Below are 57671 nucleotides of genomic sequence, written 5' to 3' on the forward strand. Positions count from 1 at the left end.
GAAAAGTACAGGGCTTTTACCGAATCAATGAGAGAAACAGGAATAATGAAGGAAGTGGATGACAGCATTATAAAGGCGTACACCGAAAATGTGTACAACAGTGAGAAAAGCTATATTGTAAGGAATAGAGCTCCTGAGGAGATAATACAAAAGGCAGGCCAATTTCTTGGAGAAAGGCTTGAAGAAGGCTTAAGAAGGAAGCACAGTCGGGAAACCAGCAGAAACAGGGCATTTATAACTTATATAATGAGGACACTATGCGGGTATACATATAAAAACATATGCAAATATATAGGCAATATATCGGCGGGCGGAGTATCAAGATTGTCAAATGATGGGTTCAAGTTGCTTAAGGAAAATATGCGGTATTGCAATGCTTTCAATTCATTAATTCAAACTGGATAAGCTTTTAAGATAAAAGTATTTATAAATAGGTCATGCACAGAGTGCAGGGGCCTTTTTCTGCTATGCATTAAACAGGTTGTATGAAAATCGAGATATACAAGCGAGCCCTTGACTATATAAATTTTACCTGCCGTCCCCTCACCCAAGCTGTCTTAACACGATTACTAGATTAAAAACATTTACAGGATAAGTGTACTTTTGTTTTTAATCTTGTCTATCCTTTAATCTTGTTCAGACAATGTATCTACTTGCCACACCTTGCCTCGCCTTGCGACGCTATCCCCTTCAAGCACATTCTCGGAAAATTAAGATATACAAGAGAGTCCTACAATATATGAATTTTACCTGCAGGGCTGTTTAATAAATTAGCTTTATTATATGCTGTATGCAATTTATGCAGAAGCGTCCCCTCACCCCACCTCATAGGAATATACCTCCGCTGTAATTCATAAATTCCTTTCTGTCAAACTTCTTATCCTCAGTTAAAAACCTCTGCGCTTCGTCAACATAGAAGTAACTGCCGAAGCTGTTGGGGCATTTCAGCCGTATGGCATCCTTTGAAGCGGCGTCAAAGGCAATGATTGTGTATGTAAAATACGCCATCTGCTCCGAAAGCCGTGAAAGCCAGACCTTCTTTTGGGCATACTCCATGCCTCCGTCAAGGCACAGCTCCCTGTATTTATGCCACAGCTCATATCCGTCTATTGTATTTTCTCCATCCTCCAAAATGTACGGCAGATATAGCTGAAATGTCTCCTGAGTTATAAGCTTCATTTTCTCCTGAACTTTTAAAAACTCAAGCTCCAATGCCTGTGATATGAACGCGTTTATGCTGTTTTTATTTAATTCGGAATTTCGTTCCTTAAGTATGTCTATACACCTTTTGTAAAATCCGGAAAAGTCCTTGTCTGCAAGATACTGCTGATACTCAGTATCCCTTAAGTCCATCTGCGTCCTGACGTCATTACCGTATATTTTGGAGGCATCGTCAAGATTAAAGAAATATGCCTCACATCCCAGCTTTGTACAGGATCGGTTTATTCTTCCCAAAAACTGCTCCTCGCTGTCCAGTATGGATATGTCCTTAAAGCCTATGTCCATGTCAATATTTACTCCCGCCTCAACAACCTGAGTGGCAACCACAATTATGTCCCGCGCCTCTTGGATCTCTTTCAGCAGACTGTTTCTGAAAAATTTATTGTCGTCTCCCGTCAGCTCTACTACCCTTTGATCTCTTCCCTTTATCCTGTTGTAAAAATCCCTTGCCGTACTCTTACGTATAAACTCAAAAAGAATTTTACCCACACAGCCTCTTTTAGCTATAACCTCCTCCAAAAACTCTTTCAGACGGTCAAGGCTGAATTCCTTATCCTCAAGCAGCTGAAAATCCAGCCTAACACGGTCTTTGAAAAAAGGAGCCTTAAAAAATCTGTCCCTGTCCTTTATGAGGTATGAAAGCATTTTATCCTCCTGCCCCATATCCAGAAATTCCTCAAGCCTGGGAAGGGTTGCCGACATAATAATAATCTTCATGTTCAGCAGCTTTGAGTATTTGTCCAGAAATAATATTATTTCATTCCATATTATGTTCCTGTAGCTCTGTATCTCGTCCAGTATGATTATGCTGTTGCACAGGTGGCACAAGGCAAAGTTGGCCTCTCTTCCCGTCCCGAAAAGAATGTTGAACAAATTCACATGAGTTGTCAGTACAACGGGATAATGGAGAAACTGCCTGTCAATCAGGCTCTTTTCATAATCCGCTCTGCCGTCGTCGGCATCGGTCTGCTCTTCCTCCTTCGTAACAATGGGGGTTATTGAGTTTATAACTGTAAATTTCAGGCTGTCTCCAAATACCTCTGAAAAGGTTTCCTTTGTCTGCTCTACAAGTGTATTGAAGGGGAAAATATAAAATATTTTGTTATACCGCCTGTCCTCTTTTATTATGTTTAATGCAAGATTGATTGAAATATTGGTCTTTCCCCCACCCGTAGGCGCCTCCAAATAGAATATACCCTTATCCATGCTTTGTAAAAGGCTCCTCTCGGCTTCCATAAATAACTCGCTTCTGAGGGCGTTTATAGGCATTTCCTTAAAATGCTGCCTGTCTGCCTTGTATTTCTCAATCCCTTTGCAGACATGGTACTGCCCGTATATTGAAAGCAGCTTCTCAACATTTTCAATAATGCCTATATCTTGAATAGCATTGGAATTGAAATACTCATAAGAGGCGTAATAATCACATGCAAGGATCAATGAAAAAAGCAGCTTGTTCAGTATGTAAAACTCTATTCCGTCAATATGACGGGCTATCCGGCGCTCCAATCTCTTTTTAAAATGGACGGTATTCACCCGGTCGGCGCTGCCGGGCTTGTAGCAGGCCAGCGATGATTTCTCCCTCTTTTTTGCCTCAAGCAGGTCTGTAAAACCGCTAAGGCTTTTAAGGTATGTATGATGCCGCGAGATCTGGTAAGCAAATGAATACAATATATTCATCATATAAAACTTCATGTCGCCCTGATACCTTCCGGTTATAACAGGGGTATAAATATCAATGAATATAAGCGCGGACAGCAGGGAATGCCCTCCTCCTTCCCTGCTGCGCCTGAACCTCTCGTTTTCCATCCTTCTGTTTTGAAAGCCCGGATTAATTTTGCCGGTGTCATGCAAATATACGGCATTGAAAAACATATCGGAAATAAGCTCCACGTAGTCCTCACTAAGCTTTGAGCCATCAAGCCTCATGTTTCCCGCTATACCATGTACAATATCTTCTATGCCTTTCTTTTCAAGCAACAGCATAAGGTATTTCTTCGTAAGAGACAGGTGCTCGCAAAGCGTCTCCTTTTCCTTTATTCCCTTGCTGTCCCTGTGTGCGTAAAATTTTTCCCCACAGTCAAAGATATCCTCAAGTCTGCAAAAATTCACAGGCATTCCTCCAATCGGCTAAAAGAAAGCAAGCACCCTGCCTCCGCATTCGTATACATCAGGCATCTGAGCCACGTTGCTTACAGACCTGTTAGTCATCATAAGCTGCTCAAATTCATAAAAATTGTAGCAGCCGTTAAGTCCCACCGGCATAACCTCGCTATACCAGAACTCCAATTCGTCCTCATCCAGCGTATTCTCTCCCAACACAGCAGCACCCTTTATAAAAATGGAGTCAATGCGGCTGCCCCCAGCCTTCTTCAGCTCAACAACCCCGCATTCTTCAATAACCGCCGAGTGATCGTTCTTGCCCAGATAAGGCATGTATACACATCTGCTTGCCGTCATATATTCCCCCAGTCTGCTAAAAACCTCCTCCGGTAGCCCGTCCTCCAGAACGTATATATGCCAGCAGGGGTTCTCCAGCCACTGTTCTCTGGTTATGAGGTTGCCTCCCTTTTCCCTGCTTGCATATCCCACGCTGTTATTAAAAACTTGAAGCTTCTTTGTAAAATACCCCTTTTGGGGAAGTATGGATATTTTTCCACCCTTAAGCACCTGATAAAACTCAGGATATTCATCTGTATTTTCCGTATTCTTGCCAGCAGCCTTTTTACCTGCTGCCCTCTTCCCCTTTTTCCTTTCCGCCTGCGCCGCATATCCACCAAGCCCAAGCACCGAGCCCAATATTCCCAGCACCGCTATTTTGTGTATATGCCCGTAGGTAAAATACGCAAAGGAGTTTACATCAGGCTTTTTAAAAAAGGCTGTTGCCCCGGAAAGTTTAAATTTTAAAGCCCTCATATTAAAAACTAAGGCCTGTTAATTCCCTTGGCCTGTCTCCTTCCGCTAAGATATCTCAAGCCCCGAAAAAATATTAAGCTCGTTATAGTCGGTCTGCGAATCCTTCAAGCCTGTCTTGACCGAAACGGTCAACGGATTATAATATACCTCAATTTTTTCTATGCTATCTCCAAAGCCCTTTAAGAAGTCAAGACCCGTTATGTCTATTTCATCCCTCTCCGTCCCCTTGTTAAACCTTACATACCTGTCCAGCGGGGGCAGGTACAAGTCCGCACCCTCCCTGCACTCCACAAAAATTGCAAACTCGTTTTCACAGCCCGACTTGCTGTTTGTGTTGAAGGCGGTGGCAGCCACGAGGCTTGCTCTCTTAAACTTTTGGTACGCCTCTCTGGTATAGCCCTCAAAGCTATCCACTATCCCTATGTACTCGTTGTAATTAAAGGGATTTACGCTGAACGGGTAGAAATAATGCGCCTCATCCGCAACAACCTTAGTCCCCAGTGAGGTGGCGCTGGCATCCTCCTTTTTGTCACTCGAATTTCTGAAGGGAGATAATATGTCCTGCGACTCGACTATTGTGCCGTCGTATTTGTTGAAGCCCTGTCCCACCTGAACCGCCCCTGTTATGCTTATGTTCTGATCCTTCTCGGCAAAGGTAGCACCGAAGCTCATTACATCAATGGCGGAGAAAAGGTTTTTTAATACCTCCTTTGAGGAGGTGCCCTTTTCAAGCATGGCACCCGGGAAAACATACATGTACCTCTCGGCAAGATCTCTGGGCTGCAGCTTGTCCTTCTCCTCACCCTTTGCCTTATCGTCTATTTTATATGACTTTATATATATAACCTTCTCGCCATCATTCTCCCACATCCTTTTGATGGGGTATTTAAATGCCTTATCGCTTCCGAAAATATCCCCCCTGCTTATGCTCTTGGGCCTTCCCGTAAAATCCGCATTCCAGTTGGACATAACGCTTTTAATGGCTGCAACGCCGTAAACCCTGTTTTTCATATAAAAGCACCCTCCTATTCATCCTTTTTAAGTAAAACATTCTCCGCCATAAACCCAGCCAGAAACATGTCGTCGTTGGATCGCATGTCGCCTCCCGCAGTATAGCCCTGTATCATGCTGAACACCTTTTTAAACCTCTTGCCTTCAAGGTAAATGGCATGATTATATGTTATGAAAGCGTTTTTTATCTGAGCCTTTAGCTGCTCCGGTGAATTAACCCTTAAAAAGGGCTCAATCATCCCCATTTTTTTGTCCTTTGCCTCGCTCTGTTTTAGAAGATAATAAGCCGCCTGTCCCGCGAAAAAGTAAAACTCGCTGTCGTTCTCACAGTCATACGCATTATTATCCTCTAATTTATTCTGCATGGCATCAAGCATAAGCCTAACCCTTCCTCCCATGTCACTGTCCCTCCCGTTAAAATATTCAAGAAGCGAAAACCTTAAGTTCAAGGCCCGCGCCGCCCTGTCAAAATATATGTCGTCCGACATTCTCGCCTGTTCCTTAACAAGCAAAAGGCTCATTTTGTACATTGCTTCATAAAAAGCATCCTTTATTCCCTTTTTAAAGTAGTCCTTAGCAGCATTTCTGGATATAAGGAGAACATCCATCATGGTTTTGGAAAACTCCCCCGTCTTGATCTTGATATCCTTAGGCTCCTTGTAGTATGAATATTTAAGCCTGCCGTTAAAAAAGGTTCGGCTTACCTCGTCCTCAAGCTCCCGCAGACTGCTTATGTATTTATCCTCTACGGGAAGCCTTCTGTCGCTGTCCTTTTCCTTATAGTGTATGTCAAGGTAATTGTACAGTGTAAATTCCATTTTACCTGTGTATTCAGGTACATAGTCAAATTCCTCAACCGTAAGCGTCGTACCCCTTGTAAAATGGATATAGTAGAAGGCCTTCTCCCTGTATTCCTCTCCTAATACGCCTGCAAAATCATAGTCATACGGAATACGCAGCACATCGCTTTCCTGACACTCCAGCCAGTCAAAGAACTTTTTTACAAGGATTGCATCCTTTATGCTTATCCTGAAGGAAACATCATAATTAGTGCTTTTGTGGTTAAGATATGGCTTTTTTGAATTAAACCCAATGTTGTTGTTGGAAAGGCCGACTAACATATCGTTGATTTTAATATTGTATTTGTTGTCGTTAAAAATCTTAGGAATCAGATACCTTTTACATTCCAGTATATACGTCTCCATTGCGGCATGAAAGAAAATTTTTATATACTTGTCAAATTCATGCGACCTTATAAGTTCCGATATAGAATCAAGATTGCCAAGTATAAAGTCCTTGCAGCGGTCAACCTCGCCGCCTTCCGTTTCAGGTATTCCCGAAGCCTCAATAAGCTCAAGTGCCTTTGCGTCATAGCGTTCCCCATTTGGCTTTTTGAACACCTGAAAATACCGTTCAAGGCTGGCTTCAAGCTCATCCTCCGACAAAAGCTTGTCCCCCTTGCCCACGCCGGGGAAAATATCCTTTTTTATAAATACCGACAGGTAGTTGTTGCTGTGAATGGTTTTCTTAGGGTCTATAGGCTTGTTCATGTCAATAAGCCTGCTGTAATAGTCGGCGCTCTTAAACCATTTGACAAGCTCATGATCCCTTATGTCCTCAAAGGCTTTTCTGTTTATGGCCTTGCCCTCCATGGAGCCGTCAGGGTTAATCCTTATATACAGCCCGTTGTCGGGAACGTATGAATCCAGTATCATTTTGTCTCCATGCGCATCATAGGCCTTTTCAAACAGTGCCGCAAAATCATTTACCATCCCTTTACTCCCCCTTACTTTGCACTGCAAAAGCCAAGCCCCGCGCTGGAATTCTTCTCTAAGAGCCCCTCTGCCATAGCAATGAATGCCAGACGCTGAGAACACTCATCCTGATTTACAGCCAGCTTGAACTTGTTTCCTATGAGCTTGGTGTCCTTATAATTTAAGGCTATGGGCTTATGATTCAATATATACAGGCCCTGAATGAAGCTTCCCGACGGCTGGAGAGCTTCATTGAAAAAATCGTTGTATTTTTTAAGAAGGTTTATTTGCATCCTCTCCTGCAATAATATTATGTCATCGTCTCTTATCCAATGCTTTCCCTCTACTGTAGCAAGTGCCGGAGTAATTGTGGTAAGCTCATTGATAAAGCGGTATTTCTGAACCTTTATTTCAGAGGCTATCACCTTGAGCCCTCCCCGGATATCGGGAAACAGATTTTTAAACTTGAGTATCATATTTCTGTCGAGGCTTCTCACCCTGAAAACATAAACATTGCCCGCGTGGTATGTCTTACTCTCCTTATCCACAGGAAAGAGGCTTGAGAAGACGTAATGCTTGAAGGTATTTTTCTTATGCCTTTCAGCAAGCTCCCCGTCAAGGAACATTGCCTTGTTTATGAAGGATGACAGCATTTGGTTGGAATAGGTATAATGGACATCCTCAAGAAGATAGGCTGTGCAGACAAGCTCATAATACTGCATCTTTGACCCTCCTTAGGTATTTAAAATTTATATATGAACTGGCTTTAAACTTTAGCAGCAGGAATATAGCGTAAGTATAAATTGTAAGGTCATACCTAATTTTTAAATTAAAGGTTATTTACATTACATTTTCAAAGGATTTTTTGTATAATATAGTAACTATATACCAAATTTAGGCGTATGTCAATACATACATTTACTTTTAGTGCTATATTTTGATTTATTATTTATAAGATTTTAGTGTTGTATATTTAATTTGTATGTTAATACATATTATGTTATTATTTATATATCAAAAAATTTTAACCCTAACATCAAAATGTATTGAAATTTTGAAAATGTCATGTATCTTGGCAGAAACCTAAACACATGGTGTAGTTATCGTCTTTGAAGAATTTTCTGTTTCAGATCATTAAAGCCCTGTCGAGTTAAGCTTCGACAGGGCTTTGACTTTTGCGGTATCCGTTTGTGAGAGGAACGCCACAGGGGGCGTTCCCTAACGGTCTACATCCCATGTTAAGGTTCAACTAAGATTAAGGTTGTAGGTATAATAGCGGCTCTATAATTTCAATACATCCTATGTTAAGGTTCAACTAGGCCTGCCTCTGGCCTGCGTAGGACTTATGGATTCATTTCAATACATCCCATGTTAAGGTTCAACTGATAAGTACTTAATGCACACATTGTTTAATATTTTATTTCAATACATCCCATGTTAAGGTTCAACCCAAAGAGGCTGTAAGAGCTGGTGCAAATCCTGTAGCATTTCAATACATCCCATGTTAAGGTTCAACTGACGAAGAAAAACAGCTCGATGCAATTCTGAACATATTTCAATACATCCCATGTTAAGGTTCAACAAATAAAGATACTTACAACAAGTTAAAATCACAATAATTTCAATACATCATATGTTAAGGTTCAACGTTAGAGACATGGAGGCATATGCTTAAAACTCTACAATTTCAATACATCCCATGTTAAGGTTCAACACATCATATTTGCGGAGCCAATTGCAGCGGTATTTATTTCAATACATCCCATGTTAAGTTTCAACCAGCATAGAAAGCGGGTTTCAGCTTTTGCCATTTTCCCTCTTTCCTACTCATTATAGCACTTTCAGCGATTTTTTTCCAGTCGTTTTAGGGAATTTTTCAAAAGGAGAAAAATTTCCTTCAAATACCCTTACTTTAAGGCTTTTCAGCTTTTTCTCCTCTTTTGCGGTTGGAAAAATTTATGCGTTAATGATTCCCCACCCAAAGCTTCACACTCCGTCATTAATAAATCGCTCCTTTCACAAAATCCTATATATTTTCCTTGAAATATACAAGGCGTAAGGGGGAAACCGCAAGACCAGAGGTTCGAAAACAAAACAGTGATCACAAAAGCTTTATATCCTCCAGCCCCACAAAAGCCTCCCCCTCATACGCCATGTTCTTTTAAGGAAAATAAAAAGCACCATGCAGGGTCCATCCCATGCACAGCGCCGAATATCGCTAATCGGAGTGCAACACAAACACAATACAATAATTGTAAGCTCCTCTTGCTTAATAGGGCAAAAGGACTTATAATAAGGTATGTGCGGTACAGCTTGGAAAGCTGTTGTGTGGGTGGGTCTTCACCTGCGCAAGCCTGTGGAGTCTCGACCCTCCACAGGATGCCGCACTATTTTATTTTCCTATCGGTATTATATATGTTTTGTGCTGGAAGGACAAGAGGTTTTTGCACAAAAGTGGTATTTTTTATTGGGCCTTATGTCTGCTTTGCTGTATAAACAAGCACCGCATCCTTTAAAAACTCGGTCATTCCCGGCTCTCTGTCATAGTATGCCTTAAACCTCTCGTCACTTGTATACATCTGCACAACACCAGCATGAGCCTCCTTGGTATAGCTGTCCCAATAAAGACTCAGCCACTGCCTGTGCAGGTCTGCCGCCTTCTGCGCCAGCTCGCCCTCAGGCTTGCCCGTTTTAAACGCCTCTTGGAGTGTGTCCAGCACCTCCTTTTCAAGTGCCGAGGCTCTGTCAAATTCCTCTTGCGTCATATTCAGCAGTTTGTCGTTCGATCCTTTCACAGCCTCATTCCCATATTTCTCACGGTTCTCCTTTCCATACTGCTTTTCATTGTCGTCAACAAGCTTTTTCTTAAAGCCTTCAAATTTTTCTGTATCACTCATTTTAATGCCTCCTTCTCTTTCTGCAATTGTTTTATTAACATTTTCAATCAACAAATCCAATTGCTCTCTTTTTTCAAGAAGCCGGTCACGGTGTCCTCTCAATGCTTTTAATACATCAAAGGAGGATGCGGCAAAAATACTTTTTCTTTCTTCGAGACTTACTCCCAGCTCCCTGTAAAACAGTATTTGCTGCAGTCTGTCTACCTCCGCCTTGCCGTAAATGCGATACCCTGAGGAATTGATCCTTGCCGGCTTAAGAATGTCAATTTCATCATAGTATCTTAATGTCCTTGTACTTATGCCCGCTATTTTTCCAAGCTTTTGCACCGTATATTCCATGCTTTCGCCTCCTGACAGCATAACTATATACCTTTACGTAACGTTAATGTCAATAGAAGCGTCCCCTTTCCCTTGTCTTTCCCTTTAATTTCTTCATTGTCTATATATTTCTTCATGAAATCACCGTGAAATGGCGAGACCCTTTTATTATTGCAATATGCTTTAAATTATGCAATAATATGTAATAGAAATATTCCCATTGGCTTATTGTCTCAGCTCTTAATTCTTATAAGTGAAAGCAGATTACAGAAATATTACCCGCAGTGCTATTGTATATCATATGGGAAGGGAACCCTTTGGATTGGTTAAACCAGGAGATAATGATCTTCAAGCACATGAAAGGCCTAAATTCATGAATAGTAAAATTTTGTATACACATGACCCAATTGTCAATACATACACAACATATGGAATTCTATTTTCAATTATGCATGATAGGATGTGGCCATGGATATTTAATAATTTTATACAAATCAGGTATGCCCCCGCATGGGGAATGTACGTTTTTGACAATCACCGCTTACTTTTAAGTGACTGTCCATATATAGCATATTATTGTTTTCCGCAAAGCTTAATAATATCCAAATGGAATAAATCCTTAAAACAATTAATAATTGATTCGGTCAATTCTGATTTTTATCTGTTTTTATTTGCAGACCGCTACTATATCCCAAAATCAGACTGTTACTTAAAGGAGCATAATCCTCATGAAATCTTTATATTCGGCTATGATCTGGAGAAAGAGATTGTCTATGCTGCAGACAATCTGGAATACGGTAAGTTTATCCAAATCAAGTGCACCTTTCAAGAGCTGGAAAACGGCTATTGGAGTGTAAAAGGAAAGTATACTCTTCTGACAGATGTACGCTTATTAAAGCCAAAAGATGACATTACCTGCGATTTTGATCTAGAACAGGTACTTTTAAGTCTGGACAGCTACCTCAATTCCAAAAGAACAGTTGACGTATCGGAGGATCAAAAATGTGATTTTGGCTTTGATTCCTTCAGAAGAATTTTTGAAGATCTTAGCAATCTTTCAGCAGGTGAGGATTATATAGACATAAGGCCGTTTCACCTTTTTTACGAGCACAAGCTGTTAATGGATATGAGGGTAAAATATTTGGTTCAGAACGGGTATCTGCCGGGTGGTATTAGTTTAACAGAAAGCTTTTCCACTTTGAAAGATGATTATCTTTCTTTAAGAAATCTTATAGTAAAGTATGATGTAAAAAAAGATCCTAAATTAGTGAGTCGCATAACAAATAAATTTCAACAAAACATTATGGTTGAAAAAAGCTTGATTGCCAACCTGATACAAGCCATTATTCAATCCGGATAAGCCTGGTGCGCAGACAAAAGGCAGGAAAGAGGACACCGGAGCATCCCCTTTTCCCCTTCCTCACCATATAATGGTATCCGGATCAGGGGAATAGCCGACACAGCCTTTCAAATCGGCAATCAGCCTGACATCCTCCACTTCCAGTTCAAAATCGAACACCTCCGTGTTTTCCTTGATCCGTGCGGGTGTCACAGACTTTGGTAAAGGCAGGTATCCCCTCTGCAGGCTCCAGCGGATGCAGATTTGGGCTATGGATTTTCCATACTTCTTTGACAACGCCTGCATTTCCGGGACCTCAAAGATTTTGCCGACACCAAGTGGAAGCCGGGATGGGGACGCTTCTTCTTTTAGAACATTTGTTCTTGACACATTATACCTAATCTTATATAATAGATCCAAGAGGTGGTTATAATGCCAAGAGCAGCAAGAAAAAAATCTGAAGAATGCATGTATCATGTTATGTCCAGGAGCATAAGCGAAATAGACCTTTTTCAGTGCGACGAGGATAAGGACTACTATCTTGCGCTGCTAAAGCGGTATATAGATAAATATTGCTGCAAAATATACGCTTATGCCCTTATGGACAATCATGTCCATATTTATATAAACCCTTGCGGATATGACATATCGTTATTCATGCGCTGTCTTAACAATGCGTATGTGGCGTACTTCAACAGGAAATACGACCGCCATGGGCACCTGTATCAAGGCAGGTTTGCCAGCTCTATAGTAGACAGCGATACATACAGCCTGACACTGTCTGCGTATATCCACAACAATCCTAAGGATTTGCCGGAATATGCAGGAAAAGAGGAGCTTTACAGGTATTCGTCATATGGAATCTACACAGGCCGGAGGAAAGACCTTGAAGAAATAGTGGACGTAAGCTTTATACTTGCACACTTTGGAAGAGACAAAAAAACAGCCCGGGAAAAGTACAGGGCTTTCACCCAATCAATGAGAGATACCGGCATAATGAAGGAAGTGGACGACAGCATTATAAAGGCGTACACCGAAAATGTGTATAACAGTGAGAAAAGCTATATTGTGAGGAATAGAGTCCCCGAGGAGATAATACAAAAGGCAGGCCAATTTCTTGGAGAAAGGCTTGAAGAAGGCTTAAGAAGGAAGCACAGCCGGGAAACCAGCAAAAACAGGGCCTTTATAACTTATATAATGAGGACATTGTGTGGGTATACACATAAAAGCATATGCAAATATATAGGCAATATATCAGCAGGCGGAGTATCAAGACTGTCAAATGAGGGGTTCAAGCTGCTTAAGGAAAATATGCGGTATTGCAATGCTTTCAATTCATTAATTCAAATTGGATAAGCTTTTAAGATAAAAGTATTTATAGATAGGTCATGCACAGAGTGCAGGGGCCTTTTTCTGCTATGCATTAAACAGGTTATCGGAAAATCGAGATATACAAGCGAGTCCTTGACTATATAAATTTTACCTGCAGAGCTGTTTAATAAATTGGCTTTATTATATGCTGTATGCAATTTATGCAGAAGCGTCCCCTTTTTTTATTGGCAGAAACCTAAACACATGGTGTAGTTATCGTCTTTGAAGAATTTTCTGTTTCAGATCATTAAAGCCCTGTCGAGTTAAGCTTCGACAGGGCTTTGACTTTTGCGGTATCCGTTTGTGAGAGGAACGCCACAGGGGGCGTTCCCTACGGCCTATATCCCATGTTAAGGTTCAACCTATTATCAGCAGCAGGGCAAACAGTCTGGCCTTCCGATTTCAATACATCCTATGTTAAGGTTCAACCAAATACGGGACTGCGCCCCGGTGAAGCAATAGGATATTTCAATACATCCCATGTTAAGGTTCAACCAACATAGAAAGCGGGTTTCAGCTTTTGCCATTTTCCCTCTTTCCTACTCATTATAGCACTTTCAGCAATTTTTTCCAGTCGTTTTAGGAAATTTTTCAAAAGGAGAAAAATTTCCTTCAAACACCTTTGCCTTAAGGCTTTTCAGCTTTTTCTCCTCTTTTGCAGTTGGAAAAACTTATGCGTTAATGATTAACCACCCAAAGCTTCACACTCCGCCATTAATAAATCGCTCCTTTCACAAAAATCCTATATATTTTCCTTGAAATATACAAGGCGTGAGGGGAAACCGCAAGACCAGAGGTTCGAAAACAAAACAACAATCACAAAAGCTTTATATCCTCCAGCCCCACAAAAGTGGTATTTTTTATTGGGCCTTATGCCTGCTTTGCTGTATAAATAAGCACCGCATCCTTTAAAAACTCAGCCATCCCCGGCTCTCTGTCATAGTATGCCTTAAACCTCTCGTCACTTGTATACATCTGCACAACACCGGCATGAGCCGCCTTGGTATAGCTGTCCCAGTAAAGACTCAGCCACTGCCTGTGCAGGTCTGCCGCCTTCTGCGCCAACTCACCCTCAGCATTGCCCGTTTTAAATGCCTCCTGGAGCGTGTCCAGCACCTCCTTTTCAAGTGCGGAGGCTCTGTCAAATTCCTCTTGTGTCATATTCAGCATTTTGCCGTTTGATCTTTCCACAGCCTCATGCCCATATTTCTCACGGGTCTCCTTTCCATACTGCTTTTCATTGTCGTCAACAAGCTTTTTCTTGAAGCCTTCAAATTTTTCTCTATCACTCATTTTAATGCCTCCCTCTCTTTCCGCAATTGTTTTATTGACATTTTCAATCAACGAATCCAATTGCTCTCTTTTCTCAAGAAGCCTGTCACGGTGTCCTCTCAATGCTTTTAATACATCAAAGGAGGATGCGGCAAAAATACTTTTTATTTCTTCGAGACTTACTCCCAGCTCTCTGTAAAACAGTATTTGCTGCAGTCTGTCTACCTCCGCCTTGCCGTAAATGCGATACCCTGAGGAATTGATCCTTGCCGGCTTAAGAATGTCAATTTCATCATAGTATCTTAATGTCCTTGTACTTATGCCCGCTATTTTTCCAAGCTTTTGCACCGTATATTCCATGCTTTCGCCTCCTGACAGCATAACTATATACCTTTACGTAACGTTAATGTCAATAGTATATTATAAAAATTATAAAATTATAAATCTTATCAATCCCATCCTTTTTATATGAATTAAGATATAAACTATCTAAAAAATGTAAAATAATTTCCGGAAGAATAATTTCCCCGGAATGCGTAACCGTGATATAATTTAGGCTAATTAAATTCACAAGCGTCTTCTACAGGTATACATGCTTCTATAGTTAGAGTAGAAATTATTCTGGAGGATATTATTTTACATCCTCCGTTATCCGAAATGCAAAAGCCTAAATTATATAGTATGAACTCACGGGATTTATATCTGTTCTATTCCAATCCCTTTCTGGTTCCTTGCTCTATATATGCTTGATTTTAGCAGTTCTTTGAGTTATAATAAGCCTAACTAAGATATAGGAGCTATTATATATGAACGTCCAATATATTAACCCGTTTATTGAGGCAAGTAAAACTGTTTTAAAAGAAGTAGCAGGTATTGATATAACTCTTGGAAAGATATATGTCAAAACCTCCCCTTATACCAGCAGCAATGTTGTAATTATAGTTGGAATAACGGGCACGATAAAGGGGCAGGCGGTCTTTTCAATAGATAAGGCCACAGCATGTAAAATTGCATCGGTTATGATGATGGGTTCTCCTGTAAACGAGCTGGATGAAATGGCTAAAAGTGCCTTGTCGGAGCTTGGAAACATGATTATGGGGAATACCGCCACCGTTTTTTACGGCAAGGGTCTTAAAATAGACATTACTCCTCCTACCCTGCTTACAGGAGATAACCTGCAGTTCTCACTGAATAAGCTTACAACGGTGTCCATACCTCTTAACCTAAGCGTTGGGGGCATTATGGAAATAGATATATCCTTTATAGAAAATACACAAAATTAATACCATGTGTATTATATAACAGCAGCTATCCTCATATAATTTAACTATAGCTTTAAGTATTGTCGGAGGTAATGGTGTTTTGTTGCCAAAAAGGTTTATTTATGTTTTATGTGGAGGGCTCTTTTGTCTTGTAATTTTTTATTTATATGACAACATACTTATACTTGACGACTTTCATACCAGTTACCATCATGCCAGCCAGTCTTATGAGCAGTCCTCTCTTGAGCAGCCCTCTGTGCCGCTTTCTGAGGATTCCTCCTTTTCAATCTCCGCAAAAGGATATTACATATACGTTAACCTCGATATATTTACAATGTACGTATATAAGGATGGTGAAATTCTAAAAACATATCCCGTCTCGGGAGGCGGGCCGTCTACCCCTTCGCCTCTGGGGACATGGAAAATTATCAGCAAGGATACATGGGGGGAAGGCTTTGGCGGCGCATGGCTTGGGTTTAATGTCCCCTGGGGCAAATACGGTATACATGGTACAATATATCCCTGGTTTATAGGGAAATCCAATTCCTCAAAGGGATGCATACGAATGAACAATAAGGATGTGGCGGAGCTGTATAAGCTTGTTCCCCACGGAACCGCAGTGACAATTATCCATAAAAACAAGCCCTTCCGGATACTGAGAAACGGTGACGTCGGCTCCGATGTGCTTGAGGTTCAAAAACACTTAAAGGAATTGGGGTACTATACCGGATACCCCGACGGCATTTTCGGGCAGGGAATGACACAGGCAGTGAAGGCCTTCCAGAGAGATTATAAGCTGTGGGAAAGCGGCACGGTCACAAATGAAACCTATTGGCAAATTACCCATGCGCAGAAGGGCTAGTGCCGGTATTCCTTCTCCCGTATTGCAGGTCAAAATACATTAACGCAATTATTCTCATCTCCATCAATGCAAACAGCCCGCTTGCAAAGGAAACCACAAAATTTTGAACAAGCCCGCTTGCAGACGTTGCAAAAAAAGAGCTTGCAAAAAATAAAAGTATTGAGGTCATGAATTTAAAAATTAATACCACACTTAATATTTCAAGCCTATGTCCCTTGCTTAAAGCGGCACTCCGCTTAAAGGAGGCTATAACGCCCTTGTTGCCATCCAGTATAAAGCAGTTATTGAAAAAAACTATAATATAGACTATCACAAACGGTATAACCATTAAAGAGAAGCCTATGCTGACAATCATCATTAAGCTCTCGCTCTTCATAAGATATGCCGCGATGGGAATTATGCCATAAATAATAATATGTGCGATAAAAATTCTTACAATATTTCTGACATTTATGCCGGGTATTTTGCTTACCGGGCAAGCACCGCCTTTGAGCTCGCCAATATAAGCGGCAAGATATATTGAGGCTATCACATTAATAACAATATTGGAGAAAAAAGAAACAATCAGAACATGTGACAAAACCCCTCCCAGCTTTATAAGGCCTTGAGTGTCAATTATATCAATATTTTGCATGTCGGGGGCAAACAGATATGAACCGAAAAAATATACCGCCAATATAAGCACAAAGGCCAAAGGCGCCGTATATTCACTTTTTAAGTTATAAAACCTGAATGATTCCGATATGTAGCTTCCTATGCTTCTCAGCATTTTGGGATTATTATTTGAATTCATAGTATCTTCCGCACTTCTTCCTTAAATTTAGTATAATAGTAATAAATCACTCTTTACTTATTTTCTAAGATATATCATGCTTTGTCAAACATTTTTTTTTATATTCAAGCCTTATTTACAAAAAAGCAGGAGAAGACAAAGCTTACTCTGACATTCTCCCGCTTTCCTTTACCTTATAATGTTTTTAAATGCTTCATAGGGACGGTCCCACATTTGGCTGTCCCGAGGCTTGAATACCTCTGTAGGAAAGGAAGCTCCGACTATCCTCCTTGCCTCCTTGAGATTTTTTACTTTCCCAAGCGCCATTGCCTGTATGACAAGATTGCCCACTGATGTAGCCTCTACGGGACCTGCTATGACCTCTCTTCCCGTCACATCGGCTGTAAGGCTGCACAAAAGCTTGTCCTTTATACCGCCTCCTACCATATGTATTACCGGCAGCTTTCTTCCAAGCACATCCTCAAGGCTTTCCACTGTCATTCTGTATTTAAGAGCCAGGCTCTGGCATATGCACATTACCACCTCTCCTACGCTTTGAGGGACATATTGCCCTGTATCACAGCAATACCTCTTTATCCTTTCCGGCATATTGCCGGGTGAAACAAAAAGCCGGTCATCGGGGTCAATAAAGCACGACACAGGCCCGGCCTCCCTCGCCATGCTCTCCATTGCCGCAAAGCCCAAATTCTTGCCTTCTCTGTCCCACTGTCTTTTACATTCCTGTATAAGCCATAGCCCCATTATATTTTTAAGGAAGGTGATTTTATTGTCAATTCCGCCCTCATTGGTAAATGACATGGAAAAGCTTTTATCATTAAGTATCGGGCTGTCAGTCTCCACTCCCATCAAAGACCACGTACCGCAGCTTATATAAGCAAAGTCCTCCCCGCACGCAGGCACCGATGCCACAGCCGCCTGAGTGTCATGTCCCGCCGCTGCTATTACAGGAATAGGCTTAACTCCAAGCTCATCACATATTTCTGCCGACAGATTGCCTATCACAGTCCCCGGCATAACTATATCGGTAAAAATATCGCGGGGAATGCCAAGCTTTTGTATTATTTCCCCGCACCATTGCTTTTTTAAGGGGTCTAAAAGCTGAGTGGTGCTTGCAATGCTGTATTCCGTAGCCTTTACCCCCGTCAGAAAATAATTGAATAAATCAGGTGTAAGGAGTAATGTTTTTGCTTGCTGCATCTGGGCAGATCCGCCATGTATCATCGAGAACAGCTGGAAAACAGTGTTGAGCTCCATAAGCTGTATTCCCGTTTTCATGTATAATTGCTCTTTGGGTATTATTTCAAAAACCTTCTCCATCATCCCCAGGGTCCGCTTGTCCCTGTAATGATACGGGTTGCCTATAAGCTCTCCTCTTTCATCCAGCAGCCCGAAGTCAACTCCCCATGTGTCTATGGCTATTGAGGCTATATCGCTGTCCCCGCCGTTGACGCATTTAAGTATCCCCTGCTTTATCTCATACAGAAGCCTTAAGGTGTCCCAATGCAGGTTCCCCGACACATTTACGGCATCATTTGAAAACCTGTGAATTTCCCGGATCTCCAAATGCCCCTTGCGAAGCGTTCCAAGCATAGCCCTTCCACTGCTGGCACCAAAATCAAAGGCCAGCATTTTTACAGCATCCTCCACCAAATCCCTCCTGTCAAAGTTATATACTTATAATTTTATACACAGGTGTTATTTTGAATATAACGGTCCAAGGCTTTCGCACGCCCTGTAATCGGCTCCTTCAATATCCATTCCAAATGCGTCCCACATGCTTGGCCTAAAAATCTTTTCCTCGGGTACATTGTGCATACACACCGGAATCCTAAGCATGGATGCAAGCGTTATAAGCTCCGAGCCTATATGTCCATAGCTGAACACTCCATGATTGGCACCCCATTTTGCCATTACCGAATATACATCCTTAAAGGCCCCCTTGCCTGTGATAATGGGAGCAAACCACGTTGTGGGCCATGTGGGATCGGTTCTCTTATCAATTATTTCTCCTACACCCTCGGGAAGCTCTACCGAATATCCTTCCGCTATCTGAAGCACAGGGCCTAAGCCCTTTATGAGGTTGATTCTGAACATGGTTACAGGCATTCCCCCGTCAGTCATGAAACGGGATGAAAAACCGCCCCCTCTGAAATATTCCACACTCGCAGGTCTCCATGATGTGGCATCAAGGCATTTTCCCGCTTCTGAAGGCGTAATATCCCAGTATGGCTTCATGGCGGGCTTTCCATCAATCATCTGCTTCCCTGAGCCGTCAAGTGCAGCGGCCCCTGAGTTTATAAGATGTATTATACCATTTTCCGCAAGCCCTGTAAGCTCCTTTCCTGTAACACGCTTAACAGCATCGGGGCTCCAATAGGTTCTTACATCCGCAAATACCTGTGCGGTATTCGTAAGAAGATGTCCTAAAAGCATAGAGATACCGTTCAAGCTGTCATTCTCAGTTGCAACCACAAACGCCTCTCTAATTCCGTTCCAGTCAAAGGATGAATTAAGAATAGCCTCCATAAAGTCGCCGTTAGGGAAGTGATCCGTCCAATGTCTCTGCCCTTGAAAGCCCGATGCAATTGCGTTATGTCCTAACGCCTCTTCTCCAAAGCCTTTTTCTGCAAGCCTTGGATTGCCAATCATCAAATCCCTTGCGATAATAGCCATTTTGACTACCGTCTCCCACTGCTTATCCTTCTCACTCCTCGAAAACTGAACGCCGGGGGCATTATTATCGGCTCCCTCTATGCAGTTTTCCTTTGCCCACTTCAATGCCCTCTGGAATTCTTCCTCATCATATACTTCTTCTTCTATTCTCCTTATAAGCTCCGACATATCAACATATTCGTTTCTCATTCCAAGATAGTCCTGAAAGAACTGCTCGTTGACAATCGATCCTGCAATTCCCATTGAAACGGACCCCATTGACAAATACGATTTCCCTCTCATATCCGCCACGGCGATTCCGGCCTTTGCAAACTGAAGCAGCTTTTGCGCCACATCTTCAGGAATGCTGGCATATCCCGAATCCTGAACATCCTTTCCATATATCCCGAAGGCAGGTATGCCCTTCTGGTTGTGTGCCGCAAGTACCGCGGCAAGATAAACAGCTCCCGGACGCTCCGTGCCGTTAAAGCCCCATACCGCTTTGGGCATATGTGGGTCCATATCCATTGTTTCAGAACCGTAGCACCAGCAAGGTGTAACCGTAAGGGAAACTCCCACTCCCTCAAGCTTAAACTTCTCAGCGCATTTTGCCGCTTCTGCAACTCCACCTATACAGGTATCGGCAATTACACACTCAACAGGCATCCCGTTTGAATGCCTCAGATTTTCGGAGATAAGCCGTGCAGCAGCCTTCGCCATATTCATGGTTTGCTCCTCAAGCGATTCCCTTATGCCTCTTCTCCTGCCGTCAATCGCGGGGCGTATGCCAACCTTTGCAAGCCCTCCTACCAATCTGTTTACCGGTTCGTTTACCTTCATTTCTTTAATGTTAGACATCTCGTTATAATCCTCCTGTATTTTTTATTCTTGCATATGATTTGCACAAAATTAATTTTTTATAGCTCCTACAGTTTAAATTATGCACTCGATTGCATGGTTTTTTAAAAGCTATCCCGCTCTATTCTGTATAAAGTATGGCGGGATCTCTGAAGTCTATGTTATCAAAAAAGTTTTTAAACGCACAATCTGGGGACTGTCCCCCACTCCCTTATTAATTATCTGCAATATGAGCCTTGCCGCATTGATGCCTATTTCTCCTACCGGCTGTCTTATTCTCACACCTGAAAACCCCAGTATAGACGACAGCTCCATGTCGTCAAAATTTGAAATGGATACCTCATGGCTTAAGGCACCGGCATTCTCAATCAAATATTTTACTGCTCCCACATGCATAAAATAATTAGATATAAATATGTTATGCGGGCTTTCCCGAAGAGCCATTAAAGAAGCCATAGCCTTATATCCGCTTTCCACATGAAAGTCTCCGAATTTTATAATCTGCTCCTCAATAGGTACGCAATAATCATTTAAAGCCCTTATATAGCCTTCATAGCGCTCCTTTGCCGATGTAAGCCTCATGTCTCCGCCAATAAAGCCTATTCTTTTTATTCCCTTTCCAATAAGGTACTCTATGGCGCTATAGCTTCCGTTTACATTATCCACAAGCACCGCATCCGCTACAATATTATTAACCAACCTGTCCACAAGAACAAGCGGCATACCTGATTCCTTAAGCTGATTAAAATGCTTTCCCTCATCCGATGCCGGTATAACAATAATTCCGTCAACGCATTTTTCCCTGAGCAGGTTTATTCTTTCCTCTTCCTTCACGACATTTTCATTTGAACCGCATATTATTATGCTATATCCATGCTTGCCAAGCTCCTCCTCAATGCTTCCGGCAATGCCCATAAAAAATGCGTTTGGCAGCTCTGGGCATATGAAGCCTATGGAATGTGTCCTGTTAGTCTTTAAGCTTCTCGCAATATTATTAATTTTGTATCGGAGTATTTTTATACTCTCCATTACCCTGCGCTTAGTTTTTTCACTTATTCTCGGGTCATCATTTATTACCCTCGATACAGTGGATGCGGATACTTCCGCATGTCTTGCAACATCCTTCACAGTAACAGACATTTCCTATCTCCATTTCGTAACAGCAGCATAAATTAACCGCCTCATATGGAACTATCCTGACAGGTTAAATTATCCATGCACACGATTGCATTATTATATATATTATATTCTACATTAAATAAAAAAATCCTCTATAAAAATAAAAATTTTTTAAAGGATTTTTTTATCTGTAAATTATTTTCATAATATCCGCTTGAATTTCCATAGCCCTGTTCAAATCTATATTTTGAAAGATACCCATGTGCTCCCGCGCCGCCTCTATGAACTGATTATAGCTGCAATTTCCCGCTCTCTCTCCTATGCCTCCGATTGTGCAGTCTATATAACGCGCACCTGCTTTCGCCGCGGCAATTGAGTTTGCCACCGCCATGCCCAGATCATTGTGTGCGTGCATTTCAATTTCCACATCAAGCTCATTCCTTATTTTTACAATTTCATTATAGATCCTCTGCCTGTACAACACACCCACAGTATCGGCATATCGCACTCTTTTTACCCCATTTTCCAGCGCGGCAGCCATTACCTGCATCAAAAACTTAAAATCCGCTCTTGATGCATCCTCCATCCCTATTGTTACCTCCGAGCACCCTCCGGCGGCATAAGCTATGCAGCTTTTCATATTATCTATAACCCATTCCCTGCTTTTGTTGAGCTTAGAAAATATCTGGATATCGGAACACGGCACCGAAATATGAATAATCTCAGCACCGCATTCCAGAGCCTGATTTATATCATTTTTATTCATTCTGCTCCATGTGGATATTTTGCTTTTTAAGCCCATACCGGCAATTCTTGCTATGCTTCTTTTCTCATGCCCTCCCATTGCAGGTATGCCCGCTTCAATTTGATATATCCCCAATTCGTCCAGCATAGAGGCAATTCTTATCTTCTCCTCAGGCGCAAAGGCAATTCCTGCCTTTTGTTCTCCGTCTCTAAGCGTTGTATCTACAATTTCAACTCCCAAGCCTCCAACCCCCCGGCTGTGCATATGCGTATAATTTCAATATCATCTAAGCTTCTTTTCATTTCAACGCTTCTGTCTTTTACAATCTGAAGCAGAACATCAAGCTCCTCCAACCCCAAGGTGATTCCAAGCTCCTTAAGCTTATGCATAACAGACTTTTTCCCCGAATGCTTTCCAATCACCAGCCTTCTTTGCTGGCCTACCATAGCCGGGTCGAAGGGCTCATAGGTAAGAGGGTTTTTCCCTATGCCGTCGGCATGAATGCCTGACTCATATTTAAATATATCCCTGCCTATTACAGGCTTAATGCCCGATACTGAACGCCCTGTTATATGCGTAAACTTTTTTTTGAGGTTGGGCAGCTTTTTTAAATCCAGTCTGGTGTACGGATCGATAATGGTTTTAATGGATGCAAGCACCTCTTCTAAAGCGGCAAAGCCATTTTCCCCTCCATAGCCTGAAAAGGAAGCAGTTACGCTTCCCGCACCATTCATAGCTCCCTCCACCGTCAGGGCAGTGGCGCAATACAGACTGTTTTCAGCACAGATGTCCACACCCCCGCCATACAGCGTGCTAATTTCCTTTATAGCCTCAATCCACTTAAAAGAGCTGATTCTGCTCAGGCCCAATATCCTCAGGCGGCTTATCCCCTTGTCAAGCCCACTCTTGCACGCCATTAAAAGCTCCTGAACGGTGTCCACCCTGTATTCAAGAGAAACACTGACTCCCGTTGATTTAAGCTCTTCCATCAGCTTACTGTCCGACATCTGTTCTTCGCCTATAATGCAACTGCGTATAGAGGCCTTTTGGAGCACATGCAAATCCTCCCGCTTGCGAACTCGCAGCAAAAAATCTATCCCGGCGGGAAGCTTGCCCACCTTTGCACAAATATCGCGGTTTATTTCTATCAAGTCCACACCTATGTCTTTTAATGCCCAACAGAGGTCAATTATATCAAGCCTGCTCATCTTAACCTCAGACATATATATCTCAGGAAGTGTACGGTCAATTATTGTCAATGAGCTGCTGTCATTAATTTTAAGCGGCAATACAATCACCTACTCTCTTAAGAGCTTAAGGCCCTTATTTAATCTCCAGCCTTTCCACCTTCTGTCCGTTCTCAAAATGGGATTCCACAATCTCTGCCACATCATCGGGTGTCACTTCTTTATACCATACTCCTTCGGGATAAACAACAACAATAGGGCCTGAGCTGCATATTCCAAAGCATCCTGTATTGGTAATCATTACTGTGTCCTGAAGCGCTCTTTCGTCAACCTCCTCCATAAAACGCTGTACAATATCCACCCCTTCCTTTGAGAAACAGTACCCCTTCTGCTGTCCGTTAATTCTTGAGCTGGTACAGACAAAAACATGATATTGCGGTTTTTGCATAATAAATTCTCCTTTTCCTTTTATTTTTGTTTATTCTTAAGATAATTTATATAAAATTTATAGTGCTAGCTCCTTGCTCCAAGCACAACCCTTGCCTCTTCTATTTCCTTTACTGCCTGCCTGATTCCCGCCTCTATTCTTTCACAGGTCTGGATTACACTTATGCCCTTTTCCTCAAGTGCTTTAGCAGGGCGGTAACCTATGCGAAGAACCAGCACCGCGTTGCAATCCTCAATAGCCTTTATGGTTTTTTCAATTTTTGATTCCTCACTGTCACATTCACTTTCGCTGCAATACTTATCAACATTTCTCTTTTCCAACAGCTTTATTTTAGAATCCCTGCTCTCATATATATAAAATTCCTCAGCGTGTCCAAAATGCTGGTCAATCATAATACCGCTTTTGCTGGCAACGGCAAACAGATACACCGTCTCCTTACGGCCGGCCTCGGCAGGAGCAGGGGCACAGCCCTTGCAGCTGTTCCTCTCAAACTCCCCGTGGACATCCTCTCCCAGAATTCCTATGGCATCGGCACGGCATTGCTTGCAGTGATACATTTGCTTTAAATCTACCTCGCATTTTTTCCTCATCTCAGTAAGATCCCTGTTGTTTGTAAGCTCCATATTCTCAAAAACACTTCCGCTGGCAGGAATAAGTGGCATTATATTGGTCATAAAGGCACCGCATTCCTTAACCTTTTTTACAACCTCGGGAATATGGCTGTCATTAACTCCCTTTATCATGACAATATTGACCTTGCAGACAATACCCCTTGAGGACAGCATTCTTAGCCCTATAAGCTGGTTGTCAAGCAGAAGCTTTGCCGCCTGCTCGCCATACAGCTTCATTCCCATGAAATTTATCTCACGGTAGATTTTTGCTCCTATTGTCGGGTCTATTGTATTAATTGTAATTGTGACATGAGATACCCCTAAGGCTATCAATTCCTCGGCATAGTATGGAAGCATCAGCCCGTTTGTAGAAAGGCAGAAGGTTATGTCGGGGTCAAGCTTCTTTATAAGCTCTATGGATTTTTTTGTGTTTGAGAAATTGGCCAGAGCGTCTCCGGGACCTGCAATTCCAATTACCTTTAGATTCTTGAGCTTGCTCTTTACCATCACAAATTTTTCAGCCGCCTGCTCCGGTGTGAGAACCTCGCTTGTAACTCCCGGCCTGCTTTCATTCACACAGTCAAACTTCCTGTTGCAATAGTTGCAGGATATATTGCACGCAGGAGCAACCGGGATATGCATCCTCGCGTTTGAACATGCTGCTCCGCTGCTGTAGCAGGGGTGGCTTTGGGTTTTTTTGTCTATATCGGCAGTTCTGCTGTCATTAGCCGGCTGAACCTGATTTTCTGGCTGGTAATACTTGCTGTACATTCTCTTTCTATATCCTTCATATTTATTTTCCAGAAGAGTATTTGTTATATCGTCTATAAGCCTCATAGATCCGTTATACCCTGTATATACCTGTCTTTGCCCCCCCATTCTGTCGTGGATAGGGAAGCCGATTCTTACAAGCGGAATTCCTTCCTTCTCGGTAATTATTTTACCATCGGAGTTTCCTATAAGGATGTTAGCCTCAAGCTTTACAGAATAGTCCTGAATGGTTTCAAAGTCGGTATCATCAATTATCAAAGGAAAGTCCCCATTCTTGCCTTCTTCGTCGGGGCTCATTCCGTTTTTGGAAAAATACTCCTTAAAAAGCTGCTTTATTTCTCCATTCTGTGAGCCTGTAGCTATAAGCACAGGCTTTATACCGTTTTCAAAGCACAGCCTTCCTACAGCGTATACAAGCTCAGGCTCTCCGTAAATTACCGCTCTTCCCTCGCCGTTATACTTATGTGAATCAATCATTCCGTCCAGCATACGCCCGCGTTCCGATACAAGCCTTTCAGGAACCGGTCTTCCGGATAGCTGGGACAATATATTTACAAATAAATCGGTGTTCTCAATTCCCATAGGGATGGGGCATTTATACAGAGGCACATTATAGGCTGACAAAAGGTACTGCCCCGGCGAGAGTGCCTCGGGGATTGTAACTCCAAGCTCTATAGTGGCAGAGCTTCCAGCCATCCTTCTTATATCCTCCAGCCTGGTGCCGCCCTTGGGAATACGGCTGTATTCCTTTGAGTATGGAGAATCCAGAGTATCGGATATATCGGGTAAAATAATATAATCTATAGAGAAGCTGTCTAAAATATCCTTTATATTTCTTACATCCCCCGGGCTTACATTTCCCACTATAACATTAATTTTACCGTTAGGCCTGCTGTCCTTTGCAATGCTTTTCACAATGCTCAGCAGCGCTGAAAAATACCCCTCAAACCCCGTGCCTCCATATCCCGCCGTGGACATCGGAATTATCCTGTCCTTTTCAAGTCCTTCACTTTCGGCAAACTCTGAAGTAATTCTTTTAATGTCCTCTCCGATAGTCTCAGCGAGACATGTGGTAGCAACTCCTATCACATCGGGATTGTAAAGCTCTATCAGGTTTTTGAGGCCCTTCTTGAGGTTTTTTTCTCCTCCGTATACCGTGCCCTCCTCATTAAGAGAAGAGGAAGCTATATCAATGGGCTCATTATAGTGTCCCGCCATATGCCTTCTGATGTAAGTGCTGCACCCTTGAGAGCCATGAAGCATTACCATACTGTTTTCTATCCCTTTAAATGCCATTACCGCTCCCATGGGCATACATACCTTACATGGATTTATATTGAGGTTTGTAAAATTCCTGTTTTTCATGAATTCCTCCTCCTTTCCTCTTCCTTCCCTTTGCGTCCTGCCGCTTCCGCCGCAGTATTCATTCTCTTTAATCTATACGTAACGCCACACCGGGCTGTTAATAGTCATATCTATTTCTTTTGCAAAATTAACCGCGCCTTCGTATCCGCACAGAGGGTGCTTTCTCTCATGATTGTGATCGCAGAAGGCCACACCCAGCTTATATGCCAAAGGCCGTTCCTTTACTCCTCCAACCAGTATATCCGCGCCTTTTTCCTTTATAAATTTTTCAAGCTCGGCAGGATTTGTATCATCAAGGATTACAGTGCCTTCCTCAGCTATTTCTCTTATAATGTCATACTCATCCTTCCTGCCCGTTTGAGTACCTACCATGACAGTCCTTATTCCTAAATCCGCAAACTGCTTGATTAAGGATATGGCCTTAAAGCCTCCTCCGACATATATGGCAGCCTTTTTGCCCTCCAGTCTGCTGCTGTACTTCCTGAGCTCCGCCTGCACCTTTAGTTCTTCTATAAAAATCAACTTTTCTGTTCTTTCTATGATATCGGGGTCTTTAGTATACTCCGCAATGCTCATAAGCGAATGCCTGATATCCTCAAGTCCGAAAAAGCTCACCTTTATATAAGGTATTCCGTACTTTTCCTCCATCTCCTTTGCAAGGCTCGTCATAGACCCCGCACACTGCACTATATTCAATGAGGCTTCGGGAGCCTTCATTATTTCCTCACATCTTGAGTCTCCCGTAAACCTGGCATTGATTTCTATTCCCATTTGCTTTAAATAGCCCGTCGTTATCCAAATCTCTCCTGCCAGATTAAAATCCCCAAGAAAATTTATGTTAAAGTTTTTATTGTCTTCTTTTTCATTTTTAATTTGCTTTGGCCCGTCCATAAGCTTCATTAAGGCTTTTCCGGCAGCCTTATAGCCCATGGATTTGTTTCCGGCAAATCCGCTTGATTTTACAGGTATAACTCTTATGCCGTGCCTTGCCTCAGCGTTTTTGCACACAGCCTCTATATCATCACCTATTACGCCCACTATACAGGTGGCATATATAAATATAACCTTGGGGGAATATTGTGCGCATATTTCATCTATTGCCTTCTCCAGCTTCTTTTCTCCCCCAAAAATTATGTCATCTTCTCTTAAATCAGTGGAAAAGCTGTTCCTGAAGGTCTCAGGACCGCTGGTAAGGCTTCCCCTTATATCCCATGTATAGCTCGCACAGCCTATGGGACCATGGACTATATGAAAAGCATCCGTGATAGGGTTTAAGACAACCCTCGCTCCACAATATACACAGGCTCTCTGGCTGACCGAGCCTGCCAGACTGTCCTTTTCACATTTTAATTCACAGCCGCTTTGTTTGGAATTGCAAAAAATAGATGTTCTTCTTTCCTCCAATATACCATCATTAGCTCTGTCAACCACAATAATCACCCGCCTTCAATCATATCCTCTCTGTTTCCAAAAGGTTATCGCTTTTAAAAGAGCTCTCGCTTTTAAAAGCGCTCTCCCTTTTAAAAGCGCCCTCACTTTAAGATAAAATTACATATATGCAATACGGACTATAATAAAGGAGTTAAATGTGAACTTTATCTGCACATAACGTATTTTTCTAAAGTGAGGGCAAAACATATTACATTATCAATTCCAAATCCTCATCCGCACAATCTCTCTCCTGACGGTCGAGAAGCGCGTTACTTATAAGCTCAATAATTCTGAGTGCGCCCTTATAGCCCGTAATAGGCATATATGAGTGGACGCTTCTGTCCAGTATGGGGAAGCCGATTCTTACAAACGGCACATCCTCAGCCCTTGCAATGTATTTTCCATGCGTTCCTCCCATAAGAAGATCCACAGGCTCTTCCTTCATCCACTGCTGAAGGGTAAACAGGTCCCCCAATGCCTTAACCTTTCCGTCTATACCCGCTTCCTCCATCATAGCCTTTATTTCCTTTTCAAAGGAATCTCCGGGCGTGCCTGTAACAACATACTTAGGAATCATACCCATGCTTATTGTAAACTCAGTAAGAGCCAGCAGCAGGTCGGGATCCCCGAACAGTGCAACCTTCTTGCCATGGTAGTGGTAGTGGCAGTCAACCATTATATCAACCACCTGACCGCGCTCTTCCTCAATCTCAGCAGGGATTTCTTTTCCAGTCAACTTTGCAACCGCCATAAGGAAATCATCTGTTGCTTTTACTCCTATTGGTGTCTTCAGTATCTTTGCCGGAACCTTACATTTTTTCTCAAGGTCATACGCACCCTCTGCCGAAGCAAAGCTTCCAAGCGCAAGTGTCGCTTCGGAATTACCCAAATCCTTGATGTCGTCTACCTTAGTGCCCCCGGCCGGATACATTTCAAACTTTCCTGTCATAGGTGCATCAATAACGCCGCTTGTATCGGGGAACATCGTAAACGGCACTCCCATCGCCTTAAGCAGTCTTTTAATTTCTCTCATATCAGCAGGGTTAACAAAGCCCGGTATGACATTTAATTTTCCGTTAGGAGTTTTTGTATTTGCCGCAAGGTATTTTATAAAGCCCTTAACCATATTTGAAAAGCCTGTTATATGAGAGCCCTGATAGCTTGGTGTATTGGCATGAATTACAATCTTTCCATCCGGGATCTGCGTACCTGATATAAGGCTGTTCATGTCGTCACCTATCGTCTCGGACAGACAGGTGGTGTGTACTGCAAGAATATCCGGGTTATATATGGAAAAAACATTCTTTATTGAAGTCTTAAGATTGGAACCTCCTCCGAAAACAGCAGAACCCTCTGTAAAAGAGCTTGTTGAAGCCATTATGGGATCTCTGAAATTCCTTGTAAGAAACATCCTGTGGAAAGAGCAGCACCCTTGTGAGCCATGGCTGTGCGGAAGACATTTATTCACTCCCAGCGCTGCATACATAGCCCCTACAGGCTGGCAGGTCTTAGCAGGATTTATGGAGAGAGCCTCCCTTTTTGAATATTCCTTTGGTGTATAATCTAACATTTTTAATTACCTCCTCCTATACTGCCATAGTGCCTTCCAACATAGGTTCCTTCTTCCATGGAGGCGTTATAAGCTTCCATGAAGGCGTTGTCAGTCCCATAGCTATATCTCTCGCAAAATTAACTGCACCCTTAAATCCCGCATAAGGCCCGCTGTAATCATATGAATGAAGCTGCTTGGAAAAAACACCCGCCTTATGTGAAATATACTTATCCTTTATTCCCGAGCAAAAAATATCAGGCTTTAATATTTTCAGAAACTCTTCAGTTTCGTAGTGGTTCAAATCATCTATTACAATGCTTCCGTCAGACATTCCCTTCATCATTCCGGGATAATCGTTAAGATTTATAGTATTCTTGAGCTCAATCACTCTTTCAGGTGAAAGGAATACCCTGTAATACTTGGAATCTGGCTCAACCTCTATGCTTTCTATGTTTTTGCTGTCTCCGTCCGCTTTAATAGTAGGAATAACCTCACGGCCCTCATAATCGTCTCTGTGTCCGAATTCATATCCCGCGAGTACAGTTTCCACTCCTATATCCTTAAGAAGCATTTGATAATGATGAGCTCTGGAGCCTCCTACAAATAATGCCGCGGTTTTTCCCTGACATATATTCCTGAAGTATTCCATTGCGTCGCTTATTTCCGAGATCTCCTCGGCAATAACCTCTTCAGTCCTGTCAATAAGATCCTTATCTCCAAAATATGCCGCTATATCCCTGAGACTCTTTGCCATAGACTGTACACCTATGAAATTAACCTTTATCCAGTCATGACCGTATTTTGTATTCATCATTTCGCCTATATAGTTTATGGATCTGTGGCACTGCACTACATTCAAATGTGCCAGATGAGCATTGCTTAAGTCTCTTACAGTCCCATTTCCCGTCATAACCGAAACGATGTCATAACCTATCCTTTTCATTATCCTTTCAACTTCCCAGCCGTCTCCGCCTATGTTGTACTCACCCAGAATATTCAGCGAGTATTTCCCAACCGCTCTTTCTCCTGTGCCTATAACATGCTTGATCAGCGAGTTGTTTGCGATATGGTGTCCTCCCGACTGGCTGACTCCCTTATATCCCTCACAGCTAAATGCAAGAACCTTTATCCCGAATTCCTTCTGCGCCCATGCAGCATCGGCATTTATATCGTCACCGATAAGCCCGACAGGACATGTGGAGCAAATCATTATTGTTTCAGGATGGAATATCTCTACCGCTTCCGTTATAGCCTGCTTCAGCTTTTTATCTCCCCCGAAAACAATGTCCCCCTCCTGCAAATCAGTGGAAAGGCAATAGCTTAAATAATTTTTCTCATCACCGTCTATCCTGCCTTTATGCCTTCTGGTACCCCAGCTGTAGTATCCACAGCCTATAGGTCCGTGGGTTATAATAAGAGCATCCCTTAACGGGCCGAGAACAACACCCTTACAGCCCGCATAGCAGCATCCCCTGTTTGTTATAATCCCCGGAACAGTTCTGGTGTTTGCCGTAATAATCTGTACATCCGCTTCGGAATCCTTAACAATTACATGATCCTTTCTATTTTTAAACACAGCAGCAGGATACTGCTCCAGAGTTTTTGACACTTTTTGCTTTATGTCTACCGCATTCATAATATAACCTCCTATATTGCCTCTTCTCCGTTTTCTCCTGTTCTTACCCTCACAGAATCGAATACAGGCATAACAAATATTTTTCCGTCACCGGCATGGCCTGTTTTGTTAATGTCAATGATAGCGTCTACAACCTTCTTAACATCCGCATCCTTCACTATCATGGAGATAAGTCTTTTGGGAATAAGCCTGTGCCCTTCCGATAAGGATTCTGCTACTGCAGGAGATGAAACATCCCCTCCCGAAATAATGTCCTGAATAAGCTCGTAATTAACCTTCTTCTTTCCCCTGCCCAGCACCTTTCTACAGTTCAAAGAGAAAAAGCCTTCCTTTGCCAGACCCTCTTTTGTCTGATTAACCTTGTTCATTCTTATAACAGCCATGACTTCCTTCATATGACCTTACCCCCTCTTAAAGCTGATTTGTTCCTGAACTGATTGTATATGCTTCTTCCACAGGGCTTATAAATATTTTTCCGTCACCGAATGCACCCTTTTCTCCTGTTTTTGCATTTTTCATTATAATTTTCACAACATCGTCCTTGTCTTCATCCTTAACAACCATAATGAGCATTTCTTTGGGAATTTCATCATAAAAAACATCTCCGACTTTGACTCCACGCTGCTTGCCGCGCCCGCTTACATCCATCTTTGTAACGGCAGGGAATCCTGCATCACTTAATTCAGCCAATACTACCCCAACCTTCTCAGGCCTTATAATTGCTCTTATCATCAACATACACACAAACCTCCAAATTCATTTTTTATTAAGAATCCAGTCTGCACAGCCAACCCACCTGTGGATATCAGATATCCATTAGACCGTGTTCCATTAATATCTCTTCCAATCTGTCCTGCACCATAGGCTTTGGCACAACAAACATTTCATTTCCATCAATTGCTCTGGCAAGTCCCCTATAAGCATCAGCCTGAGGTTCTGAAGGTGCGAAGTCAATTACAGTTTTCTTATTGATTTCCGCCCTTTGTACAAGATTTTCTCTGGGTACAAAATAGATCAACTGGCTTCCCAGCTCTTTGGCAAATGCTTCCAAAAGCTCCTTTTCTCCGTCAACCTTTCTGCTGTTGCATATGATTCCACCCAAACGGCATCCTCCTGTATTTGCATATTTCTGAATTCCCTTAGAGATATTATTGGCAGCATATAACGCCATCATCTCGCCGCTGGCAACAATATATATTTCCTGTGCCTTTCCTTCCCTTATCGGCATTGCAAAACCACCACAGACAACGTCACCCAATACATCATAGAATACGTAATCCAGATCATCGGTATAAGCACCAAGCTGCTCAAGCATGTTAATGGAGGTTATAATTCCTCTTCCCGCACATCCGACACCGGGCTCAGGTCCGCCTGACTCAACACACCTTATTCCAAAAGCGCCTGTTTTCATAATATTCTCAAGCTCTACCTCTTCCCCTTCTTCTCTTAAAGTATCCAACACACTTTTTTGTGCTAATCCATGAAGCACCAGTCTTGTAGAGTCGGCCTTGGGGTCGCATCCCACTATCATTATGTTCTTTCCCATTTCCCCCAAGCCTGCTGTAAGATTCTGCGTAGTTGTTGATTTCCCTATTCCGCCTTTTCCATAAATCGCTACCTGTCTCATATTAAATACCTCCAATTTTTTATATTTTTAAAGTTTTAAAACAAAAGGACGCCAAAATCATTTGATTTTGGCGTCCAGGCCTTTTTGATATTTTATTCATTCAAGGAACTTCATATCAATTATTGAATTATGAGTCAATGATACTACTTCTCTTGCATTTTGTCAATAATTTTATCAAAATAATTTAATTTCAAACTAATTTATGAAAGCGCAGTGCTATACTCCTGCATCTCAAATTATAATATAGTTCACTATAATATAGTGTCGGCGCTCTTCATATGGAAGTCGGCATATGCCTCCGAGCCGTGTTCGCTTACGTCAAGTCCGCCTTCCTCATGCTCCTTGCTGACTCTTAAGCCTACGGTAGCCTTAATAGCATTAAACAGTATGAATGTAGTTACAAGCACCCAGGCCGCTACCGTGATAACACCCAGAGCCTGAACTCCCAGAAGCCCAAAGCCCCCTCCGTAAAACAGCCCGCCTTCAGTGGCAAACAAACCGACAAGTATGGTTCCTGCCGCACCGCTAAAGCCATGAACACCGATTGCTCCAACAGGGTCGTCAATTTTAAGAACCTTTTCGATAAACTCTATTCCGAATACAACCACAAATCCTGCAACCACACCTATAACTATCGATCCGGGAAGACTCACCGACGCGCAGCCCGCGGTTATGGCAACAAGTCCTGCCAGCGCGCCGTTCAAAGTCATACTGACATCAGGCTTCTTATAGCGCAGCCACGTTATTATCATGACGGTAACAGCTCCGGCTGCAGCCGACAAATTCGTAGTCATCGCTATTGTTCCTATGCTTGCGTCAATACCCGACAATGTACTTCCGGGGTTAAAACCGAACCATCCGAACCAGAGGATGAATACACCCAGTGCCGCAAGCGTAATGCTGTGGCCCGGTATGGCATTGGGCTTTCCGTTCTTGTTGAATTTCCCGACTCTGGGCCCGAGAGTGGCAGCTCCTACCAGCGCGGCCCAGCCTCCGACCGAATGTACAACGGTAGAACCGGCGAAATCAATCATTCCTAAGTTTGATAGCCAGCCCCCGCCCCATATCCAGTGTCCTACAACAGGATATATTATTAAGGTTATAGCGGCACTATATATAATATAGGAAGAAAACTTTGTTCTTTCAGCCATAGCTCCGGATACTATTGTTGCGGCAGTAGCAGCAAACACCGTCTGGAATATCATAAACGCCTCAAGAGGCACCCCTCTGTCCACGGTATCTGTTCCGAAAAAGCCTGAAAGCCCTATAAATCCTCCCTGATCAGCTCCGAACATGAATGCGTATCCAATTGCATAAAACGCCAGTGAGCCTATTGAAAAATCCATTAAATTCTTCATTATTATGTTGCTGGCATTCTTTGCTCTCGTCAATCCCGTTTCCACCATAGCAAAACCCGCCTGCATAAAGAACACTAAAAACGCCGCCAGCAGTACCCACACCGTGTTAATCGCCAGGGCTGTAGCGTCATTTATCTCCTCCCCCGCCCCAAAAGCGACGGTAGGAATTAACAACAGCGCAAAAACTATAATAAAACCTATTATCCTCTTTTTCATAAAAATACAACTCCCCTTTATATTTTGTAAAGCTTTTATATTGCGTCCTTCCCTCTTGTCCCGGTTCTTATTCTTACAGCATCCTCCACGTTGTAAACAAATATTTTGCCGTCTCCGACCTGCCCTGTCCTCACTGCTTCGGTTATTTTCTGAATCAGCCCCTCGACAGCCTCGTCGGGAACAACTGCTTCAATTTTAATTTTAGGGAGCAAATTTATACTGTACTCGGTACCTCTGTATATTTCCTTCCTCCCCTTCTGCATTCCACAGCCTGAAACCATTGTAACAGTCATGCCATAGGTGCCTGCTTCATTCATTACCTCTTTAACGTCCTCAATTTTCTCCGGCCTAGTAATGATCTCCAATTTTTTCATAGACAAACTCCTTTCCTGACATATTTTTCATTATAAAAAATAAAAAGACCCCAAAACTATACTTCTATTGTATAGTAATGGCGTCTATGCCCAGAAGGTATAAGATTCTTCACGGAATCCTCTTCCTTCAAAAAACTAAATTAAAATTTATGAACCGATTATATCATCTCTCCTGCATTATTGCAATACTTTTTATAAATTTCTTTTAATATTTATTTTTTTATGCAATTTACACATTTTCAACTTGCATTTTGTATTATTTTTCAAAAGCATCCCTAAGCATCTGTTTTTATCCCCTGGTAAGAATCAGTGCTTCTGCAATATTCTTCATGGGAATCCTGTTATCGCGGCTTTTCTTTCTTATTACTTCATAGGCTTCCGCTTCTGAAAGCCCTTCCTTCTCTACCAATATCCATTTTGCCTTTTCGACAGCCTTTCTGCTCTCAAGAGTCTCATTCAGCTTTTTTACCTTCTCCTCATACTGGATAATCCTTGAATAATTTATCATCGCTGCATCAGTTATCTGCACTATTGCCTCTTCAAAAACCGGCTTGCTTATATAAGTCATCACTCTGGATTTTTGTATAAATTCAAATATATCGTCACTTCTTGTATCCAGAATTAAACCACACGCACACAGTAGGTCTTCATCAATAGTTTCAAGTGTCTGCTTTAAATCCTTAAAGCCTTTCCCCACATCAATAACAACAAGCTCCGGGGTCGAATTTCTTATATGCCTCAATATATTGAAATAATCCTTGGAATATCCTATAAATATATGTCCGCTGGAGACAAGGGCATTTTTTACACATGCCAGAGTTTTTTTATCCTCTCCTGAAATAATGAATTTGCCGTATACCATATCTCCCACCTCTGATCCGATTAGTTTAAAGGCGGAGTAAGCATGTTATGCCGATATGCGGCCTAACCCCTGCAAACTCATTTTTTATGCTGCGGCCTGAAGCTATACCGTAGTTCATATAAACACCTTCCTTTAACATGACTAAAAAATTTTGATATTTACATAAAATTATCGTACAAACAAAAAAGCCTCCCCACTTAGACTGTTAAGTATGTTTATAGGGAAGCATCTGTGCTACTTTAGCTACAACAATGTAATTGATAAAAAATATTAAATTTAAGTAAAAATGCCAATATATAAAGCAAGTGCTCTTTACTATTATTTATATAATAGCATAGGCATATTATTTCTGCAAGTAATTTTTTTTATTCTTTCATATATCTTACGTACAATCTGTAGCCCCCGCACTCTGCGGGCTTAATATAGAACTCTGTTAAGAGCACGTAAAATATACTATACAACCAATCTTAATAAAAAGAATGCATTTAGTTTTATAATTTATCATCCACATAATATCAATAAGGCAAATAAAATTATTGCAGCATTTTTTATTTCATCCTTCAAAGAATACGTATGTTATTTACTAAAAAAACTCATTATAGAGTGCCTTTACAGCCTCGTTTACTTTTTCCTCCTTTACCCCGAACATCATGCTTACCTCGGAAGAGCCTTGATTTATCATTTCAAGATTCACTCCGGCCCGCGCCAGTGCGGCACCTGCTCTGGCTGCTATACCGATTGTGTTTTTCATTCCCTCTCCAACCATCATAACCATCGCAAGCTTCCTTACCACAAATATATCGTCTACCTTTAGCTCCGACTTAATACGGTTTATCACTCTCTCTTCAGTCTCGCCGCCTAACTGCCTCTCCCGGATAACCACCGAAACATTGTCTATGCCTGACGGTATATGCTCATAAGCAATGCCCTCATCCTCAAGAATCTGAAGCATCTTGCGTCCAAAGCCTATTTCTCTGTTCATCATATATTTGCTTAAGTATATGCTGCAAAAGCCTTTATCTCCTGCAATACCTACGACAGGCCCGTTTTTGTTTTCCCTTTCGGAAACAATCATCGTTCCCGGTGCAGAAGGATTATTTGTATTCTTTATGCATACCGGAATGCCCTTGTGGTATACAGGCTCAAGCGTCTCCTCATGCAGCACCGAAAAGCCCGCGTACGACAGCTCTCTCATTTCTCTGTATGTAAGTATCGAAATTGGCTTGGGGCTTGGAATTATATTGGGATTGGCCGAAAATACAGAATCGACATCGGTAAAATTTTCATACATTTCCGCATCAACAGCCGCGGCAAGGATTGAGCCTGTTATGTCCGAGCCTCCTCTGGGGAAGGTAACAACCTCACCCGTTGCCGAATACCCAAAAAATCCCGGAAAAATCATTATTCCATCCATATTAAGGCTGGCTTTAAGGTTATTGTATGACTGAGGAAGCACGCGCGCATTGCCAAATTCATCACTTAAAAAAAGCCCCGCATCCCCAGGATTTACATAGTGAGCCTTAACCCCCATGCTTCGTAGGCATTCTGCCGCCAATTTAGCACAGTTGTCCTCTCCCGCCGCCTTAAGTAGATCCATAAATTTGGCTCTGTCAGTCTTATCCGACGATACCCTCTTGCGCAAATCCGCTTCAATAACCTGTACAATGTCCCCCGACAGATTAAAGTCCCGTGCAATTTCCGCATATCTCGACACAACCGCATTCAATTCGTCTTTTGCTTCCCCGTCACTTAAGCATTTCTCGGCGCACCTTATAAGAAGATCGGTAACCTTAATATCGTTATCATATCTCTTCCCTGGAGCCGAAACAACTACCAGCCTCCTTGCGGGATCGGATATAACTATTTCAAACGCCTTTTTTATTTGCTCGGCACTTGCCATGGAAGTGCCTCCGAACTTAGCAATTTTCATTCCATTCATCCCCCAATCACTTCGTCATTATAAATTGACCGCCCTCCGCTCAATTATGAGCGTTGCAAGCTACTGCCCGTCATCTAACAGCCTTATGATGCTCAAGGTTTTTTCAATGCCTTCGGAAGCCTCCGCCTCTTTAAGCAGCTTTTCCAGTTGCCTTTCGGTATATACTCCCGTTACAAAACCAATTTCATTTTCAAAAGGAACAGCCGGCCTTACCCAGGCTACCCTCTTAAAGATATCTTCAACAGCCGACTCCGCTTCATGTGAACCCCCTGTCTTAAGTCTTATAAAATACCTGCATTCAAAATCCCTATGGTCAATCATATTATCACCCGGGCCAACAGTCCACGTATGGCTCCGGCAGACTCCCCTGTGCTTTACAATATCAATTACATCCGCTGCTACCGCGCTCGCCGTCGGAAGCTTTCCCGCTCCCCTGCCATAAAACATAGTCTCTCCTACCGCATTTCCTTTTACAACAATTGCATTGAATACGTCGTCTACATTTGAAATGGGGTTTTTCTTGCTGACTATGGCAGGGCTCACACGGGCAAATATTTTGTCTCCTGTCTTAACGCTTAAGCCTATAAGCTTTACAGTGGAGTCCATAGCCTCGGCATACTGCATGTCGGCAAGGCTTATCGAGGATATGCCCTCAGTGTGTATCTGTCTGTAATCTATAAACTCATTATATGCTATGGAGGAAAGGATAGCTATTTTTCTGCATGCGTCATGGCCCTCTATATCGGCGGTAGGATCTGCCTCTGCATACCCCTTTTGCTGCGCTTCCTTCAAAGCCTCGCTAAAGTCCTTTCCCTCTCTTTTCATCTGCGTAAGGATATAATTGGTCGTTCCATTTAAAATACCCGTAATGGCATTGATTTCATTTGCCGCAAGGCATCCGCTCAAGGGTCGTATAATGGGTATTCCCCCCCCGACGCTTGCCTCAAACAAATAGCTTACACCGTTTTGCGCGGCAAGCTCAAGCAGCTCGGGCCCATAAGCAGCTACAATCTCCTTGTTGGAGGTCACCACATGCTTTCCCATCTTCAACGCCCTTTTTGTAAATTCATAGGCAATGCGGGAGCCTCCTATTGTCTCCACAATAATGCTTATTTCACTGTCCTCAAATACCTCGTCGGCATTCTTTGTCAGCAGGTCTTTGTCCGGGCTTTCAGGGAAATCACGTATATCCAGTATTTTTTTAACCTCTATTTTCTCTCCCGCTCTGACCGCTATGCCCGGACAGTTTTTCCTGATAACCTCCAAAACACCTGAGCCCACTGTACCATAGCCTAAAATCGCTATATAAACCATATTTTTTTCTAAGCCTCCTCTATTCTCTTGCAAGTATCCCATACCTTCTGACCCCTTCTATACTCCCTACGTCACTCATCAATTCATCTATATCCCCCGTCATTTCCTCTGTCTCTATAGATATAGTAACGTCAGCCAGGCCATTTATAGGGATGTTCTGATTAATAGTTAATATATTGGCCTTCACCTTTGCGATGCTGTTAATTATGCTGGATAATATACCTGCAAAGTCTTCTACTACAAAAAATAGCGTAATAACCCTCCCCCTTGAGGTTTCATAAAAAGGAAAAATAAAATCCTTATACTTATAGTAGGCGCTGCGGCTGAGTCCAATTTCCTTCACGGCTTCATTGACCGTCTTTACACTCCCTCTGCTGAGTATTTTCTTAACCTCTATTACTTTTGTAAATACCTCTGGCAATACCAGTGCATCGACAAGATAATATGTTGAGTTGTCTCTCATATCAGCCTCCATGTCCATACTCGGCGTACAATTGTTTTTCCCCCGTGATATATTAGCATATTTTAAATTGAATTTCAAGATATACCTGCAAATTATACGAAAAAAAGACAGGCTGTTACTTCATATTTATTGTCTTTACCTGCACTCCTTCAAGGGCTCCCAGCTCTTCTGCCAGAGCCAGAATTTTGTCGCTCCTGTCCAGTATATTGAGGGTTATAAGTCCATGCTGCTTCTCACCCGGATCGTGAGTTCCTACTCTTGTCATTATGCTGTCTCCGTATTTGGTTAGAATCTCCTGCACTCTAGGTGCGGACTGAGTCCTTTTATCCACCAGTACTCCCATTATGTTAAGACTTTTCATTGTGATATCTTCCTCCTTAAAAATTTATTTTGTAATATGCTTATAATACCTATATTTGAAGTATTTATGCGAACGGTATAATACCCGATCTCCGGCAAATAATAATGTTTGGGAAACCGTCAATAAGTACGGTTAATATGCATATAAAACATAGAGAAGGAGAGCAAAATGCAGAAAATACGTTTGGGCGTAATCGGCACAGGTCTGGCATGGGAGAGACTCCACTATCCCGCAATTCTTGAACTCAAGGACAAGTACGAAATTGCGGCGCTTTCAAACCGTACACTTAAGGATGCTCAGGAATTTGCCAAAAAAATAGGCCTTTCACCTGAAAATATTTATCAGGATTATAAGGAAATGCTTAAAAGGGATGATATTGACGCAGTAGACATACTTGTGCCCATAGAAATGAATTACGGTGTTTCTTGGGATGTTGCCGCGGCAGGAATAGATTTTATCTGCGAGAAGCCTCTGGCAGCAAAGCTTGATGACGCAAAAAAATATGTTGAATTGTCTAAAAAGCATTCCCTTAAAATAATGATTGCCGAAAACTACAGGTATAACGAAGAAAACAATATAATTCGCAGTATTATAGGCTCGGGCAAAATAGGGGACGTAATTTATTTCATAAGAAACAATATTACCTGCTTCCCCTGTGAAATGTCCAAGGATACCTTTGCAGGCACGGAATGGCGGCAGCACCCCAAATTTGCAGGAGGGGCGTTTTTGGATGCCGCACTCCATGATATCGCAGCAATGCGCCATATTTTTGGGGATATAGAATGTGTACAGGCTTTCGGGAAGCCCCAGCAGGAGGATTTTAACCCTTATGTTTCAGTAAATTCTAACATACTTTTTAAAAACAGAATCACAGGGTATTTCAGCTACTTCCCCTCCGGCATGGAGCCTCAAAGACCACTAATAGGGTTCAGAATCTTTGGTACAAAGGGGGAAATATACCTTGAGGAAAAAAATTGCGGCACTATAAACGTAGCCTATAACAACGGGCAGTCAGAGCAGGTGCCCTACACTCCCGAGCGAGGCTATTACAATGAGCTTATGAATTTTTACAATGCCTTTAACGGAAAGGAAGAAATACTGGTAACCCCCGAGGTTGAATTCGGGGATGTAAAAGCGGTGTTCAGCATAATGGAGTCGGTTTCAAAGCAAAGGCTGGTATATATTGAAGAAAATCAAAGCCGTAAGGACAAGCACTATATTGAAGGATGCGCCGATGTAAATTCCTACCTGCAGTAGCAGGGGCAGACACACAGGTCTGCCCCTGAATTAATATCCATTTATTTCTTAAAATACATATTTATCAACGTATTTGTATTCTTTATTCATTCTAAAGTTCTTATTGAATGTATAATTTTTCTTTAAATTACAAAAATATTTTTCTTTTGTATCTTTAAATTCTAGTTATGTCGAGAAAATTATGGTAATATTGTGATAAAATAAAATAAACAGAAATTAGAAAATGACATTAAATACCATACATGATAAAATGTATGTGGAGGAGTAGTACAAGCTTTTAGATAAATTATAGGGATTCAGATTTAAAATACAGGAAGAGGAATGATGTTATGAAAAGCAATTCAATAACGTGGAAAATTTTTAGATATAACATGGCTGCAATCATTATGCTTATAGCATTGATAACAATAGTATTCAATATAGCAGCACGCGTATACATAGAAAACGATGCGGCAAGGCAGCTAAATACCATAGCTTTAAGAGCCGAGTATACGGCACTACAAAAAGGATCTGATTTTTTCCCTGAGCAGGGTATGCTTTCACCTCCTCCGGGTTCTTCCGACAGTGCCTCAAAAGGCAATGACGATTTTTTTAAGTTTTATTTTATGCTGGATCGATCGCTAAAGCAGACACTCTCTGTTTTAAATGCGGATTACCTGTTATTTGATTCCGACAAAAATTTAATAAATTCCTCTTCCGAAGGATACTTTGATATCCCGGAGATCCTATTGGCCAAAATCATGCGCGAGCTTAACGATTCTTCCGTCTCAGATGACGGCAAACACCTGAAATTCGACCTCTTAGGCACAGAATATATAGCTGTCGCAAAGCCTGTATCCCATAAAAACACCTTCGGGCTTGGATGGATAATAATATATTCAAGCCTTCAAAAGGTCAACCACCTGCAATATATGATAAATGCAATGTTATTGTCCATACTTATTTTGTCATCACTGGCCGTTGCTATTTTTTCATTTATTTCCGCAAAAAAAATATCCGAGCCCTTTTTATATCTCAGCCGCCACATAGGCTCAATTGCCGAAAGGAACTTTGGCACTAAGATTAATGTGCCAATATACAGCGAGCTGGAGCAATTTATAAACAGCATAAATATAATGTCTGAAAAAATTGAGAAGTACGACAACGTTCAGAAAACCTTCCTGCAAAATGTGTCCCATGAATTCAGAACCCCCCTTATGTCTATTCAAAGCTATGCGGAGGGAATAAAATACGATGTTGTGGAGGCCGGCACCGCAACAAATATTATAATAGATGAGTCAAAGCACCTGGCACATCTTGTAGATGATCTTATGTACCTATCACGGCTTGATACGCTTGAGGAGAATTACCACTTTACCAACTTGAATTTTAACGATTTAATAAACAACTGTATAGAGAGAATGAATGGAATAGCTATAAACAACAATATACAGATCCTCTGCGGTTGCAGCTCTGAAAAAGTAGAAATAATGGCGGATCACGAAAAGCTTTCGCGTGCAATTACAAATATAATAAGCAATTGCATAAGGTATGCCGGCAGTAAGGTGGAAATAGAGTTCAAAAGCACCGAGCACAGCAAATTAATTTTATTGATATGGGACGACGGCCATGGGTTTGCATCTGAAGATCTCCCAAATATTTTTGAAAGATTTTATAAGGGTAAAAAGGGGAATTTCGGACTGGGGCTGGCAATAGCAAAAAATGTTATTGAAAAGCATAAAGGAAAGGTTACCGCCCAGAATTCCGAATCGGGGGCGTTATTTATAATAGAGCTGCCGCTGCTGTGATCACTTGACGGAACCTTTTTCCGTCTTCGGCTTTCATTTTCAACTGTCCGATTTTTTCGGACAGTTTACTGCCCTCTGAATTAAGTTTAGATTTCAGTCCGCTCCATAGAATTTCTGCGTAAGCCTCAGAGCGGCATCCTCAAGAATTCCAAGCCTCTTTGCAAGGTGAAAAACAGTATATCTCGGCCTTATTTCCATGGCATGTATTATGCTTTCTGTGAAGACCTCCTTTTTAATGCCCAGCTCAAAAGGATTGTCACAAGCCCCGATTCTCTTTAACAGGCCTCTGATTTCTTCGGGATCGGGTGAGTCTATTTCAAAATCAGCCTTATCCTTGACCATTTCATACAGATATGACACTATTACCGTGCCTACGCCTACCGAATTGCCGTGAAGAGGGTGCTCCTCCCCTCTTGCCAGAGCATTCATCTCCCAATAATGTGCCAGATGATGCTCCGCTCCCGAAGCCGGCCTGGAGCTTCCCACCAGTCCCATTGCAATTCCTGAAAGAATAAGCGCCTCTATCATATATCTTATGGAACTCTCATCCCGCTCTGCAATTCCGTCTATATTGCCCATGCACTTATCCATGGCATTTTTCACCAGACTTACACCAGTTTCGCAGTAATATTCATTGTTTACATCCTTTGAGAGCTTCCAGTCGGCCAGTGCCGTGTATTTGCCCAGTATGTCCCCAAACCCCGCGCATATCATTTCCCAAGGTGCATTTCTCATGGCTTTAAGATCGCACAGGATTGAAACAGGATACACCGCCTCATAGGTCTTTTTAAAGCCGTCTATTATAAGAGGCGATACTGTGGAAGCATATCCATCCATGGATGGAGCGGTTGCCGCTATCAAATAAGGTATCCCAAGCTTAAAGCTTATAATCCTTGCCAGATCATTTACCGTCCCCGACCCTACCGCCACTATAAGGGAAACATCTCTGCCTATCTCCGTCACAAGCCTTCCAACGGCTCTTTCATCAGGAACAAGCGGATGAAGAGATTCAAAAATATGTCCTCCCACTGGAAGCCCTTCTTTTTTTAAAGCCTCCCATATCCTTCTTCCCTTTACGGAATAGGTATTGTTATCGGCTATAACGAATATCCTGCCTGTTTTATATTTCAGTGCGAGGCTCACCGCCTCTTTTGTTATATCCTGATCCACTATAATACTCCGGATGTCCACCGAGTGGCTTCTTCCGCACGTGCATTCAAATGACAAATTCACCATTTCACTTACAGGCAAGCTTAATATGTTATCCATTGCAACATTTCCTTTTCTCTTATTTTTATAATACCGCCCACCTCTACTTCTTGTCGTCCCTTCCAAAGCTTGAGACTGTTTTTGCAAACTTTTTAAGCTTTTCATATACCAGGTAATTTACAGTCCTTTGAGGATAGGTTCCATCCTGCCTCTTTTGTCCCGCCTTTACCCCTGTCAATATTTCTATTCCCTGATCTATCGTCTTAACAGGATATATATGAAAATTTCCATCCCTCACCGCCTCAATTACTTCATCACTCAGAACAAGGTTTTTTATGTTCTGATGGGGTATTATTACTCCCTGCTTTCCATTTAGCCCTCTTACCTTGCATAATTGAAAAAACCCCTCTATCTTATTGGTAACACCGCCTATGGGCTGTATTTCACCTTTCTGGTTTACAGACCCTGTTACGGCTATGTATTGCTTTATGGGAATCTCCGCGAGGCTGGAAATTATGGCGTACAGCTCGGCGCTTGACGCGCTGTCTCCGTCCACCCCGCTGTATAATTGCTCAAAACAGAGGCTTCCTGAAAGTGACAAAGGCATTTCCTGAGCATACTTCTGGCCTATATACCCGCTTAAAATAAGCACCCCCTTGGTATGAGAGGTTCCGCTCATTTCAATCTCTCTTTCTATATTTACAATTCCGCTCTCCCCTATATAAGTATTTGCCGTTATTCTGGACGGTTTTCCAAAGGAATAGTCCCCCATATCCAATATGGAAAGTCCGTTTATCTGTCCTATGACCTCACCGTCGGTGTCAATCATTATTGTACCATCCTCCAAAAGGGACAGCAGCTTTCTGTCATACTTATCGGAACGGTAATTCTTTTCCTGTACGGCTTTTTTTACATGTCGGCCGCTTACAATACAGTCTCCCTCTATTTCTGCCCATGCACAGGACTCGCACAGTATTTCAACTATTTCATTAAACCTTGTGGACAGCTTGCTCTGATCCTCAACAAGCCTGGAGCTGTATTCAACCACTCCGGCAAGGCCGGTTTTGTCGAAATGCAGAGTCTCTTCCTTGTGGCAGAAGGAGCTTATAAACTGCACCAGCTTTATGATGTTCTCCCGACTTCTATCCATTTCCTCATCAAAATCAACCTTTATTTTAAAAAGCTTTTTAAAGTCCTCATCATACTGGTACAGCAGCTGATACAGGTACTCGCTTCCTACAAGCACCACCTTGACGTTTATTGGTATCGGCTCAGGCTTTAAGGCTGAGACAGCGACAAGACCCATCTGCTCCTTCATGTTTTCAATGTTTATTTGCTTTGTTCTTAGCACCCTTTTTAAGGCTTCCCATGACTGTACGTTATTTAAAACATCCTTTGCCTGTAAAATAAGATATCCTCCGTTAGCCTGATGAAACAGCCCTGCCTTTATCATGGTAAAATGAGTAGTCATTGTGCCAAACTCATTCTCATACTCAAGCTTTCCAAGAAGGTTGTAAAATGTGGGGTTAAAGTCTGCAATTACCGGGGCACCGTCAAGCTCACTGTTATCCACCAGCAGGTTGACCTTATACCTGTCCGTTACTGAATCGGTGCTGCTTTTCATCCACGGCACAATCAATTGCTGCTGCTCATAGGGCACATCCTCTTCCCTGAAGTCATCAAGGTTGGATAATATGTCCTCCTGAACATTTCCCAGATATTCCGATATCTTTTCATAATCTTTGTACTTTTCTTTAAGATCGTTTATATGCATTCCCACGGCATACAAAGCTATCTTGTTTTCCCATTCTGCGACCTTAGCTTCAGCGTCCCTTTCAACATTTCGGATTTTACGTATAATGTCCATAGTCTCTCTCTGTATGATATCCGATCTTTCGTTCAGCTCCAGCTTGGCATTTTCATCAAGCTCCCCATATTCCTTTTCACTGAGAGTCTTTCCCTCAACCACAGGCAAAAAGTATATTCCGGCATTTGTTGTCTTAACCTTGAAGCCATGCTTTGAGGCATCTTCATTAAGCTTGTCTATAAGCAGGCTCCTTTTGCCCTCATACTCTTTTTCAATGGAAGCCTTTTCCTTTTCATAATCCTCACTGTCAAATGCCTTTGATATCTCAAGCCTTAATATTTTAACAAACTCATCCATATCCTTTTGAAAAATTTTCCCCGTACCCGCTGGAAGGCTGATGGCCATAGGCTGATTGGGCTTGCCAAAATTAAACACATAGCACCAATCATCAGGAATCCTTTGCTGCAAGGCAATTTTTTTTATGTGGTTTTGGGCGTAGCTTGTTTTTCCTGTCCCCGTAGCTCCGGATAAATACAAATTGTATCCGCGTATTTTTACCCTAAGGCCGAATTCCATAGCCTGAACCGCTCTGTCCTGTCCTATTATTCCATGAAACGGCTCTACCTCAGAGGTATCGGAAAAATCAAATATTTCAGGATTACATTCGTTTCGCAGCATTCTATAATCCAATTCGTTTATCTCAGTTGACATATAGCTTTCCCCCCATAAATGGCAATAGAAATTTGCACATTATTAACCGGCTTAATAAATAAAAAGACCTTTATTTAAATAATTTTTTAGAGATAATTTTATATATTCTATAATAATATGACAAAAACCTTTTTATATTCAATGTTTTTACAATTCTACCTTTTCCACATTATAACCGCGTCCTCACCGTTATCGGAATAATAGCCCTTCCTGCTTCCTTCGATAATAAAGCCGTATTTGCTGTAAAGCCTTTGAGCTATAATGTTGCTCCTTCTTACCTCAAGCGTTATGCTTAAAATCCCCTCATCATCCGCCGCTGAAAGCAGAGCCTCCAAAAGAAGGCCTCCCACTCCCGAACCCCGGAACTCGGGATGCACCGCAATATTTGTAATATGACCTTCGTCAAAAATTTTCCACATACCCGCATAGCCTATAATTTTTCCGCCAATACCCGCCACAAAATACCTTGCAAATTTATTTTTGGCAACCTCCTCCGCAAAGGCATTTTTTGACCACGGAATTTTGAAGCTAAGGTGCTCTACAATCATTACATCGTTTATATGCTCTGAGGTCATGCGCATAATGTTAATGTTATCCAGCATCTGAAGTCCTCATAGTTTCAATATGTGATTTTTTTCAAGCTCTCTTTCGGCCTGAGATTTCCTTAAATAAAATGGCAGCATTGAAAAGCCGTCCTCCTTATCCGTACCCCCGCTTTTTTCAAATGCTATCTGAGCGACAGCCGAAGCCCTTTGAAGCAAAAGGCTCCCCGGAGCAAATGAGCATATCCCGTCCAGTTCGCTCTGCAAAAGCTCCCGGTGATTTTGAACCCCGTCCCCGGCGAAAATGACCTTTTGCTTCTTTTGCTTTATTATGTCTATAAGCTGGTAAACGGATATCCCCATGTAGTCTGCAATACGCTTTTGGCCGCCCTTCTCCCAGCAGTACAGTGAGGTGTATACCTGTAGATTCCGGGCATCCATTATAGGACATATCACGGCTTCATTCATCGGTATATTATATGCAATAGCATCTAATGTAGGCACGCTTGCAACCGGCTTCCCCAATGAAAAGGCCATTGCCTTTATTGTAGTAACGCCTATCCTTAGGCCGGTAAACGACCCAGGTCCTATGGATGCGGCATATAAATCTATATCCTGCGGGCACAGCTCCAGGCTGTCCATAAGCTCCTTTATCATAGGCATGAGCTTCTGAGAATGGGTCTTTTTATTGTTTACCAAATATTCTCCCAAAATTGTGCCGCTGTCCATTACCGCTGCCGCAGCCACAGAGGCTGAGGTATCAACAGCAAGTATCCTCACCTTCACTTCACTCCCTTCAAAGCCTGCCTGTTCAGAGCATCTTCATAGCCCTGATATTTAGCTCCCCGGAACTCAACCTCTATTATTCTTGCGTTATCTCCCTCCGAAGGCTCCTTTGATATACGCACTGCTATATACTCCTCCGGAAGCACCTCCTGTATAAGGTCTGCCCACTCTATTACCGAAATACCCTCTCCGCCTATATACTCCTCAAGGCCGATATCAAACATCTCCTCCGCGTCTGAGATTCTGTACACGTCGAAATGGTATAAGGGTATAGAGGAGTTATATTCGTTTACAATAGTAAAGGTAGGGCTTGTTATATACCCCTGTACTCCCGCTGCTCTTGCTATGCCATAGGTAAAGGCGGTTTTCCCTGCCCCGAGATCTCCTTTTAAGCAGACTAAATCTCCCGCTTTTAATAATTTCCCCAGAGACCATCCCACATCTTTTGTTTCCTGCTCTGAAAATGTTTTAAACCTCTTCACTCTCGCGCCTCCGGTACACAATATTGCCATTAATAATGGTAGCATAAACCCTTGATTTGAGCTCAAAGGGATGCCCCTTAAAAATAACCATGTCGGCATCCTTGCCCTTCTCAAGGCTCCCTACCCTGTCGTCTATGCCTGTGATCTGCGCGGCATTTATTGTAATTGCCTTCAATGCCTCTGTCTCATCCATACCCTCGCGTGCCGCAATAGCGGCGCACAGGCACAGGTATTGTATGGGTATGCATGGATGATCGGTCATTATAGCTAATTTTATACCTGCACGGGAGAGAATGCCCGGTGCCTTTATGCTCTGATTCTTCAGCTCTATCTTGGATCTGTCGGTGATCAGAGGCCCTACAATTGCCCGAACTCCCTCCTCCAGAAGGATATCCTTTATAAGGTAGCCTTCGGTACAATGCTCTATAGTCAAATCTATTCCAAATTCCCTTGCAATCCTCACGGCAGTAAGTATGTCATCGGCTCTGTGGGCATGGGCCTTTACAGGTATCTCTCTTCTCAATACCTTTACAAGCGCGTCAAGCTTAATATCGAACTCAGGCTTATCATTGTTTTCCTCGTCGGCATAATGCTTTTCAAGAAGCTCCTTATATTCCGCCGCCTTCATAAGATTTTCCCTAAGCAGTGCCGCCGTTGCCATTCTGGTTATGGGCATCTGCCTTTTTTCATTATATACCGTTTTGGGATTCTCACCAAACGCAACCTTCATAGCCACGGGAGCCTTTATAATCATATCCTCAATTCGCCTTCCATAGGTTTTCAGTGCGGCAAACTGCCCTCCTATGACATTTGAGCTGCCCGGGCCCGTAACCACAGTGGTAACTCCGCCCTCCCTCGCCTCCACAAAAGCCCTGTCAGCATGGTAGACGGCGTCTATCGCTCTTAATTGGGGTGTAACAGGGTCGGTCGACTCGTTGCCGTCATCCCCCTCAAAGCCCACAGAGTCCTCCCACATGCCGACATGGCAGTGCGCGTCTATGAAGCCCGGCAAAACATAGCAGGCTTCCGCATCAATGACGGTAACATCCCCCCGCCCTGAAACAGCCCTTTCAGCCTTACTTATATCATCGCCTATTTCAATTATTTTTGCCTCATCGGCCAGAATATATCCATTATCATAGCTTATCCCGGCCATAGTAAGTATTTTGCCATTTTTAACAAGCAGCATTTTTCCTCCCGATGTTATGCAAACGCACCTTGGAATTCAAAAGCATTTAGCTTAAGGTGCGTAAAATATTTATAAATAATCATCTTAAACATTTTATTATAATGGATAAAAAAAAACAACAAATCCTCTTATTTTATTTAAACCCTGAACTTGCTGATAACACCCTGCAGGCTCTGTGCAAGGTTTGACAAGCTCTGGCTTGTAACCGCAATTTCTTCGGCAGAGGCGGACTGTTCCTCCATTGATGCCATTGCTTGCTGGCTTGAAGCGGCATTTTCCTCCGCAACAGCAGAAAGAGCTTGAAGTGTCCGCAATATTTCTTCCTTCATTGTCACCAGCTCTTTTCCTGAGGCATTCAATTTCTCAACAGCCCCTCCGGTTTCCTTCATTGTACTCTCTATTAGAATATATTTATCCCTGCTCTGTGTCACACTGTCGGCCTGACTCTTACATATGGCAGAAACCATCTGAACACTCTTTACAGCAGCTTCGGCATTGCTTTGCAGCTCCTTTACTATTTTATCAATGGACTTGGTAGACATGGAAGCTTGCTCCGCCAGCTTTGTTATCTCTTCAGCCACTACCGCAAAGCCCTTTCCGGCCTCTCCTGCTCTGGCCGCTTCTATGGTTGCATTTAATGCAAGAAGATTGGTCTGCCCCGCCACCGAAGCAATTAAGCTGCTTGCCTGACCTATCTTGCCTGAATTTTCGTTTGTTTTTAATATAATTTCATAAATTTCTTTTGTGGCACCGTTGCTTTCCTCTGTTATCTCAGCTAGGCCGTCAACTTCCTTAAGCCCGTCATTTACAACCTCTGTAATTCTATTTGAAAGAATATTCAGGTTCCTTATGCAGTGCTGATCCTTTTCAATAATCTCTTCTAGCAAAAAGGCTTTAGAACATCCGCTCTGGGAATCTTTTGCCTGTTGTGACGCAGCCTTTGCTACCTGTTCCATAGCTATGGATACCTGCTCGGCTGCGGCAGCCGATTCCTGTGAGGTGGCAGTCAGATCTTGTGAGGCGGCAGCCACTTGCTCGGAGGAAGCCTTAATTTCACATGTGATTTCCCTTAGACTGCCTGTTATCCCCTGAAGTGCCTTTGACAGAATCCCAATCTCATCCTTCTTTTTCAAAAGGCCTTCAGGGATGTCCTGAGTTATATCCAGAGCAGATATTCGCTCCGAGCAGCTTACTATTTTTATAATAGGCCGGACAATGGAGCTTCCAATTAAATATGTAAGCACTATGCTTATAATCAAGCCCGTAGCGGTGGTTACAAGCACCCCCCTCTGTAACAGGCTTATTGACGACAGCACCTCTTTTTTATTGGCCGTTACAGCCACTATCCAGTCGGTGCTGTCAATAGGCTTATAGGCGGCATACATCTCATTTCCTTCAAAAGAGTAGGTGCTCACTCCTGATTTTTCGGCAATCATTTTTTCAAACAGTTGCGCTGCCGATTTCTGTCCGTCATCCTTTTTTGCCTCCTCAATGGGATTAAACTGGTTCACCACCCTGTCAATGTTGCGGTGCCCCATTACCGTTCCTTTGGAATTTATTACATACGCATATCCACTATCACCGTAGCCTACATCCTCTATAACCTTACTTAAGGCATCACCGCTTCTTCTTGCGATAAGTACACCCACTATTTTTCCGTCTGCTTTTATAGGCACAGCATACATTATCACAGGCTCATTAGTCACTCTGCTTATTAACACATCCGACAAATTTGTTTCACCATTTAATGCCTTTTTTATATAATCCCTGTCTCCAAGCTGGCTTTTTGTACCATCGGGATAGTAAGCATTGCCGTCCGGCAGCACAATTCCCATATCCATAAACTCCGTATTTTTCAGATCTGCTTTCAACGCAGCTCTCTGCCTCTCCCAATCCATACTTTGAATGTCTTGTTTTAACGATATTGTCTCCAGAATGCTCTTTTGCATTTCAATCCTGCTTTTCGTCAATTTAGATACCTCTGCAACCAACAATCCAAGTCCCTTCTCCGCTTCCCCGACAAGTGCTTCGCTGGCTGTTTTTAAAGATATAAGGCTTATAACCGAAGACGATACCAGGACCAATGCGCAAAAATATACTATTAGCTTTGTTTTAATACTTTTCATCTCACTCTGCCTCGTATACTGTTATCCTCATTTTTTTGCAAAAATATTTTATGTTATTTATTTCAATAAATCCTATTACATTAATTATATTGGTAAATTCTCTTTGGTACAACCTTTTATGATATAATTTTTACAGTATTGAGGCTTTTGTCAAAACATTTACATAAATTAAAGAAAATATAAAGACAGGCGGCCAAAGGATTTACGCCTTCAGCGGCCTGTCTTTTATATTTACATCACTTATCTTGATAATGATATCGGCACGCCAGAATATAGATATTTTCGCTGTCGATTTTATAAATCAGCCTATCCTTATCATTAATTCTTCTGCTCCAAAAGCCTGCTAAATTTCCACTTAGAGCTTCCGGCTTTCCCATTCCTTCGTTTCCATTTCTTATAATATCCTCAATAAGGTGATTTATTTTTCTCAATGTTTTTCTGTCCTCTGTCTGCCAATATAAATAATCGGCCCACCCATTTTTAGTAAATACCTTATTCATCCGTCTCTGCCTCAGAAAGTTCATGTGCAGATGCCATTCCATTTTCCAACTGAGCCTTTGATTCCATCAACCAGTCATAATTACTTTTATTGCCCAAAACATGGATGTTTTCCATAATATTATTATAAGCCTCTTCAGATAACATAACAACATTTTTGTTATCTTTCCTTGTTACTATAACAGTCTCATAATCATCTGTGATTTTATCCATATATGTTTTCATGTTTTCTCTTAGTGTGGTATAGTTTACAGCCAGCATAAAACCGCCTCCATTTCGTACAGTTTTCTGTACCCTTATTGTATCCTACAAATAACTGTACGTCAACACTATCAGTATATCCAATGTGTTAAAAAAATCCCCAAGACATTTCTGTCCTGAAGATTTGAATTTTGTATAGTGCAATTATAACTTATGCTGTTCTATCTTCTATGGCCTGCAATGCATAAAGTGTATCGGGATCAATGTCAATACACCTGCTTACATTTCTGTTTCCTGCCAAATCCCATGCCAAAGTATTATTCAGTATTGTACATGTGCTCATGAAAACGCTTTTATCTTTTAATGGCTGAAAAGCCTCTTTCCCCAACAATGGCGCCACATCATACAAAACGATCTTGCCATCTTCAAAATAAACAGTAACGGTATAATCCTCATTTGGAACTACTTGCACTATTTCAGAAAACATAATTTTTCACCTCCGGTTTATACCAATGGGTTAATTCTATTTAATGGCTTTCCATCTTTCGATAGCTCCCAATTTTGCATTAATTCATCCTGATGAATAACACACCACGCTAAAATAAGTTTAAGTTGTTTAGATGGCAAGGCACCTTTTATTATTCTTGCATTGCTAATATCCACCAATGCTCTATTTCCGCTATATTCAGCATGAAAGTGCGGCGGATTATGCTCATCATAATACATAGTCACACGGATCCCATAAAATAAAGATATTTCCGGCATACTTTCACTTTCCTTTCAATCATATCCTTAAGTAAACATAGGCGTCACCGCCTATGCTCCTCGACGGAACCGTACGTGCCCTATTAAGGCATACGGCTCTTCACTTCATATTTCAATCATCTATAGAATAAGCTTATGCTTATCTTCGGTTCTAACAATGGAAAAGTTTTCAGCAGTCCGTTGAAAAATGTGTCAGCAGTATAGCTTCTTCGTTGGCTTCTTCTATTCAACCATTTAAATAATAACCATCGTACTGCATTTAGATAACTTTTCACACCTCTTGTATTATCGGTTACCCCATAATACTGATAGTGTCCCCTTAATTTCTGATTAATCTTCTTAATCAAATCATCCAGAGGCATTACTCGATTATTCTTTATCCATTCTTTCATTGCTTTGACTTTACTTCGAAATTTCTTCTTGCATGTCTTTACTTTACATCGAAAGAATCCTTTATTGCCATCATCACTACAGTAGAATGTGAACCCTAGAAAGTCGAAAGTTTCGGGTTTTCCCAACCCTCGTTTTGCCCTGTTTTGCCTGGCAAACCTCCCAAACTCAAGTATCTTCGTTTTCTCTAGCGTCAATTCCAATCCAAATGTCTTGAATCTCTCAATCAGTGTCAAATAAAACTCCTCTGCTTCCCATTTATTCTGAAAACAACATACAAAGTCATCGCAGTATCTTATTAAGTATGCTTCACCTTGGCATTGACGTTTAATTCTATGGTTAAACCAATTGTCCAATACATAGTGCAAATATATGTTTGCAAGAACTGGTGAAGCTCCGTTTCCCTGCGGTGTGCCTCGTTCACTTTCAAGATATTTGCCATCTTCCATGATTCCAGCTTTTAGAAATTTCTTTATGATTTCAATGAATTTCTTGTCAGCTATGTCATGCTCTAAGAATTTTATCATCCATTCGTGGTCAACATTGTCAAAGAAACCTTTAATATCCGCTTCCACAACATAATTGCTCTTATGGTACTGTACTTGTTCTATGACTTCTCTAATTGCTTGATGACAATTTCTGTTTGGTCTGAATCCGAAGGATTCATTATGGAACTTTGGCTCATATACCATTGTTAGTATTTGCGCTATTACATTTTCTACAAGTTTATCCTCATAGCACGATATTCCCAATGGTCTCATTTTGTTGCTTCCGTCTTTTGGTATATACACTCTTCTTATAGGTTCTGGCTTGTAACTCCCGCTTCTCATTCGTTTAACCAAATGTTCCACGTTTGCATCTAGGTTGACTGAATAATCGTCCTTTGCTACACCATCAATTCCCTTCGCTTTTCTCCAATCCATAATTTCATGACTGGCTTTTAGGGTCTTTTCATTGATGTATGAAGCAAGGTTTTGTACCTTTCCATCAATTCTAGCCTTTTCTATATTGTATTGTATTCCAAGCAACTCATTCATCATGTTCTTCAGCTCTCCAGTCTGCATAATTCCATGTTTACTTGAAGCTATGATGTGCTAACCCCTTCCCTCCACCTGCTTTCATAGGTTTCTATGGTACTATGGGTTAGTCGGACTTCCTATAATGCTTTTGCTCGTCTTGCTAGTTCCCTTGCTTGATTTCGCATACTGTTTCCAGACACTATAGGATCTCATCTGTTCTGCTAACATACTTATCATCATCAAACTCGCCAAGCCCTCAGACCCCGGAAGAGTCATATAAATCTCGCCTTACCGATTTATATGATGTTGTCTGCTACCAATAAGATAGTATCGACCTCTTCGTTTAATAATTATTTCGTGGCTCAATAGCTTCAGTGCATTCATTTTCGGCTCGTTTGCTCCCCGCCCTACGCTTAAGCCTAGTGTTACCACTTCGGCTCCAAGGAACTAGGTACAGGCTACTGGCTAGGTATTACCTGATAGGATTTTCCTACTGTATATTAACAGCTTACTAATGAAAGCAGAATTGCTTCCACTTCCAAGAGGAAGCACACGCGTTTGCGTGCTGCTTCACAGCTCGCACCTTATAAATATTTTACCACAATGCCCTAAAGAAGTATACAAAAAAACTCCCGGCAAAAGTCCTGGGAGGTTCTAAATTGTCTTGAATTGTAATACACTGCACTGCACTAAAAGCCCTGATATTATCTCTTTGAGAAAACATACATATCATAATATCATCAATTATCGTTTAAGCACTCTTTCAATAACTCTACCGCACTTTCTTCATTTGGGTCATTTGTTCCTAGCTCTCCTCGGAAAGCACGGGCAAGAATGGCTTTTTTCATCAAGTCTATTTTTTCTATGACATCACAAAACTCTTTTGCTTTTTGTTCTTTTTCGAACAGACTATTAAGAATGAGAACTATTTCCTTTTGCTCTGGAAGAGTAGGGATTTTTACAATTAATCCTGATAGCTCTTTTTGGTTTATTTTAGGTAGTACTGAACGTGAGCCTGCAGAAGATGCTTGCTCAAGAAATTCATCTGACAACATATAGTACCAAAGGTATTTTGTATCTCCTTTTGCTTCTATAGGATACATATCCGCACTACAAAGACCGTCAAAATCAACAATTACAACTTTGGATAGATAAGGTCGGATTTTAGAATACAGAATTTGCCCTGCATAAAATCTGTGTTTCCCACTCGTTACACCGTCTTCTTCAATAGTACGATAGTCTAATAATAACCCTGTACGCTTTTCAATATTATCAGGTGCTATATGTGGATAAGTTAAATAGTCCTTTGGGTCAACAAGGTTACTTTTAATTTCAGCGCTGTCTCCAAATCTCTTTTTCTCCCAGCTATCCATCCTCAAACCATTCTTCTCACGCCATTGGGCAGTGAGTTCACCTGTGAATGCTTTATGAAGAATAGCAGCCTTACGGGTTTCAAAAGTATCAAGGGCATTTTGTGTCAGTTCCTTTGCATTGTCAAGTTTTTCAAAAAGGCTTTCAATGCGGTCAACAATACGTTGCTGTTCAGCAATAGGTAGCAGAGGGACTGGATAGTTTCTTAAATAACTCAAAGACACAAATGGCTGTAATCCGCCAGATGCATGTTCTCTCATATGTTCTTCTGAAGATTTTAAAAAATTGCAAATATATTTAGGCTTAATATCAGTACTTGACAGTCTCTTAAATAATGCAACATTTTTTATACTAAACTCTTGAGACTTTTGTACTACAACAGGATTACCAATAGTACCTATCATGGCCATTAGTATGTCGCCGTCTGATACCCCAGAACGCTCAGAAATTTTTATATGGTCTTCTTCAGATATAAATTTTACATTCCTAAAGTCCAAATTGTTACCTATAAGGTTTTTACTTGTAATGAGGGGGATGCCCTTCTCTTTATATTTAGGTGTATCATGAGTTCCATCCCTTACATCAAGTATGTATTTTAATCTAGTCCACACCCAATTGCTCGGGACTTCATAAGGTTGCTCATCATCTGGCACCAATGCTTGTGCTAATTTATCTTCTAATGTTATAGCCTGTTTTTTTGCCTTAGCCATTAGTCGTTACCTCCTAATGACTTTAACTCCTTCACAACACTCATCAGCAAATCAACTGCTTCTTCAAGCTGAGCAACGATTTCTTCACCACTTTCAATTGGGTCTTGCAAATCTTCATAGTCCAAAACGCTGTCATCACGAATAAGCCCAAGGTCAAGGCTATTATTTTTATCCTCAATCTGCTTACGGGTAAAGACACTCCATCGTTCATCCTGCACTTTACTTCTATCTTCAGCGGTATAAGCATTGATAAACCCATTAAAATGCTCTGCCTTTAATGGACTGGTCTTGCCAAATTTCTGCATATTGGTACGCAAATCATAAAACCAGACTTCTTTTGTATTATCCTTTTCTGTATTCCCACGAGTGAAAAACAGCACATTGGTCTTTACACCCTGAGCATAGAAAATACCCGTCGGCAGTCGTAAAACAGTATTCAAATTACATTTATCCATCAAATCTTTACGGATTGATGCTCCGTCACCGTCGGCAAATAATACATTATCTGGCAATACAACTGCTGCCCGTGCTTTACCGTTTGCTTTTAAGCTTCTATAAATATGCTGTAAGAAGTTTAACTGCTTATTGGAAGTAGGATAAGTAAAATCATCACGGGTAGCACGCTCACCGCCTTTTTTCGTTCCAAACGGCGGGTTAGTCAGCACCACATCAAAATTTTTCATAGCCTTTCCGTGGTTGGAGAGAGTGTCTGCAAGCATAATCTCTCCTTCAATATCATGAAGCATTGCATTCATCAATGCCAGTCTGTGTGTTTCATGCACCAGCTCACAGCCTGTAAACGCCTTTTTTCTTTGAAATTCCTGCTGTTCCAACGAAAGACTGAATAAGTTGTCGGTATGATCTTTGACGAATCTGTCGGCAGCTATCATAAACCCGTATGTTCCGCAGGCAGGGTCAT

49 protein-coding genes and 1 pseudogene (1 of these 50 running past the window's edge) are annotated in these 57671 nt (G+C 41.8%); 7 read left to right on the plus strand and 43 right to left on the minus strand.

Going from position 1 to position 57671, the window contains the following annotated elements:
• A pseudogene (locus DFR58_RS21920) lies at positions 1–405 on the plus strand (hypothetical protein); the annotation flags it as partial.
• A gap of 420 nt (positions 406–825) precedes the next feature.
• On the opposite strand, the gene cas3 reads toward DFR58_RS21920, so the two are convergent.
• From cas3 to DFR58_RS15565, 6 genes are all read right to left on the minus strand, one after another.
• Positions 826–3336, minus strand: a complete 2511-nt coding sequence (gene cas3 / locus DFR58_RS15540; RefSeq protein ID WP_114298775.1) for a CRISPR-associated helicase Cas3' — start codon at positions 3334–3336, stop codon at positions 826–828.
• 12 nt (positions 3337–3348) lie between these two features.
• Positions 3349–4134, minus strand: a complete 786-nt coding sequence (gene cas5b, locus DFR58_RS15545; RefSeq protein ID WP_114298776.1) for a type I-B CRISPR-associated protein Cas5b — start codon at positions 4132–4134, stop codon at positions 3349–3351.
• A gap of 45 nt (positions 4135–4179) precedes the next feature.
• Positions 4180–5145 carry a type I CRISPR-associated protein Cas7 gene (locus tag DFR58_RS15550; protein WP_114298777.1) on the minus strand — a complete coding sequence of 322 codons (966 nt, stop codon included), beginning with the start codon at positions 5143–5145 and terminating at the stop codon, positions 4180–4182.
• Between the two features lie 14 nt (positions 5146–5159).
• Positions 5160–6917: a hypothetical protein gene (locus DFR58_RS15555; protein WP_114298778.1), complete on the minus strand. Its 1758-nt coding sequence runs from the start codon at positions 6915–6917 to the stop codon at positions 5160–5162.
• Between the two features lie 14 nt (positions 6918–6931).
• Positions 6932–7621, minus strand: coding sequence for a CRISPR-associated endoribonuclease Cas6 (locus DFR58_RS15560; protein WP_114298779.1), 690 nt, complete (start codon positions 7619–7621; stop codon positions 6932–6934).
• A gap of 1752 nt (positions 7622–9373) precedes the next feature.
• A complete protein-coding gene (locus tag DFR58_RS15565) occupies positions 9374–10135 on the minus strand; it encodes a MerR family transcriptional regulator (protein ID WP_114298780.1) in 762 nt (253 codons plus the stop codon).
• Between the two features lie 427 nt (positions 10136–10562).
• Here DFR58_RS15565 and DFR58_RS15570 point away from each other — a divergent pair, with 427 nt between their 5' ends.
• Positions 10563–11474, plus strand: coding sequence for a hypothetical protein (locus tag DFR58_RS15570; RefSeq protein ID WP_147273192.1), 912 nt, complete (start codon positions 10563–10565; stop codon positions 11472–11474).
• Between the two features lie 60 nt (positions 11475–11534).
• On the opposite strand, the gene DFR58_RS15575 is transcribed toward DFR58_RS15570, so the two are convergent.
• Positions 11535–11759 (minus strand): aldo/keto reductase, encoded by a 225-nt coding sequence (locus DFR58_RS15575; RefSeq protein ID WP_341457408.1) that lies wholly within the window; start codon positions 11757–11759, stop codon positions 11535–11537.
• A 126-nt stretch (positions 11760–11885) separates the two neighbouring features.
• On the opposite strand from DFR58_RS15575, the gene DFR58_RS15580 reads away from it, so the two are divergent.
• The gene (locus tag DFR58_RS15580; RefSeq protein WP_114298782.1) at positions 11886–12809 is read left to right on the plus strand and encodes a transposase; all 924 of its coding nucleotides are present in this window, start codon (positions 11886–11888) and stop codon (positions 12807–12809) included.
• An 885-nt stretch (positions 12810–13694) separates the two neighbouring features.
• Here DFR58_RS15580 and DFR58_RS15585 read toward each other — a convergent pair.
• Positions 13695–14456 (minus strand): MerR family transcriptional regulator, encoded by a 762-nt coding sequence (locus tag DFR58_RS15585; RefSeq protein WP_114298783.1) that lies wholly within the window; start codon positions 14454–14456, stop codon positions 13695–13697.
• 446 nt (positions 14457–14902) lie between these two features.
• On the opposite strand from DFR58_RS15585, the gene DFR58_RS15590 reads away from it, so the two are divergent.
• Positions 14903–15379: a chemotaxis protein CheX gene (locus tag DFR58_RS15590; RefSeq protein ID WP_114298784.1), complete on the plus strand. Its 477-nt coding sequence runs from the start codon at positions 14903–14905 to the stop codon at positions 15377–15379.
• An 82-nt stretch (positions 15380–15461) separates the two neighbouring features.
• On the plus strand, positions 15462–16220 hold the full coding sequence (locus tag DFR58_RS15595) for a L,D-transpeptidase family protein (RefSeq protein WP_242987676.1): 759 nt from the start codon (positions 15462–15464) through the stop codon (positions 16218–16220).
• Here DFR58_RS15595 and DFR58_RS15600 read toward each other — a convergent pair.
• From DFR58_RS15600 to DFR58_RS15700, 21 genes are all read right to left on the minus strand, one after another.
• Entirely contained in the window at positions 16198–17013 is an 816-nt protein-coding gene (locus DFR58_RS15600) for a hypothetical protein (RefSeq protein WP_114298785.1), read from the minus strand. The genes DFR58_RS15595 and DFR58_RS15600 overlap by 23 nt on opposite strands.
• A gap of 168 nt (positions 17014–17181) precedes the next feature.
• A complete protein-coding gene (locus DFR58_RS15605; protein ID WP_114298861.1) occupies positions 17182–18642 on the minus strand; it encodes a rhamnulokinase in 1461 nt (486 codons plus the stop codon).
• 66 nt (positions 18643–18708) lie between these two features.
• Positions 18709–20523, minus strand: coding sequence for an L-fucose isomerase (locus DFR58_RS15610; RefSeq protein ID WP_114298786.1), 1815 nt, complete (start codon positions 20521–20523; stop codon positions 18709–18711).
• Positions 20524–20679: 156 nt separating this feature from the next.
• Positions 20680–21663: a LacI family DNA-binding transcriptional regulator gene (locus tag DFR58_RS15615; RefSeq protein ID WP_114298787.1), complete on the minus strand. Its 984-nt coding sequence runs from the start codon at positions 21661–21663 to the stop codon at positions 20680–20682.
• Between the two features lie 163 nt (positions 21664–21826).
• A complete protein-coding gene (locus DFR58_RS15620; RefSeq protein WP_114298788.1) occupies positions 21827–22627 on the minus strand; it encodes a homocitrate synthase in 801 nt (266 codons plus the stop codon).
• Positions 22609–23676 carry a homocitrate synthase/isopropylmalate synthase family protein gene (locus DFR58_RS15625; protein WP_147273193.1) on the minus strand — a complete coding sequence of 356 codons (1068 nt, stop codon included), beginning with the start codon at positions 23674–23676 and terminating at the stop codon, positions 22609–22611. Before DFR58_RS15625 ends, DFR58_RS15620 begins: the two co-directional genes overlap by 19 nt.
• A gap of 34 nt (positions 23677–23710) precedes the next feature.
• Positions 23711–24022, minus strand: coding sequence for a 2Fe-2S ferredoxin (locus DFR58_RS15630; RefSeq protein WP_114298790.1), 312 nt, complete (start codon positions 24020–24022; stop codon positions 23711–23713).
• A gap of 65 nt (positions 24023–24087) precedes the next feature.
• On the minus strand, positions 24088–26769 hold the full coding sequence (gene nifB, locus DFR58_RS15635; protein WP_114298791.1) for a nitrogenase cofactor biosynthesis protein NifB: 2682 nt from the start codon (positions 26767–26769) through the stop codon (positions 24088–24090).
• 72 nt (positions 26770–26841) lie between these two features.
• Positions 26842–28200: a nitrogenase iron-molybdenum cofactor biosynthesis protein NifE gene (gene nifE, locus DFR58_RS15640; protein WP_479722747.1), complete on the minus strand. Its 1359-nt coding sequence runs from the start codon at positions 28198–28200 to the stop codon at positions 26842–26844.
• 208 nt (positions 28201–28408) lie between these two features.
• Complete coding sequence (gene nifK / locus DFR58_RS15645) at positions 28409–29770, minus strand: nitrogenase molybdenum-iron protein subunit beta (RefSeq protein ID WP_114298793.1); 1362 nt, start codon at positions 29768–29770, stop codon at positions 28409–28411.
• 16 nt (positions 29771–29786) lie between these two features.
• The gene (locus tag DFR58_RS15650) at positions 29787–31388 is read right to left on the minus strand and encodes a nitrogenase component I subunit alpha (protein WP_114298794.1); all 1602 of its coding nucleotides are present in this window, start codon (positions 31386–31388) and stop codon (positions 29787–29789) included.
• Positions 31389–31399: 11 nt separating this feature from the next.
• Positions 31400–31783 (minus strand): P-II family nitrogen regulator, encoded by a 384-nt coding sequence (locus DFR58_RS15655; RefSeq protein ID WP_114298795.1) that lies wholly within the window; start codon positions 31781–31783, stop codon positions 31400–31402.
• 16 nt (positions 31784–31799) lie between these two features.
• Entirely contained in the window at positions 31800–32126 is a 327-nt protein-coding gene (locus tag DFR58_RS15660; RefSeq protein ID WP_114298796.1) for a P-II family nitrogen regulator, read from the minus strand.
• A gap of 67 nt (positions 32127–32193) precedes the next feature.
• On the minus strand, positions 32194–33015 hold the full coding sequence (gene nifH / locus DFR58_RS15665) for a nitrogenase iron protein (protein ID WP_114298797.1): 822 nt from the start codon (positions 33013–33015) through the stop codon (positions 32194–32196).
• A gap of 251 nt (positions 33016–33266) precedes the next feature.
• Entirely contained in the window at positions 33267–34589 is a 1323-nt protein-coding gene (locus DFR58_RS15670; RefSeq protein WP_114298798.1) for an ammonium transporter, read from the minus strand.
• A 35-nt stretch (positions 34590–34624) separates the two neighbouring features.
• On the minus strand, positions 34625–34963 hold the full coding sequence (locus DFR58_RS15675) for a P-II family nitrogen regulator (RefSeq protein ID WP_114298799.1): 339 nt from the start codon (positions 34961–34963) through the stop codon (positions 34625–34627).
• A gap of 289 nt (positions 34964–35252) precedes the next feature.
• Complete coding sequence (locus DFR58_RS15680; protein ID WP_114298800.1) at positions 35253–35825, minus strand: ANTAR domain-containing response regulator; 573 nt, start codon at positions 35823–35825, stop codon at positions 35253–35255.
• A gap of 583 nt (positions 35826–36408) precedes the next feature.
• On the minus strand, positions 36409–37755 hold the full coding sequence (locus DFR58_RS15685; protein ID WP_114298801.1) for an aspartate kinase: 1347 nt from the start codon (positions 37753–37755) through the stop codon (positions 36409–36411).
• Between the two features lie 69 nt (positions 37756–37824).
• Positions 37825–39078, minus strand: coding sequence for a homoserine dehydrogenase (locus DFR58_RS15690; protein WP_114298862.1), 1254 nt, complete (start codon positions 39076–39078; stop codon positions 37825–37827).
• 19 nt (positions 39079–39097) lie between these two features.
• Complete coding sequence (locus tag DFR58_RS15695; RefSeq protein WP_114298802.1) at positions 39098–39541, minus strand: ACT domain-containing protein; 444 nt, start codon at positions 39539–39541, stop codon at positions 39098–39100.
• Positions 39542–39656: 115 nt separating this feature from the next.
• The gene (locus tag DFR58_RS15700; protein ID WP_114298803.1) at positions 39657–39902 is read right to left on the minus strand and encodes a hypothetical protein; all 246 of its coding nucleotides are present in this window, start codon (positions 39900–39902) and stop codon (positions 39657–39659) included.
• A 168-nt stretch (positions 39903–40070) separates the two neighbouring features.
• Between DFR58_RS15700 and DFR58_RS15705 the strand changes: the two genes are divergently transcribed.
• Both DFR58_RS15705 and DFR58_RS15710 read left to right on the plus strand, forming a co-directional pair.
• Positions 40071–41159, plus strand: a complete 1089-nt coding sequence (locus DFR58_RS15705; RefSeq protein WP_114298804.1) for a Gfo/Idh/MocA family protein — start codon at positions 40071–40073, stop codon at positions 41157–41159.
• 329 nt (positions 41160–41488) lie between these two features.
• Positions 41489–42946 carry a HAMP domain-containing sensor histidine kinase gene (locus DFR58_RS15710; RefSeq protein WP_114298805.1) on the plus strand — a complete coding sequence of 486 codons (1458 nt, stop codon included), beginning with the start codon at positions 41489–41491 and terminating at the stop codon, positions 42944–42946.
• A gap of 93 nt (positions 42947–43039) precedes the next feature.
• On the opposite strand, the gene DFR58_RS15715 is transcribed toward DFR58_RS15710, so the two are convergent.
• From DFR58_RS15715 to DFR58_RS15780, 14 genes are all read right to left on the minus strand, one after another.
• Entirely contained in the window at positions 43040–44215 is a 1176-nt protein-coding gene (locus tag DFR58_RS15715; RefSeq protein WP_114298806.1) for a sn-glycerol-1-phosphate dehydrogenase, read from the minus strand.
• Between the two features lie 43 nt (positions 44216–44258).
• The gene (locus DFR58_RS15720) at positions 44259–46673 is read right to left on the minus strand and encodes a Lon protease family protein (RefSeq protein WP_114298807.1); all 2415 of its coding nucleotides are present in this window, start codon (positions 46671–46673) and stop codon (positions 44259–44261) included.
• A gap of 155 nt (positions 46674–46828) precedes the next feature.
• The gene (gene rimI / locus DFR58_RS15725) at positions 46829–47275 is read right to left on the minus strand and encodes a ribosomal protein S18-alanine N-acetyltransferase (RefSeq protein ID WP_114298808.1); all 447 of its coding nucleotides are present in this window, start codon (positions 47273–47275) and stop codon (positions 46829–46831) included.
• A gap of 9 nt (positions 47276–47284) precedes the next feature.
• Positions 47285–48001, minus strand: coding sequence for a tRNA (adenosine(37)-N6)-threonylcarbamoyltransferase complex dimerization subunit type 1 TsaB (gene tsaB, locus DFR58_RS15730; protein WP_341457409.1), 717 nt, complete (start codon positions 47999–48001; stop codon positions 47285–47287).
• Positions 47998–48483, minus strand: coding sequence for a tRNA (adenosine(37)-N6)-threonylcarbamoyltransferase complex ATPase subunit type 1 TsaE (tsaE, locus tag DFR58_RS15735; RefSeq protein ID WP_114298809.1), 486 nt, complete (start codon positions 48481–48483; stop codon positions 47998–48000). The genes tsaB and tsaE overlap by 4 nt, the downstream gene beginning before the upstream one ends.
• Positions 48470–49672 (minus strand): amidohydrolase, encoded by a 1203-nt coding sequence (locus tag DFR58_RS15740; protein WP_114298810.1) that lies wholly within the window; start codon positions 49670–49672, stop codon positions 48470–48472. The genes tsaE and DFR58_RS15740 overlap by 14 nt, the downstream gene beginning before the upstream one ends.
• Positions 49673–49809: 137 nt before the next feature.
• Positions 49810–51798 carry a methyl-accepting chemotaxis protein gene (locus DFR58_RS15745; protein ID WP_114298811.1) on the minus strand — a complete coding sequence of 663 codons (1989 nt, stop codon included), beginning with the start codon at positions 51796–51798 and terminating at the stop codon, positions 49810–49812.
• A gap of 236 nt (positions 51799–52034) precedes the next feature.
• On the minus strand, positions 52035–52298 hold the full coding sequence (locus tag DFR58_RS15750) for a Txe/YoeB family addiction module toxin (protein ID WP_114298812.1): 264 nt from the start codon (positions 52296–52298) through the stop codon (positions 52035–52037).
• Positions 52291–52557 carry a type II toxin-antitoxin system Phd/YefM family antitoxin gene (locus tag DFR58_RS15755; RefSeq protein ID WP_114298813.1) on the minus strand — a complete coding sequence of 89 codons (267 nt, stop codon included), beginning with the start codon at positions 52555–52557 and terminating at the stop codon, positions 52291–52293. The genes DFR58_RS15750 and DFR58_RS15755 overlap by 8 nt, the downstream gene beginning before the upstream one ends.
• A 151-nt stretch (positions 52558–52708) precedes the next feature.
• Positions 52709–52984, minus strand: a complete 276-nt coding sequence (locus DFR58_RS15760; RefSeq protein WP_114298814.1) for a DUF2442 domain-containing protein — start codon at positions 52982–52984, stop codon at positions 52709–52711.
• A gap of 17 nt (positions 52985–53001) precedes the next feature.
• The gene (locus tag DFR58_RS15765) at positions 53002–53262 is read right to left on the minus strand and encodes a DUF4160 domain-containing protein (protein ID WP_114298815.1); all 261 of its coding nucleotides are present in this window, start codon (positions 53260–53262) and stop codon (positions 53002–53004) included.
• Between the two features lie 116 nt (positions 53263–53378).
• Positions 53379–54716, minus strand: a complete 1338-nt coding sequence (gene ltrA, locus DFR58_RS15770) for a group II intron reverse transcriptase/maturase (RefSeq protein WP_242987677.1) — start codon at positions 54714–54716, stop codon at positions 53379–53381.
• Positions 54717–55411: 695 nt separating this feature from the next.
• Entirely contained in the window at positions 55412–56752 is a 1341-nt protein-coding gene (locus DFR58_RS15775; RefSeq protein WP_114298816.1) for a restriction endonuclease subunit S, read from the minus strand.
• A protein-coding gene (locus DFR58_RS15780; protein WP_114298817.1) for a class I SAM-dependent DNA methyltransferase crosses the window boundary here: on the minus strand, positions 56752–57671 show its 3' portion. 499 nt of this gene lie beyond the right edge of the window; 920 of the gene's 1419 nt are visible here — the last part of the coding sequence; its start codon lies off the right edge, out of view; the stop codon is at positions 56752–56754. The genes DFR58_RS15775 and DFR58_RS15780 overlap by 1 nt, the downstream gene beginning before the upstream one ends.

This window comes from Anaerobacterium chartisolvens, assembly GCF_003337415.1.
Taxonomy (GTDB): Bacteria; Bacillota; Clostridia; order Acetivibrionales; family DSM-27016; genus Anaerobacterium; species Anaerobacterium chartisolvens.

Excerpts from the sequence above, each read along its gene's own strand:
- cas3 (WP_114298775.1), bottom strand. The coding sequence starts at position 3,336 with ATGCCTGTGAATTTTTGCAGACTTGAGGATATCTTTGACTGTGGGGAA.
- cas5b (WP_114298776.1), bottom strand. The coding sequence starts at position 4,134 with ATGAGGGCTTTAAAATTTAAACTTTCCGGGGCAACAGCCTTTTTTAAA.
- DFR58_RS15550 (WP_114298777.1), bottom strand. The coding sequence starts at position 5,145 with ATGAAAAACAGGGTTTACGGCGTTGCAGCCATTAAAAGCGTTATGTCC.
- DFR58_RS15555 (WP_114298778.1), bottom strand. The coding sequence starts at position 6,917 with ATGGTAAATGATTTTGCGGCACTGTTTGAAAAGGCCTATGATGCGCAT.
- DFR58_RS15560 (WP_114298779.1), bottom strand. The coding sequence starts at position 7,621 with ATGCAGTATTATGAGCTTGTCTGCACAGCCTATCTTCTTGAGGATGTC.
- DFR58_RS15565 (WP_114298780.1), bottom strand. The coding sequence starts at position 10,135 with ATGGAATATACGGTGCAAAAGCTTGGAAAAATAGCGGGCATAAGTACA.
- DFR58_RS15570 (WP_147273192.1), top strand. The coding sequence starts at position 10,563 with ATGCATGATAGGATGTGGCCATGGATATTTAATAATTTTATACAAATC.
- DFR58_RS15575 (WP_341457408.1), bottom strand. The coding sequence starts at position 11,759 with ATGCAGGCGTTGTCAAAGAAGTATGGAAAATCCATAGCCCAAATCTGC.
- DFR58_RS15580 (WP_114298782.1), top strand. The coding sequence starts at position 11,886 with ATGCCAAGAGCAGCAAGAAAAAAATCTGAAGAATGCATGTATCATGTT.
- DFR58_RS15585 (WP_114298783.1), bottom strand. The coding sequence starts at position 14,456 with ATGGAATATACGGTGCAAAAGCTTGGAAAAATAGCGGGCATAAGTACA.
- DFR58_RS15590 (WP_114298784.1), top strand. The coding sequence starts at position 14,903 with ATGAACGTCCAATATATTAACCCGTTTATTGAGGCAAGTAAAACTGTT.
- DFR58_RS15600 (WP_114298785.1), bottom strand. The coding sequence starts at position 17,013 with ATGAATTCAAATAATAATCCCAAAATGCTGAGAAGCATAGGAAGCTAC.
- DFR58_RS15605 (WP_114298861.1), bottom strand. The coding sequence starts at position 18,642 with ATGCTGGCCTTTGATTTTGGTGCCAGCAGTGGAAGGGCTATGCTTGGA.
- DFR58_RS15610 (WP_114298786.1), bottom strand. The coding sequence starts at position 20,523 with ATGTCTAACATTAAAGAAATGAAGGTAAACGAACCGGTAAACAGATTG.
- DFR58_RS15615 (WP_114298787.1), bottom strand. The coding sequence starts at position 21,663 with ATGTCTGTTACTGTGAAGGATGTTGCAAGACATGCGGAAGTATCCGCA.
- DFR58_RS15630 (WP_114298790.1), bottom strand. The coding sequence starts at position 24,022 with ATGCAAAAACCGCAATATCATGTTTTTGTCTGTACCAGCTCAAGAATT.
- nifB (WP_114298791.1), bottom strand. The coding sequence starts at position 26,769 with ATGAAAAACAGGAATTTTACAAACCTCAATATAAATCCATGTAAGGTA.
- nifK (WP_114298793.1), bottom strand. The coding sequence starts at position 29,770 with ATGTTAGATTATACACCAAAGGAATATTCAAAAAGGGAGGCTCTCTCC.
- DFR58_RS15650 (WP_114298794.1), bottom strand. The coding sequence starts at position 31,388 with ATGAATGCGGTAGACATAAAGCAAAAAGTGTCAAAAACTCTGGAGCAG.
- DFR58_RS15655 (WP_114298795.1), bottom strand. The coding sequence starts at position 31,783 with ATGAAGGAAGTCATGGCTGTTATAAGAATGAACAAGGTTAATCAGACA.
- DFR58_RS15660 (WP_114298796.1), bottom strand. The coding sequence starts at position 32,126 with ATGTTGATGATAAGAGCAATTATAAGGCCTGAGAAGGTTGGGGTAGTA.
- nifH (WP_114298797.1), bottom strand. The coding sequence starts at position 33,015 with ATGAGACAGGTAGCGATTTATGGAAAAGGCGGAATAGGGAAATCAACA.
- DFR58_RS15670 (WP_114298798.1), bottom strand. The coding sequence starts at position 34,589 with ATGAAAAAGAGGATAATAGGTTTTATTATAGTTTTTGCGCTGTTGTTA.
- DFR58_RS15675 (WP_114298799.1), bottom strand. The coding sequence starts at position 34,963 with ATGAAAAAATTGGAGATCATTACTAGGCCGGAGAAAATTGAGGACGTT.
- DFR58_RS15680 (WP_114298800.1), bottom strand. The coding sequence starts at position 35,825 with ATGGTATACGGCAAATTCATTATTTCAGGAGAGGATAAAAAAACTCTG.
- DFR58_RS15685 (WP_114298801.1), bottom strand. The coding sequence starts at position 37,755 with ATGAAAATTGCTAAGTTCGGAGGCACTTCCATGGCAAGTGCCGAGCAA.
- DFR58_RS15690 (WP_114298862.1), bottom strand. The coding sequence starts at position 39,078 with ATGGTTTATATAGCGATTTTAGGCTATGGTACAGTGGGCTCAGGTGTT.
- DFR58_RS15695 (WP_114298802.1), bottom strand. The coding sequence starts at position 39,541 with ATGAGAGACAACTCAACATATTATCTTGTCGATGCACTGGTATTGCCA.
- DFR58_RS15700 (WP_114298803.1), bottom strand. The coding sequence starts at position 39,902 with ATGAAAAGTCTTAACATAATGGGAGTACTGGTGGATAAAAGGACTCAG.
- DFR58_RS15705 (WP_114298804.1), top strand. The coding sequence starts at position 40,071 with ATGCAGAAAATACGTTTGGGCGTAATCGGCACAGGTCTGGCATGGGAG.
- DFR58_RS15710 (WP_114298805.1), top strand. The coding sequence starts at position 41,489 with ATGAAAAGCAATTCAATAACGTGGAAAATTTTTAGATATAACATGGCT.
- DFR58_RS15715 (WP_114298806.1), bottom strand. The coding sequence starts at position 44,215 with ATGGATAACATATTAAGCTTGCCTGTAAGTGAAATGGTGAATTTGTCA.
- DFR58_RS15720 (WP_114298807.1), bottom strand. The coding sequence starts at position 46,673 with ATGTCAACTGAGATAAACGAATTGGATTATAGAATGCTGCGAAACGAA.
- rimI (WP_114298808.1), bottom strand. The coding sequence starts at position 47,275 with ATGCTGGATAACATTAACATTATGCGCATGACCTCAGAGCATATAAAC.
- DFR58_RS15740 (WP_114298810.1), bottom strand. The coding sequence starts at position 49,672 with ATGCTGCTTGTTAAAAATGGCAAAATACTTACTATGGCCGGGATAAGC.
- DFR58_RS15745 (WP_114298811.1), bottom strand. The coding sequence starts at position 51,798 with ATGAAAAGTATTAAAACAAAGCTAATAGTATATTTTTGCGCATTGGTC.
- DFR58_RS15750 (WP_114298812.1), bottom strand. The coding sequence starts at position 52,298 with ATGAATAAGGTATTTACTAAAAATGGGTGGGCCGATTATTTATATTGG.
- DFR58_RS15755 (WP_114298813.1), bottom strand. The coding sequence starts at position 52,557 with ATGCTGGCTGTAAACTATACCACACTAAGAGAAAACATGAAAACATAT.
- DFR58_RS15760 (WP_114298814.1), bottom strand. The coding sequence starts at position 52,984 with ATGTTTTCTGAAATAGTGCAAGTAGTTCCAAATGAGGATTATACCGTT.
- DFR58_RS15765 (WP_114298815.1), bottom strand. The coding sequence starts at position 53,262 with ATGCCGGAAATATCTTTATTTTATGGGATCCGTGTGACTATGTATTAT.
- ltrA (WP_242987677.1), bottom strand. The coding sequence starts at position 54,716 with ATGCAGACTGGAGAGCTGAAGAACATGATGAATGAGTTGCTTGGAATA.
- DFR58_RS15775 (WP_114298816.1), bottom strand. The coding sequence starts at position 56,752 with ATGGCTAAGGCAAAAAAACAGGCTATAACATTAGAAGATAAATTAGCA.